The organism is Pseudoflavonifractor sp. An176, from assembly GCF_002160435.1.
GTDB classification, from domain to species: Bacteria; Bacillota; Clostridia; order Oscillospirales; family Oscillospiraceae; genus Enterenecus; species Enterenecus faecium.
This window is the reverse complement of the sequence record NZ_NFKO01000015.1, coordinates 1-50,131: the sequence shown is the minus strand read 5'-3', so window position 1 is coordinate 50,131 and position 50,131 is coordinate 1. Positions and strand designations below refer to the sequence as shown.

Annotated in this window: 47 protein-coding genes, 5 tRNA genes, 2 pseudogenes and 1 other annotated feature; of the genes and pseudogenes, 24 read left to right on the top strand and 30 right to left on the bottom strand. The window is 58.5% G+C overall.

Annotated elements, in window-relative coordinates:
* Positions 1 to 253: 253 nt before the first annotated feature.
* The 3 genes from B5F12_RS07835 to B5F12_RS07825 all read left to right on the top strand — a co-directional run bounded on the left by B5F12_RS07835 (position 254) and on the right by B5F12_RS07825 (position 3,752).
* Complete coding sequence (locus B5F12_RS07835) at positions 254 to 1,714, top strand: IS1182 family transposase (RefSeq protein ID WP_242954921.1); 1,461 nt, start codon at positions 254 to 256, stop codon at positions 1,712 to 1,714.
* 410 nt (positions 1,715 to 2,124) lie between these two features.
* Positions 2,125 to 2,547, top strand: coding sequence for a hypothetical protein (locus tag B5F12_RS07830; protein ID WP_087232814.1), 423 nt, complete (start codon positions 2,125 to 2,127; stop codon positions 2,545 to 2,547).
* Positions 2,517 to 3,752: a hypothetical protein gene (locus B5F12_RS07825; protein ID WP_143482359.1), complete on the top strand. Its 1,236-nt coding sequence runs from the start codon at positions 2,517 to 2,519 to the stop codon at positions 3,750 to 3,752. Before B5F12_RS07830 ends, B5F12_RS07825 begins: the two co-directional genes overlap by 31 nt.
* A gap of 482 nt (positions 3,753 to 4,234) precedes the next feature.
* Here the strand turns inward: B5F12_RS07825 and B5F12_RS07820 are convergent, their stop codons facing one another.
* From B5F12_RS07820 to B5F12_RS07770, 11 genes are all read right to left on the bottom strand, one after another.
* Positions 4,235 to 4,906: a peroxiredoxin gene (locus tag B5F12_RS07820; RefSeq protein ID WP_087232809.1), complete on the bottom strand. Its 672-nt coding sequence runs from the start codon at positions 4,904 to 4,906 to the stop codon at positions 4,235 to 4,237.
* 91 nt (positions 4,907 to 4,997) lie between these two features.
* Positions 4,998 to 6,002: an ABC transporter substrate-binding protein gene (locus B5F12_RS07815; protein ID WP_204221508.1), complete on the bottom strand. Its 1,005-nt coding sequence runs from the start codon at positions 6,000 to 6,002 to the stop codon at positions 4,998 to 5,000.
* A gap of 46 nt (positions 6,003 to 6,048) precedes the next feature.
* Positions 6,049 to 6,801: an ATP-binding cassette domain-containing protein gene (locus tag B5F12_RS07810; protein WP_087232803.1), complete on the bottom strand. Its 753-nt coding sequence runs from the start codon at positions 6,799 to 6,801 to the stop codon at positions 6,049 to 6,051.
* Between the two features lie 2 nt (positions 6,802 to 6,803).
* Positions 6,804 to 7,781 carry an iron chelate uptake ABC transporter family permease subunit gene (locus B5F12_RS07805; RefSeq protein ID WP_087232800.1) on the bottom strand — a complete coding sequence of 326 codons (978 nt, stop codon included), beginning with the start codon at positions 7,779 to 7,781 and terminating at the stop codon, positions 6,804 to 6,806.
* Positions 7,778 to 8,770, bottom strand: a complete 993-nt coding sequence (locus B5F12_RS07800; protein ID WP_343286318.1) for an iron chelate uptake ABC transporter family permease subunit — start codon at positions 8,768 to 8,770, stop codon at positions 7,778 to 7,780. The genes B5F12_RS07805 and B5F12_RS07800 overlap by 4 nt, the downstream gene beginning before the upstream one ends.
* Before the next feature lie 232 nt (positions 8,771 to 9,002).
* The gene (locus B5F12_RS07795) at positions 9,003 to 11,117 is read right to left on the bottom strand and encodes a heavy metal translocating P-type ATPase (RefSeq protein WP_087232797.1); all 2,115 of its coding nucleotides are present in this window, start codon (positions 11,115 to 11,117) and stop codon (positions 9,003 to 9,005) included.
* Between the two features lie 52 nt (positions 11,118 to 11,169).
* Entirely contained in the window at positions 11,170 to 11,442 is a 273-nt protein-coding gene (locus tag B5F12_RS07790) for a DUF6110 family protein (protein ID WP_087232794.1), read from the bottom strand.
* A gap of 168 nt (positions 11,443 to 11,610) precedes the next feature.
* On the bottom strand, positions 11,611 to 12,531 hold the full coding sequence (locus B5F12_RS07785; protein ID WP_087232793.1) for an AraC family transcriptional regulator: 921 nt from the start codon (positions 12,529 to 12,531) through the stop codon (positions 11,611 to 11,613).
* A gap of 110 nt (positions 12,532 to 12,641) precedes the next feature.
* Positions 12,642 to 13,064, bottom strand: a complete 423-nt coding sequence (locus B5F12_RS07780) for a flavodoxin (protein WP_087232790.1) — start codon at positions 13,062 to 13,064, stop codon at positions 12,642 to 12,644.
* A 422-nt stretch (positions 13,065 to 13,486) separates the two neighbouring features.
* Positions 13,487 to 15,493 carry a ferrous iron transporter B gene (locus B5F12_RS07775; protein WP_087232787.1) on the bottom strand — a complete coding sequence of 669 codons (2,007 nt, stop codon included), beginning with the start codon at positions 15,491 to 15,493 and terminating at the stop codon, positions 13,487 to 13,489.
* A 137-nt stretch (positions 15,494 to 15,630) separates the two neighbouring features.
* On the bottom strand, positions 15,631 to 15,843 hold the full coding sequence (locus B5F12_RS07770; protein WP_087232784.1) for a FeoA family protein: 213 nt from the start codon (positions 15,841 to 15,843) through the stop codon (positions 15,631 to 15,633).
* Between the two features lie 244 nt (positions 15,844 to 16,087).
* Between B5F12_RS07770 and B5F12_RS07765 the strand changes: the two genes are divergently transcribed.
* Positions 16,088 to 16,483 (top strand): metal-dependent transcriptional regulator, encoded by a 396-nt coding sequence (locus B5F12_RS07765; protein ID WP_087232781.1) that lies wholly within the window; start codon positions 16,088 to 16,090, stop codon positions 16,481 to 16,483.
* A gap of 381 nt (positions 16,484 to 16,864) precedes the next feature.
* Here the strand turns inward: B5F12_RS07765 and B5F12_RS07755 are convergent.
* From B5F12_RS07755 to pyrB, 9 genes and pseudogenes are all read right to left on the bottom strand, one after another.
* Positions 16,865 to 17,077, bottom strand: a pseudogene (locus B5F12_RS07755) (copper resistance protein CopZ); the annotation flags it as partial.
* A gap of 36 nt (positions 17,078 to 17,113) precedes the next feature.
* Positions 17,114 to 17,800, bottom strand: a complete 687-nt coding sequence (locus B5F12_RS07750) for a class I SAM-dependent methyltransferase (protein ID WP_087232778.1) — start codon at positions 17,798 to 17,800, stop codon at positions 17,114 to 17,116.
* A gap of 189 nt (positions 17,801 to 17,989) precedes the next feature.
* Positions 17,990 to 18,367 (bottom strand): annotated as a pseudogene (locus B5F12_RS07745) (ATP-binding cassette domain-containing protein); the annotation flags it as partial.
* 357 nt (positions 18,368 to 18,724) lie between these two features.
* Positions 18,725 to 18,800, bottom strand: a tRNA-Lys gene (locus B5F12_RS07740).
* A 52-nt stretch (positions 18,801 to 18,852) separates the two neighbouring features.
* Positions 18,853 to 18,927 (bottom strand) — tRNA-Gln (locus tag B5F12_RS07735).
* 55 nt (positions 18,928 to 18,982) lie between these two features.
* Positions 18,983 to 19,058, bottom strand: a tRNA-His gene (locus B5F12_RS07730).
* 211 nt (positions 19,059 to 19,269) lie between these two features.
* Positions 19,270 to 19,346, bottom strand: a tRNA-Arg gene (locus B5F12_RS07725).
* Between the two features lie 3 nt (positions 19,347 to 19,349).
* Positions 19,350 to 19,423 (bottom strand) — tRNA-Gly (locus B5F12_RS07720).
* An 85-nt stretch (positions 19,424 to 19,508) separates the two neighbouring features.
* Positions 19,509 to 20,564 (bottom strand): aspartate carbamoyltransferase, encoded by a 1,056-nt coding sequence (pyrB, locus tag B5F12_RS07715; protein WP_087232776.1) that lies wholly within the window; start codon positions 20,562 to 20,564, stop codon positions 19,509 to 19,511.
* A gap of 158 nt (positions 20,565 to 20,722) precedes the next feature.
* Here pyrB and B5F12_RS07710 point away from each other — a divergent pair, with 158 nt between their 5' ends.
* The 8 genes from B5F12_RS07710 (at position 20,723) to B5F12_RS07675 (ending at position 27,508) form a co-directional block, all read left to right on the top strand.
* Positions 20,723 to 21,241 carry a putative ABC transporter permease gene (locus B5F12_RS07710; protein WP_087232773.1) on the top strand — a complete coding sequence of 173 codons (519 nt, stop codon included), beginning with the start codon at positions 20,723 to 20,725 and terminating at the stop codon, positions 21,239 to 21,241.
* 135 nt (positions 21,242 to 21,376) lie between these two features.
* On the top strand, positions 21,377 to 22,237 hold the full coding sequence (locus tag B5F12_RS07705; RefSeq protein ID WP_204221506.1) for a phosphate ABC transporter substrate-binding protein: 861 nt from the start codon (positions 21,377 to 21,379) through the stop codon (positions 22,235 to 22,237).
* Positions 22,238 to 22,363: 126 nt separating this feature from the next.
* Complete coding sequence (pstC, locus tag B5F12_RS07700) at positions 22,364 to 23,278, top strand: phosphate ABC transporter permease subunit PstC (RefSeq protein ID WP_087232770.1); 915 nt, start codon at positions 22,364 to 22,366, stop codon at positions 23,276 to 23,278.
* Between the two features lie 3 nt (positions 23,279 to 23,281).
* Positions 23,282 to 24,130 carry a phosphate ABC transporter permease PstA gene (pstA, locus tag B5F12_RS12030; protein WP_087232767.1) on the top strand — a complete coding sequence of 283 codons (849 nt, stop codon included), beginning with the start codon at positions 23,282 to 23,284 and terminating at the stop codon, positions 24,128 to 24,130.
* 15 nt (positions 24,131 to 24,145) lie between these two features.
* Positions 24,146 to 24,901, top strand: coding sequence for a phosphate ABC transporter ATP-binding protein PstB (gene pstB, locus B5F12_RS12025; RefSeq protein ID WP_087232764.1), 756 nt, complete (start codon positions 24,146 to 24,148; stop codon positions 24,899 to 24,901).
* A 13-nt stretch (positions 24,902 to 24,914) separates the two neighbouring features.
* Positions 24,915 to 25,559 carry a phosphate signaling complex protein PhoU gene (phoU, locus tag B5F12_RS07685; RefSeq protein WP_087232761.1) on the top strand — a complete coding sequence of 215 codons (645 nt, stop codon included), beginning with the start codon at positions 24,915 to 24,917 and terminating at the stop codon, positions 25,557 to 25,559.
* Between the two features lie 20 nt (positions 25,560 to 25,579).
* The gene (locus B5F12_RS07680; RefSeq protein ID WP_087232758.1) at positions 25,580 to 26,236 is read left to right on the top strand and encodes a response regulator transcription factor; all 657 of its coding nucleotides are present in this window, start codon (positions 25,580 to 25,582) and stop codon (positions 26,234 to 26,236) included.
* A 6-nt stretch (positions 26,237 to 26,242) separates the two neighbouring features.
* A complete protein-coding gene (locus B5F12_RS07675; protein WP_087232755.1) occupies positions 26,243 to 27,508 on the top strand; it encodes an ATP-binding protein in 1,266 nt (421 codons plus the stop codon).
* 526 nt (positions 27,509 to 28,034) lie between these two features.
* On the opposite strand, the gene B5F12_RS07670 is transcribed toward B5F12_RS07675, so the two are convergent.
* From B5F12_RS07670 to B5F12_RS07655, 4 genes are all read right to left on the bottom strand, one after another.
* Positions 28,035 to 30,656 carry an ABC transporter permease gene (locus tag B5F12_RS07670; RefSeq protein ID WP_087232752.1) on the bottom strand — a complete coding sequence of 874 codons (2,622 nt, stop codon included), beginning with the start codon at positions 30,654 to 30,656 and terminating at the stop codon, positions 28,035 to 28,037.
* The gene (locus tag B5F12_RS07665; RefSeq protein WP_087232749.1) at positions 30,653 to 31,336 is read right to left on the bottom strand and encodes an ABC transporter ATP-binding protein; all 684 of its coding nucleotides are present in this window, start codon (positions 31,334 to 31,336) and stop codon (positions 30,653 to 30,655) included. The genes B5F12_RS07670 and B5F12_RS07665 overlap by 4 nt, the downstream gene beginning before the upstream one ends.
* A gap of 99 nt (positions 31,337 to 31,435) precedes the next feature.
* The gene (locus B5F12_RS07660) at positions 31,436 to 32,431 is read right to left on the bottom strand and encodes a HAMP domain-containing sensor histidine kinase (RefSeq protein WP_087232746.1); all 996 of its coding nucleotides are present in this window, start codon (positions 32,429 to 32,431) and stop codon (positions 31,436 to 31,438) included.
* Positions 32,428 to 33,102, bottom strand: coding sequence for a response regulator transcription factor (locus B5F12_RS07655; RefSeq protein WP_087232742.1), 675 nt, complete (start codon positions 33,100 to 33,102; stop codon positions 32,428 to 32,430). The genes B5F12_RS07660 and B5F12_RS07655 overlap by 4 nt, the downstream gene beginning before the upstream one ends.
* A 784-nt stretch (positions 33,103 to 33,886) precedes the next feature.
* On the opposite strand from B5F12_RS07655, the gene B5F12_RS07650 reads away from it, so the two are divergent.
* The 3 genes from B5F12_RS07650 (at position 33,887) to B5F12_RS07640 (ending at position 36,906) form a co-directional block, all read left to right on the top strand.
* Positions 33,887 to 34,891: an ATP-binding cassette domain-containing protein gene (locus B5F12_RS07650; protein ID WP_087232739.1), complete on the top strand. Its 1,005-nt coding sequence runs from the start codon at positions 33,887 to 33,889 to the stop codon at positions 34,889 to 34,891.
* Positions 34,892 to 34,949: 58 nt separating this feature from the next.
* On the top strand, positions 34,950 to 35,651 hold the full coding sequence (locus tag B5F12_RS07645) for a methionine ABC transporter permease (RefSeq protein WP_087232820.1): 702 nt from the start codon (positions 34,950 to 34,952) through the stop codon (positions 35,649 to 35,651).
* 118 nt (positions 35,652 to 35,769) lie between these two features.
* Positions 35,770 to 36,037: a binding site (T-box leader), on the top strand.
* A gap of 59 nt (positions 36,038 to 36,096) precedes the next feature.
* Positions 36,097 to 36,906: a MetQ/NlpA family ABC transporter substrate-binding protein gene (locus B5F12_RS07640; RefSeq protein ID WP_087232736.1), complete on the top strand. Its 810-nt coding sequence runs from the start codon at positions 36,097 to 36,099 to the stop codon at positions 36,904 to 36,906.
* A gap of 5 nt (positions 36,907 to 36,911) precedes the next feature.
* On the opposite strand, the gene spoIIR is transcribed toward B5F12_RS07640, so the two are convergent.
* The 5 genes from spoIIR to B5F12_RS07615 form a co-directional block, all read right to left on the bottom strand.
* On the bottom strand, positions 36,912 to 37,535 hold the full coding sequence (gene spoIIR, locus B5F12_RS07635; RefSeq protein ID WP_087232733.1) for a stage II sporulation protein R: 624 nt from the start codon (positions 37,533 to 37,535) through the stop codon (positions 36,912 to 36,914).
* 199 nt (positions 37,536 to 37,734) lie between these two features.
* Positions 37,735 to 38,574 (bottom strand): 4-(cytidine 5'-diphospho)-2-C-methyl-D-erythritol kinase, encoded by an 840-nt coding sequence (gene ispE / locus B5F12_RS07630; protein WP_242954920.1) that lies wholly within the window; start codon positions 38,572 to 38,574, stop codon positions 37,735 to 37,737.
* A 16-nt stretch (positions 38,575 to 38,590) separates the two neighbouring features.
* Positions 38,591 to 39,193 carry a bifunctional phosphoserine phosphatase/homoserine phosphotransferase ThrH gene (thrH, locus tag B5F12_RS07625; protein WP_087232728.1) on the bottom strand — a complete coding sequence of 201 codons (603 nt, stop codon included), beginning with the start codon at positions 39,191 to 39,193 and terminating at the stop codon, positions 38,591 to 38,593.
* A gap of 27 nt (positions 39,194 to 39,220) precedes the next feature.
* Positions 39,221 to 40,384: an aminotransferase class I/II-fold pyridoxal phosphate-dependent enzyme gene (locus B5F12_RS07620; protein WP_087232817.1), complete on the bottom strand. Its 1,164-nt coding sequence runs from the start codon at positions 40,382 to 40,384 to the stop codon at positions 39,221 to 39,223.
* Complete coding sequence (locus B5F12_RS07615) at positions 40,384 to 40,863, bottom strand: Lrp/AsnC family transcriptional regulator (RefSeq protein WP_087232725.1); 480 nt, start codon at positions 40,861 to 40,863, stop codon at positions 40,384 to 40,386. Before B5F12_RS07615 ends, B5F12_RS07620 begins: the two co-directional genes overlap by 1 nt.
* Before the next feature lie 259 nt (positions 40,864 to 41,122).
* On the opposite strand from B5F12_RS07615, the gene B5F12_RS07610 reads away from it, so the two are divergent.
* The 9 genes from B5F12_RS07610 to B5F12_RS07570 are packed head-to-tail and all read left to right on the top strand — an operon-like array spanning position 41,123 to position 49,660.
* Positions 41,123 to 41,443: a hypothetical protein gene (locus B5F12_RS07610; RefSeq protein WP_087232722.1), complete on the top strand. Its 321-nt coding sequence runs from the start codon at positions 41,123 to 41,125 to the stop codon at positions 41,441 to 41,443.
* The gene (locus B5F12_RS07605; protein WP_087232719.1) at positions 41,440 to 42,474 is read left to right on the top strand and encodes a V-type ATPase subunit; all 1,035 of its coding nucleotides are present in this window, start codon (positions 41,440 to 41,442) and stop codon (positions 42,472 to 42,474) included. The genes B5F12_RS07610 and B5F12_RS07605 overlap by 4 nt, the downstream gene beginning before the upstream one ends.
* Positions 42,475 to 42,485: 11 nt before the next feature.
* The gene (locus B5F12_RS07600; RefSeq protein WP_087232716.1) at positions 42,486 to 44,387 is read left to right on the top strand and encodes a V-type ATPase 116kDa subunit family protein; all 1,902 of its coding nucleotides are present in this window, start codon (positions 42,486 to 42,488) and stop codon (positions 44,385 to 44,387) included.
* Between the two features lie 36 nt (positions 44,388 to 44,423).
* On the top strand, positions 44,424 to 44,858 hold the full coding sequence (locus tag B5F12_RS07595; protein ID WP_087232712.1) for an ATP synthase subunit C: 435 nt from the start codon (positions 44,424 to 44,426) through the stop codon (positions 44,856 to 44,858).
* Between the two features lie 12 nt (positions 44,859 to 44,870).
* Positions 44,871 to 45,176, top strand: a complete 306-nt coding sequence (locus B5F12_RS07590; RefSeq protein ID WP_087232709.1) for a V-type ATP synthase subunit F — start codon at positions 44,871 to 44,873, stop codon at positions 45,174 to 45,176.
* Positions 45,177 to 45,216: 40 nt separating this feature from the next.
* Positions 45,217 to 45,834 (top strand): V-type ATP synthase subunit E, encoded by a 618-nt coding sequence (locus tag B5F12_RS07585; protein WP_158096778.1) that lies wholly within the window; start codon positions 45,217 to 45,219, stop codon positions 45,832 to 45,834.
* A 15-nt stretch (positions 45,835 to 45,849) separates the two neighbouring features.
* A complete protein-coding gene (locus B5F12_RS07580; protein WP_087232703.1) occupies positions 45,850 to 47,613 on the top strand; it encodes a V-type ATP synthase subunit A in 1,764 nt (587 codons plus the stop codon).
* A gap of 10 nt (positions 47,614 to 47,623) precedes the next feature.
* Complete coding sequence (locus B5F12_RS07575; protein ID WP_087232700.1) at positions 47,624 to 49,021, top strand: V-type ATP synthase subunit B; 1,398 nt, start codon at positions 47,624 to 47,626, stop codon at positions 49,019 to 49,021.
* Between the two features lie 30 nt (positions 49,022 to 49,051).
* A complete protein-coding gene (locus B5F12_RS07570) occupies positions 49,052 to 49,660 on the top strand; it encodes a V-type ATP synthase subunit D (protein ID WP_087232697.1) in 609 nt (202 codons plus the stop codon).
* Between the two features lie 53 nt (positions 49,661 to 49,713).
* Here the strand turns inward: B5F12_RS07570 and B5F12_RS11870 are convergent.
* The coding region (locus tag B5F12_RS11870) for a hypothetical protein (protein WP_087232694.1) at positions 49,714 to 50,131 on the bottom strand (418 nt) is incomplete at its 5' end.

The window sequence follows — 50,131 nt, the reverse complement described above, 5'->3', positions numbered from 1 at the left end:
GACTCCGCTCAGCTGATGCTGTATGTGGCCGCTCTGGGTGCCGCTGTGGTGGCTCTGAGCACTGCCACTGTGGTGCGCAAGCGCCGCGGCAACTAAGTTCTTCTTAGACCGAAGAACCCGCCAAACTAAGACGAAAGCCCGGAGGAAGCAAATGCTTCCTCCGGGCTTCAGCCTGTCGAAAAAGGTCACCTTTTGGTGGCCTTTTTCTCGTATTGAGAGAGAAAATGCGGTATAATGGTGTAGGGTGATAAAAATGCTGGTAAAGAACGCAGAAAATCGAGAGCAGCTGGAATTTGTAAGTTTGGAGAACATGGTCCCGCAGGATCACTTGCTGCGGAAAATCGACGACGCCATCGACTTCAAGAAAATCTACGAATTTGTGGAGGATCTGTATTGCGAGGACAACGGCCGGCCCAGCGTTGACCCGGTGGTGCTGTTCAAGATCGTGTTGATCCAGCATATCTATGGAATTTCTTCCCTACGCCGAACCCTGGAGGAAGTGAGCATGAATCTGGCATACCGGTGGTTCATCGGATATCCGCTGAACGAAGCAGTGCCGCACTTCTCCACAGTGAGTTACAACTTCAAGCACCGATTCAACCACGCCACGGTGGAATATGTGTTCCGCTGGGTGTTGAAAGCCGCGGCAGAGGAAGGATATCTGGACACAGAAGCGATTTTTGTGGACGGAACCCACATTAAGGCAAGTGCTAATCTGAAAAAGCAGGCCAAAAAGGCGGTCCCCAAGCAGGCAAAGCGGTACGCAAAAGAGCTGTTCGATGAAGTGAACAAGGACCGGGAGGAACACGGGAAAAAGCCCTTTTCCGATGACAGCGACAAAAAGCCGCCGGAGGAGAAGGAAACGGTGGTGTCCACCACCGACCCGGAAAGCGGTGTATTCCACAAGGGGGAGCACAAAAAGTGCTTTGCCTACGAAGCGCACACAGCATGTGACAAGCACAATTTTGTTGTTGGTGTTCACGTCACTCCCGGCAATATCCACGACAGTGTAGCCTTTGATCCTCTGTACGATGAAGTATGCCAGTATTACCCCGAGCACAAAACCGTGGTGGCGGACAGCGCCTACAAAACCCCCTGGATCTGCAAGAGAATCTTCGACAGCGGCCGCGTTCTTTCCACCTGCTATACCCGCCCCAAGACCAAAGGAAACGGACACCCCTGGTGGGCCTATGTGTATGATGAATACTTTGACGATGTGATCTGTCCGGAATACCGTGCGCTGCATTATTCCACCACAAACCGGGAGGGCTACCGGGAATACAAAAGCCGAGGCTATCTTTGCAAGAGCTGTCCCACCAGAGGGATGTGCACCGAGAACGCCAAGTGCGAGAAAACAGTCTTGCGCCATGTCTGGCAGGACTATGTGGAGATGGCAGAGCACGTGCGGCATATGGCGGTGTACAAAGAACTGTACCGGCTGCGAAAAGAGAAGATTGAGCGTGTGTTTGCCGATGCGAAGGAAAAACACGGGATGCGTTACACGCAGTACAGAGGCTTGGCCCAGGTGACAAACTGGGTGAAGCTTAAATTTGCTGCCATGAATCTGAAAAAGCTGGCCATTTGGAAATGGAATGGCCGCCATCCGGCGCCGGATGGCGGAAAACAAACAGGATGGGGGAAAAGTGTAGCTGCTGTTTGGATGCTTTTTCCGTTTCCGCTTTCGTTTCCAAGCAAAAAACCTGCTCTGGCTTAATTGCCGGAGCAGGTTTTTCTACAGGCTGTAGCGAGCCACGCTCATGGAAGTGAGCTGTGGCTCGCTTTTTATATATCAGGGCTCACCCATATTGTTCCCCGCTCTTTTGAGCGCCGGCGGCTGGGTGTGGGATGCCGCTCCCCGCCCCGTTTCGTTCCGCCCCACTGGCCTGAACGAAACGAAAGGAGCTAATATGCTCAATGAAGAAGTAATAGTACGCCCCATCCGTGAACGCTTGCATCAGAAACAAAAACATCAGACACAGCAAAGGATATGGCAATCGTTGGGGCTTTTCTGCCTAACATTTACGAGTGTTTTACCTTGAATTCACACCGAAAAACCAGCTAAGTGTTATAATTAAACCGGAACCAGATCTACTAACTAGAGGGCAAAACGACGAGGTGAATTTTATGACTTTATTTATGAACGAGAAAGATATGAATGAAATGTTAGATAGTATCTGCCCGGAAGGAGAAACATACCAGGGAAAAGCATGGGGAACCTTGATGTCTGGGACGGCTGAAATGTTGGCACTGGGAGCTTTGAGTAATGTATATTGTTATGTTGGCGTGACAGAAAAAACATTGGTTATCGCAGTGTTGGAAACTTTTGATATCTCGCATATTTACGGTAAAATCTGCATTCCGTTTGACCAGTTTGACGAACTGAACGTACAAAAAGGGCTACTGCCTTCCCAGCGGATCATCAAAGCGAAAAGCGGGAAAACCAAAATAAAATTGTCGCTGGTCAACAACAGCATCACCGCCAAAATCAAAGATCAAAAACAGGGGATGCTTGCGATTTGCGAGACGCTGGAGCGTTTGAAACACTGATTTTCATAAAAGCAAGAGAGAAAATGAACAATATAAATGAGAACCGAACAGACAAAAGAGCGCCCGGCGGCGAAAAAAGCAAGGCGGAGTTAAAATGGTTTATTTTGTTCCCTGCCGTCATCTTTTTTCTGCCGATCACCATCCTCGCGGTGGTGGAATGGTTTACAAGCGCCGATGCCTTTGCCATCGGCATCACAGGGTTTATGCAAGCCGTCATTGTCTATGGCGGCTTGGGGCTGGTGGCGGTGATCATCGCCCTTGTCTTATTCATACTGCTGATTCAGCCGGACACAACGTTCCTGCAAAAGGTTGGCAGAACCGCAGGCATTCTGCTTTGTCTCGCCGCCGCTTTCTTCCTTGTCCGGCCGCTCGTTTTGGACATTCCCTACCTCAAGCGCCCGGAAGCCGCCTATTTGGAGCGGCTGGAATTTGATTATGAGATGGGGATCGGAGACTATAGCTCAGACTCCTATTATTTGCGCGGCGTAGATATGACCGGCGAACGGCATTCCTTTGAAATCAGTGAAAAGAGGTACGAGGAAGGGCGCGCGCTGTGGGGCGGGAACGACTTTGCTCTGTTTGCGAAAGTTACCTACCTGCCGCATACCTCCACCTTGATGACGCTCGAATTTATGACAGAACTCGATGCGGCAGGGGCAGAATTGTACCCGCCATCCCCTGAACTTTCGAATGACTGGAAAAATTTTTCGATTCAAATCAATGATACGGTTTATACGCTGCCGGTTCCCCTTGCGGCTTTCCTGAACGATGGATGGGTGATTTCCGAGGAGGATGCCGGGCTTTCTCTGGCCGGCGCGGAAGGCCCGTATGCGTCCTATGAATGGGAATGGGTCACGTTGACCAATGACCGTGAACAGACTGTCAGCGTCTGTGCTTTCAACCCCACCGAAAGCACGATACCTGTCGCAGAAAGCACGGTGGGAGGCGTCCATGTAATCTATGGCAATTACGACTTTTCCGGCACGGAACTCCGCCTTCCCGGTGGGTTGATGCTGGGATGGTCTACCAGAGAAGATGTGTTAGAGTTATATGGACAGCCAAGCGATAGCTCTGAGGCATATGTTCTTACTTACGAAACGAATGACTCTTTTGACCTGGCTTCTTGGAGGCTTGGCTTTGATGATTCGGGAATTCTAGACGATGTTATGGTACACCATCAGTCTTATTTCGATAAGGTACAATAAGTTTCGCAAATTGAAAAGTGGATAAAAGGAGACAGGTATGGGTGTCTGGAAAAGCAGGAAGGAATTTCCCAACCCGTATAACTGGAGCGGCTATATAGTCGGGCAGATTTTATCCAAGCCGGAGTATATGGGGCATACGGTCAACTTCCGTTCCCACAAGGCATCCTATAAGGATAGTCCTCTCTATGAAAGTACATGGTGATTGACTCCGTCTTCTGAAATTTGGATGCGAACCAAATTTCGGAGCGGTGGGTCGCGGCAATGGAGCGACCGGACATACCGGACGCTGAGCAGAGGCCGCCATTTTTCGACAAACAAAAAATGCACCCACCGTGCGGTGAGTGCATACGAAGAGAAATATTTGCCGAGCTTGAGCGGTATATAGTGAGTAAGGACAAATGGTGTCGAATAAAAAAGAACCAGTCGAGATCTCGTGCATGAAATCTCGACCGGTTTTCTGTTATTGGGGAATTAACTTAGTATTACTTCGCCTCTTTGCGGAAGCACATGAACCAGTCCAGGCAATACTGATTCTCGCTCTGGTTGTCCATCCGCTCCTTGGCTACGCCGCAGCTGCCGGCGGTGGGTACGATGACATCATCGCCGGGCCGCCAGTCGGCTGGGGTGGCGCAGGCGTCGGCGTCCGCTTTCTGGAGCGCCAGGATGATACGCTTGATCTCGTCAAAGTTACGGCCCGTGGACAGCGGATAGTACAGGATGGTTCGCACCACGCCGTTGGGGTCGATGACAAACACCGCCCGTACCGCCTGGGTGTTGGACTGTCCCGGCTGGATCATGCCGTACTTATTGGCCACCTCCATGCGGATATCCTCGATGAGGGGGAAGGTCACATTGATGTGTTTCTTACCGTTCCACTCCAGCTCCTGGATCTTCCGCAGCCAGGCGATGTGGGAGTAGATGGAGTCCACCGAGAGCCCCACCAGCTCAGTATTGAGAGCCTTGAACTCGTCGATCATGGAGCCGAAGGTCATAAACTCCGTGGTGCAGACCGGAGTGAAATCCGCGGGATGGGAGAAGAGGATCACCCATTTGCCGGCGTAATCCTCCGGGAATTTGATAGGACCCTGGGTGGTGACAGCCTCGAAGGACGGGGCCTTGTCGCCAATAAGAGGCATTCTGTTTTCCTGATCCATGGTAAGCGCTCCTTTCGTTAGCAGTCAAGTTCGATGAAAACGATATATGAGTTCTTTGGAGAGAGGCCGTAATACTCCATCTGAAACAGCGTTAACCCAGCAGCTCGCTCTCCAGATCCTGCAGCATGATGTCCAGTGCGGAGATACCACCCTCGGCGGTGTACCACACGGCGGGGTGAGCCAGATAGACGATGTTGCCGTTCTTGTAGGCGTCGGTGCCCATCACCAACTCGTTTTCCATGATCTCCTGGGCCAGCTTTGCCCCGTCGGTGCCGATGGCGGCGTCGCGGTCCAGAACGAAGATATAGTCGGGTGCCTTCTCCACAATGAACTCAAAAGATGCCTCGTTGCCATGGGTGGAGGTGTCGATGTTGGCGTCCACGCCAATATTTTCGAAACCAATTTCGCGTCCAATCATGGAGCAGCGGCCGTCATTGCCCAGCACATTGTAGCTGCCGCTGGTGACCAGTCCTACGATGGCGGTCTTACCGGCGGCAAATTCGGACAGGGCGGCAATGCGGCCGTCGAAGTCGGCCATCAGTTCATCCACCTTGTCCTCCAGACCAAACATGGAGGCGATGGTGGTAGCGTTCTGCCGCACGCTCTCCACGACCCCAAGCTCGGTATCGGTGGCCAGGTAGACCACAGGAGCAATCTCGCTGAGGGCGTCGTAGCTGGAGGCCAGACGGCCACCGATAAAGATGACATCCGGCTCGCAGGCCATGACAGCTTCCAGATCGGCTTCCTTGATGGTGCCCAGGTTGGCAATGTCGTCATTGATGTAGTCCTGGAGATACTCCAGACTGGTGGAGGCGGTACCCACTACCCGGTCGCCCACGCCCAGGGCGTCCAGAATGTCCAACGAGGCCATATCCAGAATGGCGATACGCTGGGGATCGTAAGGCACCTCCAGCTCCGCCGCCTCCTTGTTGGCATTGAGGCTGGTAATGGTCACAGACTCAGGGGTTTCCTCACTGGACTGGCTGCTGCTGGGCGAGGAGGTATTCTCGGAAGAATCGCCGCCATTTTGAGCGGAGCAGGCCATGAGGCTCAGGGCCATCACACCGGCCAGGGCAAGAGAAAGCATCTTTTTCATGTTCATTTTTGGTTACTCCTTTTCTAAAAAGTACTGAAAATAAGGGTCAATAGTAGATGGACAGAGGCTTGCCCGCAATGGTCAGGATCTCAAAGTCCACCTGATAGATCTGGGACAGGTTCTCTTTCGTCATCACCTCCTCCACAGTGCCAAACTTAGCGATTTTTCCGTCCTTGAAGGCACAGATATAGTCGGAATAGAATGCCGCATAGTTGATCTCATGCAGCACCAAAATCACCGTCTTCCCCAGCTCGTCGCAGAGACGGCGGACGATTTTCATCATGTTGGTGGCGTGGTAGATATCCAAATTGTTGGTGGGCTCATCCAGCAGCACATACTCGGTGTCCTGGGCGATGACCATGGCGATCAGCGCCCGCTGCCGCTGGCCGCCGGAGAGCTCGTCGATGAAGCGATCCTGGAACTCCTCCAGTTCCATGTAGGCAATGGCCCGGTCGATGATCTTCTGATCCTCTGGGGTGACACGGTTGCCTGAATAGGGAAAGCGCCCGAAGGTCACCAGCTCCCGCACGGTCAGCTTCATCTGGATGTTATTGGACTGGGTCAGGATGGCAAGGCGCTTGGAGAGCTCCTTGCTTTTCCATTTGCCAATGTCCTTGCCTTCAAAGTCCACCAGTCCGCTGTCGTGGGCGATGAGCCGGGAGATCATGCCCATAACGGTGGATTTGCCCGCACCGTTGGGGCCGATCAGGGAAATCACCTTGCCCTTGGGAATGGCGAAGCTCACGCCGTCCACCACGGTTTTCCCGTCATACTGTTTTGTCAATTCCTGTACACGCATGGTCACACCTTCTTTCTTGTCAGGAGGAGATAGAGGAAGTAAAGGCCGCCGCCCACGGTGATGAACACGCTCACCGGCACGGAGTAGGAATACACATGTTCCACGATGAGCTGTCCGCCCACCAGCACGATCATGCCGAACAGGGCCGAGCCCAGCACCAACTGGGTGTGCCGGAAGGTTTTCAGCAGCTGCCGGGACAGATTGGCGATGATAAGCCCCAAAAAGGAGATGGGTCCCACCATGGCGGTGGCCACGGCGATGCAGAGGGTCACGCCCAGCAGCAGGCGGCGGATGCAGCGGTCATAGTCCACACCCAGGTTGATGGCCTGTTCCTTGCCCAGGGTCAGCACATCCAGCAGGGCCAGCTCTTTTCGCAATGCGAAGATAACGGCGGCCAGAAGGATCAGGGAAAAGACGATGATTTCGGAATTGATGTTGCTGAAGCTGGCCACCAAAGTGTTGAGCAGGGTATCGTACTCGTTGGGGTCCATGACCCGGGTAAGAGTGGTCTGAATGCTGCTGAAAAACGAAGTCAGCACTGTGCCCACCAACAGCACATACAGCACATTGTGCTTGGTCTTTTTGAAGATCCAGCTGTAGATAATGGTGGCGGTAACGCCCATGAGCACCACGTCCACTGCGAAGGACAGGTTGGCATTGGAGGCCACCACGCTGGCAGACCCCAGGAAAAACACCACCGCCGTGTGGATGAGGGTATACAGGGAGTTCATCCCCAGCAGGCAGGGGGTCACGATGGTGTTGTTGATGATAGACTGGAATACCAGAGAGGCGCCGCCAATGGAAAAGGCGGTAATGAGCATAACAATGAGCTTGGGGGTGCGGATCTTCATGGCGTAGGCAAACAGTTTGGGATTAGAAAAGTTGACTTCCACCAACATATATCCCGCTGCGCAGAGCAGAACGAGGACCACTAAAATCAGAAGTTTGCGCCGGTTGGCACGCACAGCAGCGGTGTTCACTGGTCTGCACCTCCCTTCAGGTTGGGCATGGTGGAGCAGCAGCTTGTTCCGGCGCCGCCCAGACGGATGGCCTTCCGGCCGTGCTTGAGCCGGTAAAACAGCAGGGCGATGAAAATGAGGCTTCCCAGGATGCCCACGATCAGCTCGATGGGCAGCTCGTAGGGGGCGATTACGATCCGGCCAATCATGTCGCACACCAGCACGAAGATGGCGCCGAACAGAGCGGTATCCACCAGTGTGCCACGGATCTTGTCTCCCTTGTACATGGCCACCACATTGGGCACGATCAGTCCAATGTAGGAGATGGAACCAACCACCACCACAATGCTGGCGGTGATCATGGCAGCGATGGTGAGCCCGGAAAAGAGGACCAGGTTATACGGGACACCCAGGTTCTTGGAAAAATCCTTGCCCAGTCCCACAATGTTGAAATGGTTGGCGAAGAGGAAGGCCAGCACCACCAGCGGGACCGTCAGCCAGACGATCTCATACCGGCCTTTCAGCACCAGCGAGAAGTGGCCCACCAGCCAGGAGGACAGAGCTTGGGTCATCTCATATTTGTAAGCCAGATAGTTGGTAATGCCGCCGATGACATTGCCGAACATGATGCCCACCAGAGGGACCATCACCACATCCTTGAACTGGATGCGCTGAATGAACCAGACGAAGATCCAGGTGCCCAGAATCGCCGTGGCAAAGGCGAAGATGGCCCGGCTCCACAGTGTGGAGGCCGGCATAAACAGGAGCGCCAGCAGGATGCCGAACTGGGCCGAGGAGATGGTGGCGCCGGTGGTTGGGGACACAAATTTGTTGCTGCACAGCTGCTGCATGATGAGCCCTGCTACGCTCATGCCGATTCCGGTACACAGGATGGCCAGCAAGCGCGGCAGCCGGGAGATGATGAAAATCTCCAGCTGCTCAAAATTGCCCGCCAGAAGCTCGCCCGGCGTCAGGTCAATCACGCCCACAAACAGTGAACAGCCGGACAATATAAGCAGCAGAACAGAAAGAACAATGGTAGATCGATACGGTCTGATACAATCCTCCCCTTTCTTCAATGTGGTTAGCAATGGCTAACTGTATTGTAAAAAACGATGCGCAGGGGCGATTGGACTTACCATGCATCACGCACTGCGCATCGTGAGTGTATTATAGCATATCGAGTTAGCTATGTGCAACCGCGCAAAAAGCACAAGCTACCAAGCGGAAAGAAATCTTTTTTTATCCATTCTGCAAATTGTTGCCCTGAGTGGACTGCGTCTGAGCAGTCAGCCGGCTCATGCTCCGCAGGCTGACGCCCAGGGTGGAAAGATTGTGCAGCGTGGCGGAGGTGGCGGGTGGCAGGACTCCTGCCACACCCAGAGCGATCAGGGCGCCGTTGAAGCCGATGACAAAGCGATAGTTGGAGTGGATGCGCGCCATTAGAGCCATGGCGATCTGGCGCAGCTCTACCAGTTCCCAGAGGCTGTCGGCAGCGATGGTGATGTCTGCAATCTCCCGGGCGATGGCGGCGCCGTCGCTGATGGCGATGCCCGCGTCCGCCTCGGACAAGGCCGGCGAGTCGTTGATGCCGTCGCCTACCATCAACACGGTGTGTCCCTCCCGGCGGAGCCTTGCCACATACTCCGCCTTGTCCGCCGGAAGGACTCCGGCGCGGAAGTCATCCACTCCCACCTGGGCGGCAATGGCTGCGGCGGTGCGGTAACTGTCGCCGGTGAGCATGACGGTATTGGTGACCCCCAGAGCACGGAGGGTGGACAGAACTTCCTTCGCCTCCTCCCGCAGCGGGTCGGAGATGCAGATCACAGCGGCCAGCTGCCCCCCCACCGCCAGATACAGGTGGGAATACTCCGGCGGCAGGGCATCAAAGCGCTCCTGTTCGCCTTCCGGAATGACGCAGCCCTCATCCTCAAAGACGAAGTGGGCACTGCCGATGAGGACTCGCTCCTCATCGACGGTGCTTGCGATGCCGTGAGCCACCAGATATTCCACCTTGGAGTGGTACTCCTCGTGGCGCAGGCCCCGGCGCTTGGCCTCCTCCACCACGGCGTTGGCCATGGAATGGGGGAAGTGCTCCTCCAGACAGGCAGCCAGCCGCAGCATTTCGGATTCCTCTTTGCCACCGAAGGACACCACCTGAGCCACCCGGGGGCAGGCGTGGGTCAGGGTGCCGGTCTTGTCGAAAACGATGGTGTCGGCAGCCGCCACCGCCTCCAGGAACTTGCCGCCCTTGACGGTGATATGGGCCCGTCCCGCCTCCCGCATGGCAGAGAGGACGGCCAGAGGCATGGCCAGCTTCAGGGCGCAGGAGAAGTCCACCATCAGCACCGACAAAGCCCGTGCTACATTCCGGGTGAGGACGAAGCTCAGCAGACTCCCTACAAAGGTATAGGGCACCAGCTTGTCCGCCAGATTGGCAGCCTTGCTCTCAGCCTCCGACTTCATCTGCTCTGACTGCTCGATCATGTGAACGATTTGGTCATAGCGGCTCTGACCGGAGGCCTGCTTCACCTCCAGCACACACTCGCCCTCCTCCACCACGGTGCCGGCATAGACTGCGCCTCCGGGGTGCTTGGGTACCGGGATGGATTCGCCGGTGAGGGACGCCTGATTGACGGTGACCTCCCCCTCCAGCACCAGGCCGTCCACGGGGACGATGCCGCCGGCGCGGACGACTACTGCATCCCCCGGCTGGATCTGGGACACAGGGACCAGCACTTCGCCCTGGGCTGTGCGCAGCCAGACCCGGTCCACATTCAGCGACATACACCGGGCCAGATCCGCCACAGATTTCTTCCTTGTCCACTCCTCCAGCAGCTCGCCCACCTCCAGCAGGAACATGACCATTCCGGCGGTTCCGAAGTCCCTTCTGCAGGCAGAAATGGAAATAGACAGGGCATCCAGCAGCTCCACCTTGATGCGGCGGCGCAGCAGGCAGCGCAGTCCCCGCCGTACAAAGGGGATCATGTGCCAGAGTATGCGGGCAATCCGCAATGGAGGTGGGAGAAACAGGGTACAGGCGGCTTTGCACACTACCTTAGTTACCAGTTTCTCCTCAAATTCCCGGTTCAGCGCCCGGCTGCTGTGGGCGGGCAGTGCGGTGGTCCGCTCCGCCTCCTGCCAGGAAAAATGCCGAATTTCGTTCAGCACGGCTTGGCGAGTCCCATCGTAGTACAGGATGACGCAGCAGGTTCGCTCATGGACGGTGACCTGCCGGCACCAGGACTTTCCCTGAATCCATGCCTCCAGCAGATCCGCCTGAGCGAGCGTCATTTGTTTTTGCCGCAGCCGGAACCGGATGCGCCCCCGGCTTTCGTGCAATATGGTTGCGTTCATAGATTCCTCCTTCACGAAAAGAGGGAGCCGCTGGCGGCTCCCTCTGGGTCAATCAGGCTTCTTCGCTCTCCAGATTGGCAGCGGCGGCTTCCTCCGCTTCCTTTGCAGCCCGGTCCTCGTTCAGCTCCTTGGCGGAGGCCAGAATGTCCGCGGCGTTCTCCTGCACCGTGGTTACGGTCCCCATGACCGAGTCCTTCATCCGCAGGCCGGCGGCCGTGACATGGACATAGGCCTTCTTGGCATCCTTGCTGGACAGCAGCTTAACGCCAAAAGAGCCAAACAACGCACCGGTGGCAAAGCAGGCCAGTTTCGTATAAACGCTCATTGTGATCCTTCCTTTCCCTTATTTCCGCTTGTAGCCGGTGACCATGACCATAATCATGCAAATCACAGCGCCCCAGGCCCAAAAACGATGCTGTTTCATCGCTGTCACTCCTTTGATCACTTTGGAATGTCTGGTTATTATAGCAGGAAATGTGGGAATTTGTCGCTGTCAAAACGGACGCAGAGTTGCGGTTTCCGACATTTTTCTGTACTGGCCGGGAGTCATGCCATACTCCCGCTTGAACGCTGCGTTGAACTGGCTCATACCCTCATACCCCACAGACTGCGCAATTTGCTGAATGGGCATCCGGGTGGTGCAGATCAGCTCTTGTGCCCGTTGGAGGCGCAGTTGGATCAAATATGTGTGGATCGGCATGCCATAGGCGCGGCGAAACCCTTCTTTCAAGAAGGTGGGGGAAACGGAAAACTGTTTGCAGAGGAGCGCAATGGTGAGCTTATCAGACAGATGCGTCTGGATGTATGCCTTGACTTCCAACAGGCTGTGGGATACAGGACAGCCTGAGCCGGAGAGAGATTCATCCGATTCAGATACCTCGGTGCAGAGCAGATACAGCAGTTCCACCGACTTGAAAACACAGTAGCGTTCCTGCTCCTGCTCGGACAGACGACGAACGGTTTCAAAAAAAGCCTGTGTCCAAGGCGTGCCGTGCAGGGCCGTGCAGCCGTTTCTTGCTGTCATCTTTTTCTTGACGATCCTGGTGTCCAGCTTCATCCCCAAAGTGGAGCAGACCGTCACAAGGCTTTCCTTGGCGGCTTTGGCGTCTACGGCAATCAAAACACCGCTCAGGTTTCCGCTGTACCGACACGAGCGGAGAGCGGAGCTGTCGGAGAGCAGGAAAATCCCCGGCGCCTCCACCATGCAGGAAGCACCCTGTAACGCTTGGACAGTAAGGCGGCCGGTCAGGCAGAACAGCACCTCAAACTGGAGCGGTGCGCCGCACACCGGGACAGACCGCAGAGGTTCCTGCTCCGGCTCCGGCAGGGAAAACCGGCAGATCTGCACCCCTGGCATACTGCTGCTCCAACGGCCTGTGCCGGAGTCCTGGCTCGATAAATATTCTTTCAGCATGATTTCTCACGACCTGTTTCTCTGGGTTCGGAAATGGTTTTGCCTATGCTGACTGGGGATACAGGCAGAAGGCAGGAGACGAGCGCCTCCTGCCTTCTGCGGTGTTTTTGTCAGGCCAGCGACGCGCCCAGCTCGCGGCAAGCCGCCAGAGCGTCATCGTCCGGAGTCTCGTTGCAGATCACGCTGTCACAGGCCAGATTGGCGCCGTCGTCGTTGCAGCGGGACTCCCAGCTGCGCATCCATTCGCCATCGCCCCAGCCGTAGGAGCCGAACAGGGCGATATTCTTCCCGCTCAGCCTGCCCTCACAGGCGGTGAACATGGGCTCGAACTCGCTCTCCTCCAGCTGCTCCGACCCCATGGAGGGGCAGCCGAAAGCGATGGCGGAATACTCGCTGACCTGCTCCGGGGAGAACTCTGCGGCGGTGATCACAGATACCTCGGCACCCTTGCCCTTGGCTCCTTCGGCCACCGCCATGGCCATGGCCTCGGTGTTTCCCGTGCCGCTCCAATACACAACTGCAACTTTACTCATAAGACTTTAGCGACCTTTCTTTCTGGATTTGTTATGGTAGAAACATCGTATAGTGAGTCACTCCCAAAGCAGATGGTTAGCAATAGCTAACTTATATTCAAAAAATATTCGGGATTTCTCCCGGAGGTTAGCGATAGCTAACCTATGTTCTGATTTTAATATATCACATCGTGTTTGTCAATAGGAAAGTTCATGGATGCATGAAATGATTAGCGGGGGCCATCCAAACGGAAGGCCCCCGCATCTTTTCTATTTCTCATGGGTACTGCAGCAGCAGTGATGCTGGTCTGCCTTTTTGGAACTGCAAGAGCATCCATCCGGGCAGCCGATACACTTCTTGCCGCTCTTTTTTGCCTTATAGACATAGAACGCGGCGGCTGCGATGATTACCACAAGAATGCCAATTACGATACAGTCGATCATCAGGCTCTCGCTCCATTCAGCGCATACTCCTGCTTCAGATCCTTATCCGCCTTCAGGCACAGCCACACCAGAACTGCGGCGAACACAATTACAGCGATAAGACCGGGGACAAAGCCGGCGCCAATGGAACCGGTGGTGATCAGGGTGCCGATCTGGTAGACCAGGAAGCCCACTGTATAGCCAGTACCCAGCTGGAGGCCGATGCCGCCCCACAGCCACTTGGCGCTCTTGATCTCAGAGTGCATGGCACCGATGGCGGCGAAGCAGGGAGGTGTGTACAGGTTGAACATTAAGTAGGCCAAAGCCGCCACCTTGGTGATGGCGATGACGCCCGCCACCTCGGCGCCGGCGCCCTCCATCATCTCCAGGGCATCGGTGTCGATGAAGTTCTCAAGGCCCGCAAAGCAGACAGCCAGCGTGCCCACCACATTTTCCTTAGCAATGAAACCGGTGACGGCAGCGGCTGCCAGCTGCCAGCTGAGAACACCCACGATGGGCACCAGCAGATAGGCAAAGGGATGGGCGATGGAGGCCAGAATGGAGCTGTCGGCGGTCTCCGCCACGGCAAAGCTCCAGTTGAAGGTCTGCATGATCTGCACGGCGGTGTTGCACAGCAGAATAATGGTGGCGGCCTTCACGATGTAGGCCCAGCCACGGGCACACATGGCCTTGAAGGCGAACCAGAGAGAGGGTACCTTATACTCAGGCAGCTCGATGATAAAGAAGGACTTGCGGTTCTTGTAGCCGGCGATCTTGTTGACCAGCAGGGCGCCCAGGAAAATAAGCACGATGCCGGTGAAGTACATGAGGAAGCTTACCCAGCCGGCATCGTCAAAGAAGGCACCGGCAAACAGGGCGATGACGGGGATCTTGGCGCCGCAGGGCATGAAGGGGGTCAGCATGGCGGTGGCCCGGCGCTCCCGCTCGTTGCGGATGGTGCGGCTGGCCATGACGCCGGGGATGGCACAGCCGGTGCCGATGACGAAGGGGATGACGGACTTACCGGACAGGCCCACTTTCTTGAAGATGGGGTCCAGCACTACGGACACGCGGGACATGTAGCCGCAGTCCTCCAGCAGGGCGATGAGGAAATACATGATCATCACCAGGGGCAGGAAACTAACCACGGCGCCCACGCCGCCGATGATGCCGTCGGCCAGCAGCGCGGTCAGCAGAGGATTGGCGTCAGCCAGCAGCACCTCGCCGACGTAGCCCTGGAAGGTTTCGATCCAGCCCACCAGATAATCGGCAACGGGTGTGCCCACCCACACCTGCGAGATCTGAAACACCAGGAACATGACCACGGCAAAGATAGGGATGCCCAGGAACTTGTTGGTCAGCACGGCGTCAATGGCGTCCCCCGTGCCCTTGTCCTTGGTGAGGACCTTCCGCTTCTCCACCTGGGAGACCAGGGAATTGACAAACGCGAAACGCTTACGGTCGGCTTCCTCCACAACCTTCTTGTCAGTCAGATCAATGTCGCCCTGGACATAGGGAGCTCTTTGGGTCTTACCGCTTTGTGCAACCGCGGCGTCCACCACAGCCTTCAGCCCTTCCGCAGCGGTGGAGACGGTCTCTACCACGGGACAGCCCAGTTTGGCGGAGAGAGACGCTACATCAATGACGGTCTGCTTTTTTGCATTGATATCGCTCTTGTTCAGGGCGACCACCACGGGGATGCCCAGTTCCAGCAGCTGGGTGGTGAAGAACAGGCTGCGGCTCAGGTTGGTGGCATCCACAATGTTGATGATGGCATCAGGATGTTCGTGCTTTACATAGGAACTGGTGATGCTTTCCTCCGATGTGAACGGGGACATGGAGTAGGCGCCGGGCAGATCCACGGCAATCAGATCCTCCGTCCCGCTGCAGTAGGCTTTCTTAATGGGGTGCTCCTTCTTTTCAACCGTCACGCCGGCCCAGTTGCCCACCTTCTCATTTCGCCCGGTGAGGGCGTTGTACATGGTGGTTTTGCCGGAGTTCGGGTTGCCAGTCAAGGCAATACGCATGACATTTCCTCCTTTTCTATGTGTGCGATGTACTTTATTCACAACTCAGCGGTTGCCCTACGCTAACCGTTGGGCAGAATAAACATGAATGAATACCTTAGATCTGGGGCTCTGGGGCGTAATAAGTGCTCCAGATCTTATATCTCGATGGCCGAGGCCAGTTGGTTGTCGATATTGTAGCGGCCATCCTTGATGGAAACCACGCAGCCGCCCTTGAGGTGGGATACCACGGTCACCGGCTCTCCCACATAGCAACCTAAAGAAAAAAGGAACGCATTCAGCTCCTCATCGTCCGTATTGATTTGCTTGACGATATATTCCTGACCGTCCAGAGCATCCAACAATGTCATATCCATCACCTTTTCACAGTTGATTTAATCATTTTTCCACAGTCTGGTTAGCGATAGGAAACCATACCGCGAAAAAATTAGGTTAGCAACATCTAACCCTCTGCTATAATATACCATGCCTAATCAATTGTCAAGCGGGAACCTATATTCAGCAAAGAAAATCTCCGTTTCCGATAAACAGGCTGGTTCATTTTTCCGGACTGTGCTATAATAATCAAAATGCTTTATCCAATGGAGGTCTTATATGGCAATCCATGAATCTGGTCAGATGTATTTGGAGACCATTTATATTTTAAGGCAAACAAAATCCTTCGTGCGGGCTATTGATGTAGGAGAACAAATGGGCTATACCAAGCCCAGTGTCAGCCGTGCTCTGTCCATTCTAAAAAAAGACGGTTATGTGGAGGTGGACGGAGAAGGCGCAATCACTCTGACATCAAAAGGCCTCGCCATTGCTGAGACCATGTACACCCGACACACAGTACTGACAGAAATGCTCAAGGGTCTTGGCGTGGATGAAAAAACAGCCGCAGAGGATGCCTGCAGGATCGAGCATGTGATCAGCGAAAAATCCTTTGCGGCGGTGCAGGCGCACTTGGAGCAGGTAACGAAAATGCGGGAAGATGCGCACGGGCAATGAGCCTGTGCAAATTTGGCGGACTTTGCTATCGAGCGGCAACGCGATAAGTGAATACCTGCCATTTGGCACGGAATATCAAATGCGGTGGAGCCTGGATATGGCCTCCACCGCATTTTATGTGATCTGCGCTTTTAAATCAGGAGCGACCTGCTGTGTAAGTTCACCGCCAAGCGCATCTGCTCCATAGCTCCAAACGCTTACGGCAGCTCATCCTTATGTGTTTGCTGGCTTTTCAAAACTTTTCGGGCAGTTTTTTTGATGTTATGGCACACGCCAAGAATAGCGATGCAAAATAGCAAAGCTGTTAATCCATATCCAAACGACTGCATTGCCGTGTTCATGTTCACACCTCTTTTCTGACCGCTGCCGCCAAGAAACCCATCCAAATAATCCTCTTTTTTTGTACGGCTCCTTCTGGATCGTGCCGACCTCATACCCCGTGCCGCGAATGGTGTTCATAAGAGTCGCCGTGTCCAGCTCTGTTTCAGAGAGGATCACGGTCTGGTTTTTGCTGCGGGAAGAACTCACCTTTTTGACCGGGCAGGCTTTGCGTACGGCGTCATTGACATGGGCCTCGCACATCCCGCACATCATTCCGTTGACTTCCACTGTGTACTACCACATGATTTCTCATTCCTCCTTGACTTTTGTATGATCAAGCTGCACAGATTGGACGGTGGTCTGCCGTGCCGCAGTCCGTTCATCCGGGATCTTCCTGGCTATCAGACAGCACAGCGGCGCCAACGAACTTCCGAGAAGTGGATGGCGAACGATGGAATAGCCGCGCTCGGACAGGTATGCCATCAGCTCCCCGGCAGTCCAAACATGGTACACCCGAAAGCCTGACAGCCCCATGAACCAGAGCCGGAGTCTGGCGCTTCGGCTTTTGCCCCAGACAAAGGTGGGGGCGAACAGCCATCCCCCCGGCTTCAGAACCCGCCAGGCTTCCGCCAGAGCCTGTTCCGGGTGAGGCATGACATGGAGGGCGTTGGAGATCACCACCGCATCGAAGCTCTCCGGCCCGTAGGGCAGCTTGGTGGCGTCCTGGACGGAGAAATGGAGCCGGGACGAATAAACCTGCTTTTTGGCTTGACGGATCATTTCAGCTGAAAAGTCGGTTGCCTCCCAGCTCCGGACACATGGAGACAGTGGCACGGACAGCTGGCCTGTTCCGCAGGCCAACTCCAGTACGTCCATGTCCCGTTTCAGAAAAGGACGCATTGCTTTGCAGATCTGCTGATAGGTTGTCTGAGAGCGGCGTATGAAACCGGAGTAATGCCGTGAAAACCGCTCCCAAAACTGCTTGTTGTCATCCATACAATATGGTCACCTCAATGATGGTTAGTGCCAGCTAACCACATCATACTCTTTGTCGCATGAAATTGCAAGATGCCGCCATATTGGTTTTGCATGTTCTCCGAGATAAATCAGGGGAAGAAGCTGGAACGAAGAATGACCGGGACACGCATCCCGGTCATTCTTTCCGTTTCGTTCGGCTCACTGTGTTTACCGGCACCAACCGGTGGGATTGGAGCGGGCGGTGATGAAGCGGCGATAAATGCCCTCCTCCTCCATAAGTGTGTCGTGGGCGCCGGCCTGAACGATGCGCCCCTGGTCGATGACCAGGATCTCATCGGCGTGGCGAATGGTATTGAGCCGGTGGGCAATGACCAGCAGGGTCTTGCCCCGGCACAGTTGGGTGATGGCCTCCTGGATGTAGCTCTCGTTGTCGGCGTCCACGCTGGCAGTGGCCTCATCCAGAATGACGATGGGGGCATCCTTCAGGATGCAGCGGGCAATGGAGATCCGCTGCCGCTCTCCGCCGGAGAGGCTGGCTCCACCTTCGCCGATGACCGTGTCAAAGCCGTCGGGCAGCTCCATGATTATGGCCCAGCTTGGATGGCAGGAGCAGCCCCTTTCTGGTCACGCAGAATCCACCGGTCACCTTGCTTCCGGTAAAGAGATAGACCTTTTCAGAGCGAGTTGAATTAAAGTTGAATTTTCAATCAGGGCCAATTTTCAAACATGACGAAAAAATGCGTTATTTCCTCCAAAAAAGAGAAAATAACGCATTTTCGATGAAGTATCGCAACAGTATAGATGCACGGCTATCAGGTCTGCACCTAAAACCAAATCGAAGCCCAGCGCAGCGGGTTCGATTTGGAAAGGAGGAGCAGCAAAATGAGCGCACTCTGACTTTTGAAAAAAGTCGGAGCAAGCGATATGACGCTTGCTCCGACGTGGTGACCCAGCGGGGACTCGAACCCCGGACCTTCGCCTTAAAAGGGCGTTGCTCTACCAACTGAGCTACTAGGTCATATGAAGTTATTCCGCAAAGTCCCCCCGGGCGAGCCAGGGGGACAATGGTCTGGCTGGGATGGTTGGACTCGAACCAACGAATGCGGGAGTCAAAGTCCCGTGCCTTACCACTTGGCTACACCCCAATGAAGAGGATGGAAGCAAGGGCCGGAGCGGACGCTCCGGCCCTTAGCCACAGTATGGGGTGGGTAATGGGGCTCGAACCCACGACACCCGGAACCACAATCCGGTGCTCTGCCAACTGAGCTATACCCACCATATTGACTTTGTTGCGCTTGGGACGGGGAGAGGCCCTCAAATGGGCTGGCACGCCTGAAGTTTGGCCGATCAGCGGACTTGCCGGTGGCAAGTTCGCCGGCCAAAGTCCCTTCCGCAGAAAGGGAGCCGAAGGCGAACCTTGATGCGCAACAGGAGTGCCTTCTGCCAGCAATGCAGGAATCTCATTCAGAGGCAAAACTCTAAATGATTGGCACGCCTGAAGGGACTCGAACCCCTGACCCACTGCTTAGAAGGCAGTTGCTCTATCCACCTGAGCTACAGGCGCGTATGGAGCGGGTGATGGGAATCGAACCCACGCGACCAGCTTGGAAGGCTGGGATTCTACCATTGAACTACACCCGCAGGTTAAGGGTGACGCCCCAAACATCAGCCTGTGTATAATAGCACAGAATGTCTGGGGTGTCAAGCCCTTTTTTCAAAAAATCAATTAGAGGGGAGCGTCGCAGAAGGCGCAGCAGTCCACGCCGCCGTTTTTCTTCACCAGCGGGGGCAGATAGAGCTCCGTCTGGGTGATGCACCGGGGGTTGTGGCACACGGGTTTGGTGCCGATCTCCACCGGATCAGGAGTCTTCCGGGGCTGGTTGGCCAGATCAGACAGCAGGGCCATGCGGGCAAACATGCCAAACCGGGCCTGCTGGAAATACACGGCTCTGGGGTCGTCGTCCACATCCACGGTGATCTCGTCCACTCGGGGCAGGGGGTGCATGATGAGCAGGTTCTCCCGGGCGCGCTCCAGCTTGGACCGAGTGAGCACGTAAATGCCCTTGTTGCGCTCATACTCCAGGGGGTCCACAAACCGCTCCTTCTGCACGCGAGTCATGTACAGCACGTCCAGCTGGGGAATGACCGCCTCCAGGCCGGTGACCTCCACGAAGGGCATGTTGCGCTCCTGCATGAACTGGCGCAGGTACTGGGGGATGGCCAGATCCCGGGGCGCGATGAGATAGAAGCGGATGTCCTTGAACTTGGACAGAGCCTTGATGAGAGAGTGGACGGTACGTCCGTTTTTCAAATCGCCGCACAGACCGATGGACAGCCCGTCCACACTGCCCCGCAGGCGGGTGATGGTGGTCAGGTCGGCGGTGGTCTGGGTGGGGTGCATGTGGCCGCCGTCACCGGCGTTGATCACCGGCACATCGGCGTAGAGAGAGGCAGCCTTGGCAGCGCCCTCCCAGGGGGTGCGCATGACGATGACATCCGCATAGTTGGATACCATCTTAATGGTGTCCTTCAACGTCTCGCCTTTTGCCACCGAGGAGGAGTTGGGGTCGGCAAAGCCGAACACCGATCCGCCCAGGCGCATCATGGCGGTTTGGAAGGAGAAGTTGGTGCGGGTGGAGGGCTCATAGAACAGGTTGGCCGACACCTTACCGTGGCATACATCTAAATACTGTTCTGGGTTGTTGATGATTTTGTCGGCTCTCTGATAGATCTCGTCCCATTCCTGTCTACTCAAATCCCCGAAGTCAATCAAATGACGCATATCGGTCCCTCCTTGCAAAGTTCGATACATTGTATCACAATCCCACCGGGCAAACAACAGGTAACTGGTGGTAAATCACAGGCCGCAGAGAAAAAATTTTATACACTTCATGGGAATCCCACCTTTGGGACAGACTATGCAGACGGGGAGGATGAGATATGAACACCTGGATCTGGTATCTTTTGGTTTACAGCTTCTTGGGCTACCTGCTGGAGGTGGCCTATGCCAAGATTGTCCACGGCCGGGGCAGTGGGCGCAAGTGCCTGCTGCTGCTGCCCTTATGCCCGGTGTACGGGGTGGGGGCTGTGGCCATTGTGGCCCTCAGCGGTCCCAATCCTCAGCCCCTGTGGCTGATGGGGGTGGGCTTCGGGGCGGCCACGGTGGTGGAGCTGCTGTTTGGACTCTATTATAAATATGTGTTGGGGGTGGCCTTTTGGAATTACTCCCAAATCCGTTGGAATGTGTGCGGATTGGTTTGTTTGCCCTTTTCTTTGGCCTGGTCTGGCCTGGCTCTGCCACTGGTTTACACAGTGCACCCAATTGTAAAGATTTGCGTTTCCGCCCTTCCAACCGCCTTTACCGTGCCCGCCTGGATTGTGCTGGGGGCGGACTGCCTCATTAGTAGTATTGCACTAAAACGGGAGAAAAACACCGCGGTATTACAATGGTATCGCTAAGAATAGGTAGAAAAGGGCCGCTTTACACAGACTTTACAAAGCCCTGGACGCACTCTTTACAATTCTTTTGTAAACTCAAAGCTGTTCCCAAGAGAGACCATGAAACACAACGAATATGAAATGGAGAGACAACAAATGAAGAAGTTTATCGCTATGCTGATGGCTGGTGCCATGGCGTTCAGCCTGGCTGCCTGCGGCAACCAGTCCGCTGAGAACACCCAGAGCGGTTCCGACAAGACCGACGGCTCTGAGCTGTCCGGCACCGTGATGTGCCTGGGTTCCACCTCTATGTCCAAGGTCATGGGCTACCTGTCTGAGCAGTTCAGCACCGACAACTCCGGTGTCACCGTGTCCGTGGAGGGCGGCGGTTCCTCCGCTGGTGTGGAGGCTGCTGCCAACGGCACCGCTGATCTGGGCCTGGCCTCCCGCGCTCTGAAGGACGAGGAGAAGGAGCAGGGTCTGGTGGAGAACATCGTTGCTCTGGACGGCATCGCCATCATCGTCAACGCCGACAACGCCGTGGCCGACCTGTCCGTGGAGCAGATCTCCAAGATCTTCACCGGTGAGATCACCGACTGGTCTGAGGTGGGCGGCGAGGCTGGTGACATCGCTGTGATCGGCCGTGAGGCTGGTTCCGGCACCCGTGACGGCTTCGAGTCCATCACCGAGACCGAGGATAGCTGCAAGCTGGACCAGGAGCTGACCTCCACCGGCGCTGTCATCGAGGCCGTGCGCGGCAACGCCGCTGCCATCGGCTACGCCTCTCTGTCTGAGGTGGAGGGCCAGGACGGCGTGTCCGCCATCACCGTGGACGGTGTGGAGTGCAGCGAGTCCACCATTCTGGACGGTACTTACAAGATTCAGCGTCCCTTCGTCATCGTGACCAAGGAGGGCGCCGAGATGTCCGCTCAGACTGAGGCCTTCTTTGACTGGGCTATGTCCACCGACGCCGCTGACCTCATCCGTCAGGCTGGCGCTGTGCCTACCGCCAAGTAAGAAACAAGGCTACGGGACCAGCCCCCATCCCCCACACGGGATGGGGGCCGTTCCCCTGTGTAAAGGAGAATGAAAAACTTGGATAACGAGAACGTGATAACCCAAACCCCTAAGGAGGCGGTCCCCATGGCGCAAGAGAAACAAAACGACCAGGCCAAGGCCCAGAAGGCCCGGCGGCTGCGGGACAGCGTAGAGTGGCTGGTGAAGAACATCTTCTTCCTGTGCGGCATTGTGGCAGTGGCCAGCGTGCTGTTCATCAGCGTCTACCTGGTGATCTCCGGTCTGCCTGCTATGCTGGAAATTGGCGTGACCGATTTCCTGTTTGGAGATACCTGGGACGGCAAAAACGGAGTGTACGGCATCCTGCCCTTCATCCTCACCTCCTTTGCCGGTACCGGCGGCGCCATTCTCATTGGCGTGCCTGTGGGTGTGCTCACCGCCATGTTCCTGGCCAAGGTGGCCAACCACCGCCTGGCGGTTGTGATTCGCTCCGCCGTGTCCCTGCTGGCTGGCATCCCCTCGGTGGTGTACGGCCTGGTGGGTATGGTGGTGCTGGTGCCCGCCATTCAGAAGGCCTTCCACCTGTCCTCCGGCGCCAACCTGCTGGCGGCCATCGTGGTACTTACCGTCATGATTCTGCCCTCCATCATCAACGTGGCTGAGACCGCTCTGCGGGCTGTGCCCAAGGAGTATGAGGAGGCCTCCCTGGCTCTGGGCGCCACCCACACCGAGACCATCTTCCGGGTCTCTCTCCCCGCCGCCCGTTCCGGTGTGGCCACCGCCATCGTGTTGGGCGTGGGCCGTGCCATCGGCGAGGCCATGGCCATCATCATGGTCTCCGGCAACGTGCCCAACATGCCCGGCAGCCTGTTTACCCCCGTGCGCTTCCTCACCACCGCCATCGCCTCCGAGATGAACTACGCCACCGTGGGCTCTCTGTGGCGGGAATCCCTCTTCTCCATTGCTCTGGTCCTCTTCCTCTTCATCATGCTCATTAACGTGGCACTCAACCTGTTTGTCAAAAATAAAAAGGAGGGTTAACTCGTGGAACATCTGTCTTTGCGTCGCCGCATCTATGACCGCGGCCTGCGGGGCCTGCTCTACCTGTGCGCCGCCCTCACCATCGCCCTGCTGGTGTTTATGATCGGCTACGTCTTCTACCGTGGCCTGGGCGGCATCACCTGGGAGTTCCTCACCACCCAGCGCAGCCTCATCCGTGGCACCGACGGCATTCTGCCCAACATCCTCAACACCCTGTACATCATCCTTCTGTCCATGGTCATCGTGCTCCCCCTGGGTGTGGGAGCGGCCATCTACCTCACCGAGTACGCCACCAACCACAAGCTGGTGTCCATCATCGAGTTTGCCACCGAGACCCTCACTGGCATCCCCTCCATCATCTTCGGTCTGGTGGGTATGCTCTTCTTCCAGCAGGTTCTGGGCTTTAAGTACGGCATCCTGGGTGGCGGCCTCACCCTGGTCATCATGATTCTGCCCACCATCGTGCGTACCACCCAGGAGTCTTTGAAGACCGTGCCCCAGTCCTACCGGGAGGGCGCTCTGGGCCTGGGCGCCGGCAAGTGGCGCATGGTGCGCACCGTGGTGCTGCCCAACGCCGTGGACGGCATCGTCACCGGCTGCATCCTGGCCGTTGGCCGTATCGTGGGCGAATCCGCCGCCCTGCTCTTCACCGCCGGTATGGGCAGCGTGGTCAACAACTTCTTTGACGCCCTCACCACTTCCTCCGGCACCCTCAGCGTGGCCCTGTACGTGTACGTCAACGAAAACGGTGACGTGCAGAGCGCCCTGGCCGTGGCCGCTGTCCTGATGGTGATCACCCTGGTCATCAACCTCCTGGCCTCTGTGGCCGGCAGCCGTCTGAAGAACAAGTAAAGGAGAACTGCTCCCATGAACGCCATTTTAAAAACGGAGAATTTGAATCTGTGGTATGGCCAGAACCATGCCCTGAAGGATATCAATCTGGAGATGCCCCAAAACCAGGTCACCGCCCTCATCGGGCCTTCTGGCTGCGGTAAGTCCACCTTCCTCAAGACCCTGGACCGGATGAACGACCTGGTGCCCACGGTGAAGATCGAGGGCAAGGTGCTCTACCGGGACCAGAACATCTTTGACCCCCAGGTGGATGTGACCTGGCTGCGCCGTCACGTGGGCATGGTGTTCCAGAAGCCCAACCCCTTCCCCATGTCCATCTATGACAACATCGCCTATGGCCCCCGTACCCACGGCATCCACAACAAAAAGCAGCTGGATGAGATCGTGGAGAAGTCTCTGCGGGGCGCTGCCATCTGGGACGAGGTGAAGGACCGTCTGAAGAAGTCCGCCCTGTCCCTGTCCGGCGGCCAGCAGCAGCGTATCTGCATCGCCCGAGCCCTGGCCGTGGAGCCCGACGTGCTGCTCATGGACGAGGCCACTTCCGCTCTGGACCCCATCTCCACCTCCAAGATCGAAGATCTGATTGCAGAATTGAAAAAATCGTATACAATAGTAATCGTGACCCATAACATGCAGCAGGCCACCCGTGTGTCCGACCGCTGCGCCTTCTTCCTCCACGGCGAGTTGGTGGAGGCCGACGACACCGAGAAGCTGTTCTCCGTGCCAAAGGACAAGCGCACCGAGGACTACATCACCGGACGATTCGGCTAAGGAGGGACGCTGCATGAGAAAGACATTTGATGCCGAGCTGGTGGAGCTCAGCCACGAGCTCACCGCCATGGGTACTACCACCCAGGACGCCATCGACCTGGTTACCGCCTCCCTGACCCAGGGCAAGGCGGAGGGAGCCAAGGCCACCATCGCGATGCGCAACACCATGGACCAGATGGAGCGGGACATTGAGAACCGCTGCATGTCCCTGCTCATGCGCCAGCAGCCGGTGGCCCGGGACCTGCGCACCATTTCCGCTGCCATGAAGATGGTCACCGATCTGCAGCGCATTGGAGACCAGGCCGCCAACATCGCCGAGATCTCCCTGCTCATTGCCGAGAGCGGCGACAAGCCCGACGTGCCCGAGGAGATCGTGGCCATGAGCCGCCAGGCGGGGCTGATGGTGCGCCAGGCCATTGCCGCCTACGTGGACCGGGACGAGAACACCGCCCGGGCGGTCATCAACCTGGACGACGTGGTGGACGACCTGTTTGTCCAGCTCAAGAAGATTCTGGTGGAGCGCATTGCCTCCCGGGCCGACCACTCCGACCGTTCGGTGGACCTCATTATCATCGGCAAGTACTTGGAGCGAGTGGCCGATCACGCCGTGAACATTGCCAACTGGGCCATTTTCTGTGTCACCGGAGAAATTCAGTAAGAAAAAAGGAGAGAGGCACCATGACCCTTCGTATTGCGGTGGTGGAGGACGACGAGTCCATCCGCACCATGTTAGAGTATTATTTCAAATCCATGGGTCATGAGGTGTTGGCCTTTGAAAGCGGGGAGGACTTCTTTGATGCCGCCCCCGTGGCAGACCTGGCGCTGCTGGACGTGATGCTCCCCGGCATGGACGGGTTGGACATTGTCCGCCGTCTGAGAGGGGAGGAGGCCACGGCCAAGATGCCCATCATCATGCTCACCGCCCGTCAGACCGAGATGGACAAGGTCACTGCCCTGGACCTGGGGGCGGACGACTACATCTCCAAGCCCTTCGGGGTCATGGAGCTGCAAGCCCGGGTCAATGCCGTCATGCGCCGGGTGGGCGATCGGGACCCCATGCTTCGCTACCGGGACCTGGTCATCGACCCCGCCGGGCGCACCGTCACCCGGGGCGGGGAGGACATTGCCCTGACTTACAAGGAGTTCGAACTGCTGTGCCTGCTGGTGCGCCGCCGGGGCACCGTCCTCACCCGGGATGAGATTCTGGCCGCCGTGTGGAACTACGACTTCACCGGCGAGACCCGCACCGTGGACATGCACATCAAAGCCCTGCGCCAGAAGCTGGGGGAGGGCTATATCACCACGGTGCGCTCCGTGGGCTATAAGATGGGGTGAGAACCGATGAAGAAGAAACTGACCATATCCATTTTCCTCATTGCCGCTCTGTCGGTGCTGCTCTCTGGGGTGGTGGGTATCTGGACCTTCCACCAGCGGGAGATGGACACTGCCCGAGAAAACCTCACCGAGCTGCTGGCCCTCATGGACGCCCAGAACTACGAGACCTGGACGGAGGAGCTGCTGGAGCAGTTTACCAAGGCGGCCCCGGAAAAGCGCCTGACCATCATTTCCCCCGACGGCACCGTGCTGGGCGATACGGACAAGGAGTCCCGGGAGAACCACGCCACCCGTCCTGAGGTGGTGGAGGCCAAGGAAAACGGGGTGGGAGAGGACGTGCGCCGCTCCGCCACCACCGGCATCTACACCATTTACGTGGCCCGGGTGTTTACCGACGGCTACATCGGACGGGCAGCCATGTCCCTGTCCACCGTGGACACCCTGGTGGCCCAGACCGCTGTGGGCCTTGTGGCGGCTGCGGTGCTGTCTCTGGCGCTGGCTCTGCTGCTGGCCCGCCGTCTGGCGGCCTCCACCGCCAAGCCGGTGGAGGAGGCCGAGGTGGCCGTGCGCCAGGTGGACGAGACCCTGCAATCGGCACGCAGTGAGTTCACCGCCAACGTCACCCACGAGTTGAAAACTCCCCTCACTTCCATCAAGGGCTTTACCGATATGCTCTCTTCCGGAATGGTCACCAAGCCGGAGGATCAACAGCGGTTTTTGACCATGATTTCGGTGGAGGTGGACCGGCTGTCCAATCTGGTGGACGACATTCTCACTGTCTCCGAGCTGGAGACCGTGGCGGGAGCCAACGGCACCGAGCGGGCCCCGCTGAAGAGCATTGCCCAGGAGGTGCAGACCATCCTCCAGCCCCAGGCGGACAAGGCCGGGGTGAAGCTCAACGTCACCGGCGGCGAGGTGGTGGCCTGCATTGCCCCCGACCGCTTCAAGGAAGTGGCCATCAACCTGGTGGAGAACGCCATCAAGTACAACCGCAAGGGGGGACGGGTCACCGTCACCGTGGGTGTGGCAGAAGGTATGGCCCGCTTTGTGGTGGCGGACACCGGCATCGGCATCCCAGAAGAGAGCCAGAGCCGTGTCTTTGAGCGGTTCTACCGGGTGGATAAGGGCCGCAGTCGTGCCGCTGGCGGCACGGGACTGGGCCTGGCCATTGTTAAGCACATCGTGGCCCTGTACCAGGGCCAGATCAAGCTGGCCAGCGTGGTGGGCTCTGGCACCACTGTGTCGGTGACCCTGCCTCTGGCTAAGAACTGAATACGTACAAAATAAGGGCTGTCCACCGTGGACAGCCCTTATTTTGAGTAAATCTTCATTTAATATCCATGAGGTGGAGGAATGAACGCTCTAACCGCCCATGGTTCCGGCTTGCCAGCCTGGTGGTGACGCTTCCCGCTGGGGGTTCCTTTTGCTCGGTCAAAAGGCACCAAAACCCGCTTAGGGCGTTCCCCCCTAAGGACCTCCCTGGGGTACGAGGCTGGACCTGCGTCAAGTCTCGATTCGGCCCGTCACCCTTGCTGTGGCTTCTGTTACTGCCATCACACCAGGCTACCCTGGGTAGCTGGCCCTATGGCTGGGTGATTTCCCTATCCGGGCCTACCCTGGAGAAGCGGCGTTCCCACCGCCGGGAGCCACCGCCGCACCTCCATTGACCGTCGTAGGGGCCGGGCTTGCCCGGCCCGCTGGTTCTCTGGCAGTGCCCTGGAACATTCGGGAGGGGCAAGCCCCTCCCCTACGCCGGGGAATTCAAAAAATACACCGATGTTGGAGCTTTTTTGCGTGTTTACAAATTCTCGTTTTTCAGCGCCTCCACCAGCTGCTGCTTGCCAACCGTTCGGGCGGCGTAGGCCATGGTGGCAAACACCACCAGGAACACGCTCAGACAGGCGATGCCCAGGGGAATCCAGGGCACTTGGAAGGGGAGGGGATAGCCCTGGGCGATGGCGTCAAAGATGAGGTAGCTGAGGAAGATGGACACGGGAATGCCCAGAATCAAGGCCCGGGTGCCGTAGAGGATGCACTCAAAGCCCAGCATCCGCCGCATCTCCCGCGCCGTCATGCCCACCGACTGGAGCATGGCAAAGTCCCGGGTGCGCAGCATCACATTGGTGGAAATGGTGTTGAATACGTTGGTCATAGCAACCAGGGAGATGAGGGCGATGAACCCATAGGAGAACACATTGATGATGGTGATGAGGTTCCGGTTGGACTCGTCATATTCGGCGTTGTTAAACAGGTTGCCGGGACGCAGTTGCTGCTTGCCCAGCAAGTCCTTGATATCCTGCTCAGCCTGTTGGTGGTCCGAGGCCATTATATAGAAGTAATAGCTTCCCCGGGAGAGGTCCACGGGGAACTCCTCCAGCTGGGACATGGGATAGAGCACCGTCACAAGTCCACGGTTGGAGAGAAAATAGGGCCATTCTTTCTCCACCAAGGTCACCTCTATGGGTGTGATGTGGGCCACATCCTCCAGCGGGTAGAGGGTGGGCGTGCCGTTATCCGCATCAATATAGGGCACTTGGACGGTTCCGTCCAGCCCCTCCACGGGGGAGTCAGGGTAGTGGTTGGCCACCTGGTCAAAGGTGAGGGCCGACATGGACAGGGAGGAGGCTTCCAGCTGGTACAGGTACACGTATTTCTCTTGTTGAGAATCGAATTCCGTGATGCCGTCAAAGGCGATGCCGGAGGTGGCGGCGGGGTCCAGCTTCCGCGCTGCACACAGGGCCTGGTAGGTGTCGTCGTCTACAAAGCTCAGATCGAAGGGCTGGTAAATCGTCCCGTCCACCGGAGTGGACAGCGCTTGCATGTCCTGGCTCAAATCCTCCGGGCGGAAGCCACCGGTGAGCTGGAAGCTCAGAACATAGGCGGAGTCGTCCACGCTGTCCAACCCCCGCAGCTGGTCCAGCAGGGTGTCGGGGGATAGGTCGGTGTCCTCGGTGTAAAAGGGAAACGACAGGTCGTAGGTGTCCCCGCCGAAGGCCCCGCCCACGGATTTGGCCAGGGAGGAGGAAAAGGAGGAGGCGGAGACAAAGAGCACCACGCTGAGGAAGAGGCTGAACACGGTGGTGCGGTACTTTTTAGCGCTGCGTTTGTAGTACTTCACCCCCAGCACACCGGGCAGGCCGAAGAGTTTACGGGTCAAAAGAGAGGGACGTACCAGCTTTTTTGTGCCGTGGATGTCCTGGGACTGGCGGATGGCCTCCATGGCGGACACTTTGGTGGCGCGCCGGGAGGGAATCCAGGCGGAGAGCAGCACGGTCACCACACCCAGCACCACCGCCACCAGAACGCCCACCCAGGACACATGCAGCCGCATGGCCACTCCCCCTTGGGTGCTGGAGAAAGCAAAGAGTTTTCCCACAAAGTGGAGGGTAACCCCAATGCCCAGGATGCCGGACAGGATACCCAGGGGGACGCCAATGGCGCTGAGGACCAGGGCTTCAAAGCGCACCATGTTCCGCATCTGTTTTTTGGTGGCGCCCAGAGAGGAGAGCAGGCCGAACTGCCGGGTGCGCTCGGACACCGAGATGGCAAAGGCGTTGTAGATGAGCACCACCGAGGCGGCAATGATGATGACCATGACAATGGCGGCCAGGCGGTAGAGGACGGTGTAAAACGTATCATATCTGGATACGCCGGAGTACATCAGCACGTTGCGATTGTCCTGCTCTAAATCGTGGGCCTGTTGGAAGTCGTAGGCCTGGGTCATGTCCTCCATGGCCAGGTACACGTCACAGGTGGCATCCTCGGCCAGATTGGAGTCGGCCACGGTGAAGGCGGTATATCCTGGGGCGGAGTAGTCCTCCATTCCAAACCGCTGACAGATGCCTACCACGGTGTAGGTACGAGTGTCTGTGGCCTCCAGAGTCTCCTCGGTGTCAAGGTTGAACGGATTGTTTTGCCCCAGGGCGAAACCCTCGGACATGCGCTGTCCCAAGTCCAGGGTAAGGGTATCTCCCACCTGATAGCCCTGGGTGGAGTTGTCAAAAAAGTGCTGAGGTAGGACAATTTCATCGGGAGAAGTGGGCATGCGGCCCTGGGTGAGATGGATGGGGAGCAGATCAGCCCCGGTATCGGACAGACCCAGTACATAGAAATAGGGTTTGTACTCGTTGAAACTGCCCTCTGCCTGGGCATAGCCCAGGTGCTGCAAATAGACGGCTTCCGCCACGCCGTCGGCCTGGGACAGCTCCTGATATTCGCTGTAAGTGGTGTCCTTCTGGCCCAAGTGCCAGCTGCCGGAGGAGTACACACTGTCCTCCAGCATAAACTGCTGGAAGCTGGTGGTGAAGGTGGTCACGGCGCACAGCATGGCGGTGGACAGGATGATGCCAATGATGGTGACAATGGTGCGGGTGCGGTTTTGCTTGAGGGCCTGGAGGGTGAGCTTGTGCAGCACGTTCATGGACGGATCACCTCGTCCCGCACAATTTTACCGTCCTCAATGGCGATGATGCGGTCGGCCTGGAGGGCCAGCTGTTCATCGTGGGTGATGACAATGAGGGTCTGGTGATAGGTGCGGTTGGACAGCCGCAGCAGCTCCACGATCTCCTGGCTGTTTTTGGAGTCCAGGTTGCCGGTGGGCTCGTCGGCCAGCACCACCGCCGGGGCGTTCATCAACGCCCGACCGATGGACACCCGCTGCTGCTGGCCGCCGGAGAGCTGGTTGGGCAGGTGCCGCTCCCGGCCCCGCAGTCCCAGGGTGTCCAGCAGCTCACCCAGCCGCTTTTGGTTCACCTTCTGTCCATCCAGCTGGACGGGGAGGGTCATATTCTCCACCACGTCCAGCACAGGGATGAGGTTGTAAAACTGGTAGATCAGCCCCACCTGACGGCGGCGGAAGATGGCCAGCTTCTCCTCGTTTTGGGCGTACACGTCGCAGCCGTCCACATACACCTTGCCGCTGGTGGGTTTGTCCACGCCCCCCAGCAGGTGCAGCAGGGTGGACTTACCCGACCCGGAGGGGCCGATGATGGCCACAAATTCCCCTCGGTTCACGGAAAAGGACACGTCATCCAGGGCTTTGACTTGATTTTCCCCGGTGCCGTAGGTTTTGCACAAATGCTCCACACGAAGCAGTTCCATGTTCATTCCTCCTTTGGGATTGTGGCTACATCCTACCACACCCAGGTGACAGGCCGGTGACTTTTGGGTGACAGATCTGTCACAAAAGGGACCGCTTGGTCAGACGGTCCCCTTGTAAAAGCGTAACACGAATTGTGCCCCTTGGGGGGTGCGGTTGCGGGCCTGGATGGTGCCGCCCTGTCCGGTGACAATGCGCTGGGTCAGGGACAGGCCGATGCCAAAGCCGTGGGACGTGCGGGAAGAGCCACGGTAGAACCGCTCAAAGAGGTGGGGCAGGTCCTGGGGGTCAATCCCCGGCCCGGTGTCCTCCACCACCAGCTCACTAAATAGGGCATTTTCCCGCCCACGAACTGTAATCGAGCCCCCGGCGGGGGTGTGCTCCATGGCGTTTTTGATGAGATTGCCAACTCCTTCCGCCGTCCAGTGCACATCTCCAATAAAGGAGCCGGAACAGTCCACGGAGAAGGTCTGTTCCCGCAGCTCCATGGGGATGAGGAAGGGGGCGGCGGCTTGGCGCACCACCTCTTCTAGAGGTACCGTGTCCGAGCGGAAGGGGATGGTGCCAGCCTCCAGCTTGGACAGCTTGAGAAGGGTGGTCACCAGCCAGTCCATCTGGCTCAAAAGCTGGGCCAGCTCCCGGCACAGCTTGGCCCGCCGCTGGGGGGTGAGGTCCTCTTTATACAGCAGCTCCGCCACCAGATTCATGGAGGTGAGGGGAGTGCGCAGCTGGTGGGATAGGTCGGCCAGGGAGTTGGCCAGGTATACCTTGTCCGCTTGCAGGGCCTGCTGCTGCTCCCGCAGCCGCACCGTCATCTTGTGAATTTCACTGCGGAGAATGCCCAGTTCTCCCTCGCTGTATTCCTCTACTCCCAGGTGCTCCTCCCCGTGGAGGATGCGGTTGAGGGTCTGGGAGAGCTGGGCCAGTTCCCGGTCGGTGCGGGCGGCGTTCCACTCTGCCAAGCCCCAAAAGCCCAGGCACAGGGGGAGAAGGAGCAGCCCATGGAGTCCGCCCAGGTACCACCCGAACCCGGTGGCAGCCCCGGTGAGGGCCAGATACAGCAGCCGGGTGACGGTCTTGTGCTCCAAGGGATTCACCTCATTTCCGCCTTATAGCCAAGCCCCCGCACGGTCTTGATGAGGGTGGGGCTTTGGGGGTCGTCCTCGATTTTCTCCCGCAGCCGCTTGATGTACACCGTCAGGGTGTTGTCGTTGACAAAGTCTCCGGCGATGTCCCAGATACCCTCCAGCAACTGGCTTCGGGTGAGCACGGCTCCGGGGTGGTTGAGGAACATCAGCAGCAGCCGATACTCCAGGGCGGACAGGTTCAGGTCCCGGCCATCCTTGGTGGCGGTGCCCCGCACCGTGTCCACTTCCACACGGCCCAGGCGCACCAGTCCGCCGCCGCTGCCTGTGCGCCGCAGCACATTTTTGATGCGCATGAGCAGTTCCCGGGGGCGGAAGGGCTTGGGGATGTAGTCGTCCGCTCCCACCTCGAACCCGGTGACGGTGCTATACTCGTCCCCGGAGGCGGTGAGGAAAATCACCGGAAGGTGGTATAGGGCCTTGACCGCCGAGCACACCGCAAAGCCGTTGCCGTCAGCCAGGGAGATGTCCAGCAGGATGAGGTCGAACTGCTCTTGTTCCAGCCGCTCCAGGGCCAGGGCTTGACCCGATGTACTGCATACCCGGAAGCCCTCCCCCTCCAGATACTCGGTGAGGTTGTCCACAATGTGTTTGTCGTCTTCCACTAAGAGAATGGATTGCATAGTTTCACCCGCCTTTTTTGTCATGATACCATACATGCATGCCTTTTTCCAGGGAGAAACATGCCAAGAGTAACAGGAAGGCTTTCTCTTCTCCAATTTCTCAGGAGAATGTCCCCATCTTGGTGGGGACGCTCCGCTGGGCCCAATTTCTCAGCGATGAGAAATTGGGGAAAGAATCGCCAAAGGCGGGGCCTTCCCCCGCCTTGTGGAATCCACCCCGCGGTACTGGGTGGAGGGTGCACCTCCCTGTTTTCGGCCCTTGGCTGGGTGGAGCCACATTGATGGCATGGAATTTCCACAGAATGCACCTGCTTGTTGTGGAACATTATGCTTCTACCGCCAGGGCCTTACCCTGGTGTGCAACTGTTCCCAGTTGCCGGAGGTTTGGCTCCCGGCGGCGGGAACGCCGCTTCTCCAGAGTAGGCCCGGAGGTGGAAACCACCCAGTCATAGGGCCAGTTGCCATGGTGGCTTGGTGTGGTGGCAGAGACAGGGGCCACAGCAAGGGTGACGGGCCGAACACCAGCTTGACGCATTGACAGCCTCGTACCCCAAGGGAGGTACCTAGGGGGGAACGCCCTAGGCGGGTTTTGGTGACTTTTGCCCGAACAAAAGTCACCCCAGCGCCAGCGTCCCCGGCTGGGACGCAGGTTTGCGCCGGAGAAATCGGAGAAGTAGAGACTTCTAAAGCAGAGGAGGAGACAATGGGATGTATGCCCTATTGACACAGTAGGAAAATTGTCATAGAATCAAACCACTGTTTGAAAACAAAGGGAGAAGATCCTATGATTGAGTTAAAACATATCACCAAGCGCTTCCCCACCCCGGAGGGGGAGTTCACCGCCCTGAACGATGTGTCCCTGACCATTGGAGATGGGGATATCTTCGGCATTGTGGGCATGAGCGGGGCGGGCAAGTCCACCCTGGTGCGCTGCCTGAACCTGCTGGAGCGGCCCAGCCAGGGACAGGTGGTCATTGACGGGGAGGACCTGTGCGCCATGTCCCAAAAGGAGCTGACCCTGCGCCGCCGCTCCATCAGCATGATCTTCCAGCACTTCAACCTGCTCATGCAGCGCACCTGCCTGGACAACATCTGTTTCCCCATGGAGATTGCGGGGAAGAAGGGGCCTGAGGTGAAGAAAAAGGCCCGGGAGCTGCTGGACATTGTGGGCCTGCCCGACAAGGCGGACGCCTACCCCGCCCAACTCTCCGGCGGCCAGAAGCAGCGCATTGCCATCGCCCGTGCCCTGGCCTCCGACCCTAAGATTTTGCTGTGCGACGAGGCCACCTCCGCCCTGGACCCCAAGACCACCCGGGACATTCTGCGCCTCATTCAGGACATCAACCGCCGCCTGGGTATCACCGTGGTCATCATCACCCACGAGATGGGGGTTATCGAGGAGATCTGCTCCCATGTGGCCATTCTGGACCACGGCGTGCTCCAGGAGACGGGGACGGTGGAGGAGACCTTCTCCAACCCCAAGACCGAGGCGGGCCGCCGTCTGGTGTACCCCGACGGGGTCATCATCGACCAGCTGCCTGCGGCCAATGTCATCCGCATCGCCTTCAACGGCAGCTCCTCCTATGAGCCCCTCATCGCCTCCCTGGCCATGGACTGCCAGGTGAAGGTGAATATCCTGGGTGCCGACACCCGCAACGTGGACGGCAAGGCCTTCGGCACCATGCTGCTGGGCCTGCCGGAAAACGCAGAGGAGCGGGAGCGGGCCATCCAGTACATCAAGAATCAACCCAATGTGACCATGGAGGAGGTGCACGACTATCATGGATGAACTGTTTGGAACCCTGTTCGGCAACACGCCCCTGAGCCAACAGCTCATGTATCTGCAAATGGAGCTGGGCACCGCCATCTGGGAGACCATCTACTCCACCATCGTGGCCACCTTCTTCTCCTACGTCATCGGCCTGCCCCTGGGCGTCATTCTGGTCACCGGGGAGAAGGGCGGCGTGCGCCCCCTGCCCGGTTGGCTGATGAAGGTGCTCAACACCGTGGTAAACCTCCTGCGCTCCGTGCCCTTCCTCATCCTCATGGTTATGGTTATCCCCCTGTCCCGGATGATTCTGGGCACTTCGGTGGGCACCACCGCCTCCATCATCCCCCTGATCTGTGCCGCCTTCCCCTTTGTGGCACGCCTGGTGGAGGCCTCCCTGCGGGAGACCGACAAGGGCATTCTGGAGGCCGCCCAGGCTATGGGCTGCACCCCCATGCAGATCATCCGCAAGGTGATGCTGCCGGAGGCCCTGCCCTCCCTCCTCATCGGCTTCACCACCGCCTTTATCACCATTTTGAGCTATGGCGCCATGTCCGGCGCCATCGGCGGCGGCGGTCTGGGCAGCCTGGCCATCAACTACGGCTACCAGCGCAAGATGTATTTCATCCTCTATGTGTCCGTGGTGATTTTGGTGGTCATGGTCCAGGTGTTCCAGTCCCTGGGCACCCATTTCGCTGTGGCTCTGGACCGCCGGGTCACCAACAAGCGAGGTAAGTCTGCCCGGAAAGCACACCGGGGCGAGAAGGCCGGACTCCAATAAAATGTATAACACCGAGAGAGCGTGCCGCTCTCTCGGTGTTCGTTTTTGTGCAATCTGCTGGTTGACTTTTTCCCAACGGGTAGCTATACTCTTGCCCAGTAAAACAAAATACGGTTTCACAAAGGCAATGAAGAGAAGAGTAGACGTGAAGATACGGCACAGAGAGCCCGGGTAGCTGCAAACGGGTACGGAAGGTCACGGTGAACATGGTCTCGGAGCTGCGCACCGACTGCAAGGGCCCTTGCATAGGCTGCGACGGGAGTGCCCGTCATCGCACAGGAGTATCGGATGGTAGTAGCTGACCCTCCCGCACTCTCTAAGGCGACGTTCCGTGAGGGGGTCGTGAAACAAGGTGGTACCACGAAGCGAAGGCTCTCGTCCTTGACAGAATTGGATTTCTGTTAAGGGCGTTTTTGTTTTATGTATCGAAAAAGGAGAGGTTTTTATGAAAAAGAAGATTTTAGCTCTGACCCTGGCCTGTGCGGCCACTCTGTCCCTGCTGGCTGGCTGCGGCGGCAAGAAAGACGACAAGACCGTGGTGGTGGGCGCATCCCCCACCCCCCACGCCGGCATTCTGGAGGTGGCCAAGGACATCATGGCCGAAGAGGGGTATAACCTGGAGATCAAGACCTTCAACGACTACATCATGCCCAACGAGGCGGTGGAGGACGGCTCCATTGACGCCAACTACTTCCAGCACATTACCTACATGAACGACTTCAACGCCAGCAACGGCACCCACCTGGTGAGCGTGGCCGAGATCCACTACGAGCCCTTCGGCCTGTATGCTGGCAAGACCGCTTCCATTGACGCTCTGCCCGACGGCGCTCAGATCGCCGTGCCCAACGACGCCACCAACGAGGCCCGGGCGCTGCTGCTGCTGGAGCAGGAGGGGCTCATCACCCTGAACAAGGACGCCGGCATCAACGCCACCATCCTGGACATTGTGGACAACCCCAAGAACCTGGAGATCGTGGAGCTGGAGGCCGCCCAGATTCCCTCCCGTCTGGCGGACGTGGATCTGGCGGTCATCAACGGCAACTATGCCATCGGGGCTGGACTGAAGGTGTCCGATGCCCTGGCCATTGAGTCCGCCGACGGTGCTGCCGCTACTGCCTATGTCAACGTCCTGGCGGTGAAAGAGGGCCGGGAGAACGACGAGGCCATCCAGGCCCTGGTGAAGGCCCTCAAGTCCGACGAGGTCAAGGAGTACATGGAGGAGACCTATCAGGGCTCTGTGGTGCCCGTATTCTAAGGCACTTACCCCTGAAATTTCTGCATCAGACTGTCCCACCACTCCAGCACCTTAAAGCGCAGGACGTATTCCCCGTCCTGGCCGGAGATGAGGGAGATCTGGTCCTCACTGAGTACCCCGGAGGCGGAGGTCTCCACGCTCTCCTCACTCACCGATCCCACGCACAGAGGGGGGTACACCACGCACCACCAGTTGTGGCCCACCCCATCCCCCAGAATCACCTGGAGGGAGCGGTAGGTGCCGGCGGGCAGGGCGAAGTCGGTGTACTCCCGGGTGGGAAACCACACGTCCTGAATGGACACGGTGATGGGGTAGTCCATCCCCGCTTCACGGAGTACCTGCGCTCCCGCCTGGGCCAGCTCGTTGAGGTGGGGCTCAAGGGCCTGCTGGGCCTCCGCCTGACCCTGCACCCCATCCAGATAGGGGGTGGCGGCGGAGAGAATGGCGTCCCGCACCTGGAGCTTCACCGCTTGATCGGCGTCGCTGTCCGAGTTGGCCACCACGTGGAGGCGCAGCACCTCGTCGGCCAGGGCGCTCTGGGTCACGCTGGCCCACATGCCGATGGTGAGGAGGATGGCGAAGGCCATGAGAAGAGCCGCTTCCCAGCGGTACAAACGATGGGTATACATAAAAAACACCGTCCTAAGTAAGAGATTGAAGTCTCTTACAGTATGGACGGTGTTTTTATTGTTTAGTCCAAAAAATGCAAGCATTTTTTGGAGGGGATGCAGCCATGAGAGAATTATAATTTGTGCCGCTGTGGCGGCACACCATAATTATTCATTATTCACTATTCATTCTTCATTACATCCTGACTGTGTCAGGATGTCAGACCGGTTGGCACACGAACACATCTTTGTACTGCTTTCTCAAGGCGTCGGCGGCGTTTTGGGCCTGGGCCTCATCCTCATAGAGCCCAAACACGGTGGGGCCGCTGCCCGACATGACAGCCCCCAGAGCGCCGTACTCAATGAGGGTGGACTTGATTTCGTCCACCGTCTGGCGGTGGCGGGGCTCCAGCACGTCCTCAAAGACGTTGTACAGCCGCCGCGCCACCCCCTGCAAGTCGCCCGCCTCCAGGGCCTTCACCAGACCCTGAGTGTCGGGGCGACAGGTGATTTTCTTCACATTCACCCGGCCAAACAGCTGGGGGGTGGAGATGGGGAAGGGGGGCTTGCACACCACGATATAGCAGGGGGGCAGAGGGGAGATGGGGGTGACCCGCTCCCCTCGGCCCTCCACCAGGGCGGTGCTCCCCACCACGCAGTAGGGCACGTCGGAGCCCACGGTGGCTCCAATGTCCGCCAGCTCCAGGGGGGACAGATTGGTGTGGTACATCTCATTCATGGCCCGCAGCACGGCGGCGGCGTCAGAGCTGCCCCCCGCCATGCCCGCACACACGGGGATGTGCTTGTCAATGTGGATGTCCAGCACCTCCCCCTGCCCGGTGGCCGAGCGGAAGGCAGCGGCGGCCTTTTGGGCCAGGTTGCTGTCGTCGGAGGGGAGAAAGGACAGGTTGGTGGACATGCTACCCTCACCGGGGGTGAGGGTGAGGGTGTCGGTGAGGTCGATGGACACCATCACCATCTGCAAGTCGTGGAAGCCATCGTCCCGGCGGCGGAGAATGTCCAGGGACAGATTCAGCTTGGCATAGGCTTGTTTCTCCATGTGCATCCTCCGCCCTTTAGTCCATGGCGGCCTCAATGGCCTCCAGCAACTGGTCGTACTCCTCCAGGGCGGGCACTTCGGGGTGCTCGGCCTGGATGGCGGGGGTGCTCTTGAAGAGGAACCCGGCCTTGCTGGCCCCGATCATGCCCAGGTCGTTGTAGCTGTCCCCAGCGGCGATGGTGGTAAAGCCCGCCGACTGGAGAGCCTTCACCGTGGTGAGCTTGGACTGGGGGCAGCGCATCTGGTGCCCGGTGATGGTGCCGTCCGGGGCCACCTCCAGGGTGTTGCAGAAGATGGTGGGCCAGCCCAATTTTTTCATCAGGGGCTGGGCAAACTGCTCGAAGGTGTCGCTGAGGATGATGACCTGGGTCTTCTCCCGCAGAGCGTCCAGGAACTCCTTGGCCCCGGGCAGAGGGTCCAGGGTGGCGATGGTCTCCTGGATGTCGGACAGTTTCAGCCCGTGCTGGGCCAGAATATCCAGGCGATAGCGCATCAGCTTGTCGTAGTCCGGTTCGTCCCGGGTGGTGCGCTCCAGCTCGGGGATGCCCCGGGCCTGGGCGAAGGCAATCCAGATCTCAGGGACCAGCACGCCCTCCAAATCCAGACAGGTGATGTACATAGCCGGTTCCTCCTTTTTCATATATGGTTACAGGGTGCCCAAGAACCGCTCCAGGCGGGTAAGGGCCTCGGTGAGGTTTTTCATGGAGGCGGCGTAGCAGGCCCGTACAAAGCCCTCGCCGCCGGGTCCGAAGGCAGAGCCGGGGATCACCGCCACGTGCTCCTGCTCCAGGAACCGGTCGCAGAATTCCTCGCTGGACAGTCCGGTGGAGCGGATGCAGGGGAAGACGTAGAAGGCACCCCGGGGCTCGAAGCAGTCCAGCCCCAGCTGGCGGAAGCCATCCACCAGGAAACGGCGGCGGCCGTCGTACTCCTGCTTCATGGTCTCAATGTCCCGGTCCCCGTGTTCCATGGCCTCGATGGCGGCGTACTGGCTGGTGGTGGGAGCGGACATGATGCCGTACTGGTGCAGCTTGGTCATGGCGGCGATGAGCTCCTTGGGTCCGCACACGTACCCCATACGCCAGCCGGTCATAGAATATGCCTTGGAGAAGCCGTTGATGACAATGGTGCGCTCGTACATGTCGGGAATGTTGGCCATGGACACGTGGTGCTGGCCATAGGTGAGCTCGGCATAGATCTCGTCGGACACCACCATAATATTGGTACCCCGCAGCACCTCCGCCAGGGCCTCCAAATCCTCCCGGTGCATGATGCCGCCGGTGGGGTTGTTGGGGAAGGGGAGCACCAGAATCTTGGTGCGGGGGGTGATGGCGGCTTTCAGCTCCTCGGGGGTGAGGCGGAACTCGTTTTCCACCTTGGTCTCCACGTACACGGGTACGCCGTGAATCATGGACACCAGGGGCCCATAGCACACGAAGGAGGGGGTGGGGATGATGACCTCGTCCCCCGGCTCCAGCAGACAGCGGAAGGCCAAATCCAGGCCCTCACTGCCGCCCACGGTGACCAGGGTCTGGCCGATGGGCTGATACTCCAGGTCAAACCGCCGCTTCAGATAGCGGCAGATGGCCCGGCGCAGGTCGGAGAGTCCGGCGTTGGGGGTGTACTTGGTAAAGCCCTTTTCCAGGGAGTAGATACCCGCATCCCGGATGTGCCAGGGGGTCTGGAAGTCCGGCTCTCCCACGCCCAGGGAGATGGCGTCGTCCATCTCCGCCATGATGTCGAAGTATTTCCGAATGCCGGAGGGAGGCACTTCCTGAATGCGCTGGCTTAAAATCTGTTTATAATCCATCATTCCAATACGAACCTCTCTTCCTGTTCCTCCTGCACCGGGAAAATCAGGTGCTTCTCTTTGTATTTCTTCAGGATGAAGTGGGTGGCGGTGCCGGTGACGCCCTCCATGGGGGCCAGCTTCTCACCCACGAACCGGGCCACCTCCTGCAAGGTGCGTCCCGAGATGATGACGGTGAAGTCGAAGGAACCGCTCATCAAAAAGAGGGATTCCACTTCATCATATTGGTAAATGCGCTGGGCAATGCGGTCGAAGCCGTCGCCCCGCTGGGGGGTGACCTTCACCTCAATGAGGGCGGTGACAGACTCCCGGTGGGTACGGTCCCAGTCCACAATGGCCTTGTAGCCCAGAATCACACGATTCTTCTCGTAGTCGGCAATGGCTGCTGCCACGTCCTCCTGGGTAGAACCGGTCATAGATGCCAATTGAGCGGGGGTGAGGGTGCAATCATTTTCCAAAAGTTGCAGCAGCTGTTTCATGGTACGTCCTCCTTTGCTTATTTCACCGCTTTTTCTCCCTGCAACCCGGGGGTTGTATGGAGAAATGTGGTTGAAACGTATTATACACTTTACCATAGTGCAATGCAATCCCCATTGTGGGGCGGAGAAAGGTGGGATTTTGCTTCTTGCAAGATTTGTAAAAAGGTGCTTCCCATGGTGGGAGGGGAGTGGTATAATATGCAGTTGTGTGAATTGATACAAATTCATGGTGCAATTTAGAAAGAAGGAGGCAGTGTGGATGGACTATACCATGCTAATTGACCGAATTCTGGAAGCAGAACGATCTGCCCGGGATGTAGCGGAAGAGGTAAAGACCCAGAAAGCCAATTTCGAGGCAGAATTGGAGCAGGAAAAGGCTGCAATTCGACAGAAGTATCTGGATCGCGCCAAAGCCTGGCTGGAGGAGCTGAAAAGCCAGGAGGAAGAGAAGAAAGAGCAGCTGATTGCTGCCCAGAAGGTGCGTTTGGATGACGCAAACGCCAAAATGGAGCGGGCGTACACTCGGTATGGGGACAACTGGGTGCATACGTTGTTCCACCAGACGGTTGACATTCCGTGAGCGCCGGATATGAGGCCCTGGCCACCAAGGCCAAGGCCATCTATGGCAAGCGCATCACCCGGCAGGACCTGGAGCATCTGGCCGGGATGCGCTCGGTGGACGACGTGCTGGCCGAGCTGCGCCAGCTGCCTGGGTGGAGCCATGCAGCGGAGCATCTGCCCCAAGATGCTCTCTTGACCCGTGCCACCCTGGAGACCGCTCTGCGGGAGCAGATTCGCCGGGAATACCTGAGCTTGATGGCCTTTGTGCCCCACAAGGACCGGGCCGTCATGGGCTTTCCCATTATGCGGGCGGGGATGGACGAGATCTTGGCCGCCCTGCGCCACCTCCACGCCAGTATTTATAAGGAAGTGGAGCCGCTTCCCCCGGCCTTTATGAGCCACACCCGGGTGGATGTGCAGGCCCTGCGCCGCTGCACCACCTATGACGGGCTGGTGGAGGCCACACGGGGGAGTATCTACCACGACGCCCTGGAGCGGCTGCGCTCCGCCGACGGTGCTCTGCCCGACTACGGCGTCACCGAGGCGCTGCTGAGCGGGGTATACTACCAAAAGCTCCAGTCCATCATCCGCCGGAAATACGACGGAGATGTGCGCCGGATTATGGAGAAATCCGTGGGCAGTCAGGTGGATATGCTCAACCTCATGCACATTTTGCGCATGAAGCGGTATTTCCCCCAGGAGGACAACTACCTGCCGGTGCTGCTGCCCTACCACTACAAGCTCAAGCCCCAGATGATTCACGCCATGTGCGCCGCCCCCAACGCCGAGGCGGTGCTGGAGCTGGCCCAGCAGACCCCCTATGGCCGCATCTTTGACCAGCAGAGCGGGGAGGACTTGAATTATCTCTACACCGCCACCATTTACCGCACCAGCCGCCGCCAGCTGATGATGGGCAAACCCTCCATTTACAGCGCCGTGGCGCTGATGAACCTGCGAGAGATTGAGCTCAAAGCGGTGGTGTCCGCGGTGGAGGCGGCAAAATACCAGATGGCCCTGAATCCGTCCATACTGGACATGATGGACCGCTGAGGAGGGAGTACATGTCTGTTCAAGCAATGAAGTTTGTCACGGTCACAGGCCCGCTGCCGGAATTTGAAGCGGTGGTGCGCCAGTGTGTCGTGGACCGACCGTTTCACCCGGAGAGCGTGTTACAGGTGATGCACCGCAACAACCACCTGCGGTCCCTGAACATGCCCAACCAGGTGATGCCTCTGCTGCGGCAAGCAGAGGAAGTGCTCACCCGGCTGGAATTGGAGCCGGAATACCGCCCCTTTGCCGAGGGGGCAGACCTGGAAGAGGGCCAGAGATATCTGGATGACCTCACCCAGCAGCTGGACCAGATGGACCAGTGGGAGGAGGCTCTGCGCCAGGAGGAGGCGGACGACCGCTCTTCCGTATCCCAGCTGGAGAAGCTGGCTGGCATCTCGGTGCAGCTGGACACCCTGCGCAACATGGACCACCTGTCCTTCCGCTTCGGGCACCTGCCTGAGGACAGCTACCGCACCTTCTCCGAGGTGCTGGACAAGCGGGAGGACTGCTTCTTCTTCCCCACCCACACCGAGAACAACCAAGTATACGGCTGTTACTTCGCCCTCAAGGCCCGGGAGGAGAAGGTGGACGCCCTCTTCGACTCCATGCACTTTGTGCCCGTGCCCCTGGACGAGCGCCTGGGCGGCACCGCTCAGGAGGCCATTGAGGCCCTGCGCCACGAGATGGAGGACGACGAGCAGACCCTGGGACAGCTGAAAAACCAGCGCCAGGACCTGGCCCAGCAGCAGAAGGACCACCTCTTGAGCCTGCGGTCCTGGCTGTGCCGGGAAAACCAGGTCATGGAGATGCGCCGTTTCGGCGCCCGCTCCAAAGAGACCTTCTACCTCATGGGCTGGGTGCCCGAGGACGATCTGCCCGAGTTCTTGGCCCGGGTGGACGCCTATGGTAAGCTGGACTATGTGGTGGACAAGGCGGAGGAGACCGAGCTGACCCCGCCCACCAAGCTGAAAAATTCCCTGTTGGGCCGGATTTTCGAGCCCTTCCTGCGGATGTACGGCCTGCCCAACTACCACGAGTATGACCCGTCCTCCTTCATGGCCATCACCTACTGCATCTTCTTCGGCATCATGTTCGGAGACGTGGGGCAGGGCATTGGCCTGGCTCTCATCGGTCTGTTCCTGGCCACCAAGAAAAAGATGTGGCTGGGCAAGATCATCGTCTGCTGCGGCATCTCCTCCACCATATTCGGATTTGTCTACGGCTCGGTGTTTGGCTTTGAGGACATCCTCCCAGGCTTCAAGATCTTGGAGGGCAACAACGTGGTGTACCTGCTGGTGGCCTCTCTGGCCATGGGCGTGGTGATGTTGGCCTTTGTGATGGTGCTCAATGTGCTCAACGGCATCCGTCAGCACGACTTTGACAAGATTTTCTTTGGCCCCAACGGCCTGGCCGGGATGGTGTTCTATCTAGGCCTCATCATTGCCGCTATGGTGACTCTGCTCACCGGGTTCAGCCTGTTCCGGGTGTGGTACGTCCTGCCGGTGCTGGTGCTGCCCCTGGTCCTCATCCTGTTCCGGGAGCCCCTGTCCGCACTGGCGGAGGGGAAAGAGGATTGGAAGCCCGAATCTCTGGGGGCCTTGCTGGTCTCCGGCTTCTTCGAGCTGTTTGAGACCCTGCTGTCCTTCCTCACCAACACCCTGTCCTTCCTGCGTGTGGGCGCCTATGCCATCACCCACGTGTGTCTGATGCTGGTCATCCACACCATGGCAGGGGCTAACCTCAACCCCATCGTCCTCATTCTGGGCAACCTGTTTGTCATGGGCTTTGAGGGCCTGCTGGTGGGTATCCAGGTGCTGCGTCTGGAATTCTACGAGCTGTTCGGCCGGTTCTATCAGGACAGCGGCCGGGAGTATAGCCCCCGCATCATCGACTATACGGCGAAAAATTCTTAATCCATCCCAAAAACACAAACATTGGAGGTCATTATTATGAAAATTATCCTGTTTATCCTGGGCTCCCTGATGCTGTTCCTGCCCCTGGTGACCATTGCCGTCAAGAAGCTCACCGGCGCTTCCGCCCGCCACGCCCTGCTGGGCAACATCGCCATGTTCTGCGGCCTGTTCGTGATCACCGCTGTGCTGGGCCTCACCGGGGCCTCCGCTGCCGCCCCCGACGCTGCCGCTGCCACTGGTGCCGCTGCGGACGGTCTGGCCACTGGTCTGAAGTACATCGGCGCCGGTCTGGCTGTGGGCCTGTCCGGCATCGGCGGCGGCATCGCCGTGTCCTCCTCCGCTTCCGCCGCTCTGGGCGCCATCTCCGAGAACGACTCCATGTTCGGTAAGTCCCTGATCTTCGTGGGCCTGGCCGAAGGCGTGGCTCTGTACGGCCTGATCATCGCCCTGGTGCTCCTTTTCGTATCCTAATGGAGACCACCCATGCGTTACTTTGTCATCTCCGATAATACGGACACCCAAGTGGGTCTGCGCCTGGCCGGAGTGGAGGGCGTGGTGGCCCGCAGCAAAGAGGAGGCGGAGAAGGCCATTCAAAAGGCTCTGGCCGACGACACGGTGGGCATTCTGCTCATCACCGAGAGCCTGGCCCAGCTGTGTGCCGACCAGCTGGGGGATTGGAAGATGAGTGGCCGCACCCCCCTGGTGGTGGAGATTCCAGACCGACATGGAACTCGCAACCACGATGCCATTGGCCGATACATCCGGGAGGCCATTGGAGTCAAGCTCTAACTGGACAGGCAAGTCCCATATGACAAGGAGGGATCTCAACATGCCAGAACAAACCGAAAAGCTGCTTCACTTCACCGAAGAGGTGGTGCGCAACGCCGCCCAGCAGAGTGAGCAGATGAAGAAAGAATTGGAAGAGCAGCGGGCTGCCGCTCTGGCGGAGGCCAAAATTGAGGCCAAGGACGCTGCCCGGTCCTATTACGATAAGGAGGCCGCCCGCATTCGGGCGGAGTCCGGCCGGGAGGTGTCCCGGCACCTGATGGACAGCAAGCGCCAGATCTATCTGCGCCGCAAGGAGATCACCCAGGAGGTGTTTGAGCAGGTGTGTGAGCGCATCCGCACCTTTACCGGCACCCCTGACTACTATGACCACATGGTGCAGATGCTCCGCCGTGCCATGGAGCAGCTGCCCGGCGCTCAGGCGGTGACGGTGCAGCTGCGGGGGGAGGACATGTCCTTCGCCCCCAAGCTCTCCGCCGCCCTGGCCCCTGTGAAGGTGGAGTGCCAGGAGGGAAGCTTCTCCCTGGGCGGCTTCATCCTCCAGTGCAGCCAGCTGGGCCTGCGGGTGGACTGCTCCTTCGACAACCGGCTGGACGAGCTGGCCGGCCACTTCGCCGAGTCCTTCGGGCTGTCCCTGTCCGATGACTTGGACGAGATGTAAGGAGGGGGAAGTGGAATGAGTGAATATCGCATTTACAGTGTCAACGGCCCTGTGGTAAAGGTGGTAGGCGGCAAAGGCCTGGCCATGATGGACATGGTGTTTGCCGGCGACCAGCAGCTCATCGGCGAAGTGGTGGGCGTGGAAGGGGACATGACCACCGTGCAGGTGTACGAGGACACCGCCGGACTGGCCCCCGGTCAGCCGGTCACCACCACCGGGTCCCCCATGGCCCTGATGCTGGGCCCCGGCCTGCTGGGCAACATCTTCGACGGCATTGCCCGCCCCTTGAAGAGCCTGGAGGCCATCTCCGGCCCCTTCCTGGGTCGAGGGGTCAACATCCCCGCCCTGGACCTCTCCAAGAAATGGGACGTGGAGATCACCGTGAAAGAGGGAGACCCCGTCAAGCCCGGCACCCTCTACGCCCAGTGCCAGGAGACCTCCGCCATCCTCCACCGCTGCCTCACCCCCGCCGGACTCAACGGCACCGTCACCCGGGTGATGCCCAATGGCCCCTACACCGTGGAGGACGTGCTGGTGGAGGTCACCGATGCCCGAGGCAAGGTGACGAGTCTGAAACTGGCCACCCGGTGCACCATTCGAGGCGCCCGGCCCATCGCCCAGCGTCTGCCCATCCACCGCCCCCTCATCACGGGTCAGCGGATTCTGGACACCCTCTTCCCCATCGGCAAGGGGGGCGCCGCCGCCATCCCCGGCCCCTTCGGCGCCGGCAAGACCATGACCCAGCACCAGCTGGCCAAGTGGTCGGACGCAGACATCATCGTCTACTTAGGCTGCGGCGAGCGTGGCAACGAGATGACCCAGGCCCTGGAGGAGTTCTCCGAGTTGAAGGACCCCCGCACCGGGCTGCCCCTGATGAACCGTACCATCTTGATTGCCAACACCTCCAACATGCCGGTGGCCGCCCGTGAGGCTTCGGTGTACACCGGCATGACCATCGCCGAGTATTACCGGGACATGGGCTACCACGTGGCCCTCATGGCCGACTCCACCTCCCGCTGGGCCGAGGCGCTCCGTGAGATCTCCGGCCGCCTGGAGGAGATGCCCGCCGAAGAGGGCTTCCCCGCCTACCTGGCCTCCCGTCTGGCCGAGTTCTATGAGCGGGCGGGCTATGTGGAGACGTTGGAGGGCAAGGAGGGCTCCGTCACCGTCATCGGCGCCGTGTCCCCCCAGGGCGGCGACTTCTCCGAGCCGGTGACCCAGAACACCAAGCGCTTTGTCCGCTGCTTCTGGGCCCTGGACCGCAGCCTGGCCTACGCCCGGCACTTCCCCTCCATCAACTGGCTCAACTCCTACTCGGAGTACACCGTGGATTTTAAGGACTGGTACAGTGAGAACGTCTCCCCGGACTTCGCCCCCTGCCGTCAGCGCATTGCCAACCTGCTGCGGGAGGAGAGCCAGCTCATGGAGATCGTCAAGCTCATTGGCTCGGACATTCTCCCTGAAAACCAGAAGCTCATCATGGAGACTGCCCGCCTCATCCGCCTGGGCTTCCTCCAGCAGAACTCCTATAACCCGGTGGACACCTACGTGCCCCTGAAAAAGCAGCTGCTGATGATGCAGACCATTCTGCGCCTCTACGACGGGGTGAAGGAGGGCATTGACCGCTCCATCCCCCTGTCCCAGTACACCGCCACCGGCATCTTTGACACGGTGGTGAAGATGAAGTACGAGATTCCCAACGAAGACCTGTCCAAGTTCGACGACTATGCCGCCATGATCGACAAAGCCCTGGAGCAGGTCAACACTGCCAATAGCTGAGGTGACTGCCATGAGATTGGAATATACCGGACTATCTGACCTGAACGGCTCCCTGGTGGCCCTGGAAGGGGTCTCCGGCGTGTCTTACGACGAGATGGCCGAGCTGGTGATGGCCGACGGCTCCCGCCGCTATGGCCGTGTCATTCTCATCGAGGGCGACCGGGCGGTGCTCCAGGTGTTTGAGGGCACCCGTGGCATCTCTCTGGAGAACACCTCCACCCACTTCACCGGAAAGCCCATGGACATTGCCCTGTCCAAGGAGATGCTGGGCCGTGTCTTTGACGGCGCGGGCCGCCCCATTGACGGCCTGGGCGAGCTGTACCCCGACGAGCGGCGCAACATCAACGGCTCCGCCATCAACCCGGTGAGCCGCCAGTACCCCCGCAGCTGCATCTACACCGGCGTATCCGCCATCGACGGCACGTCTACCCTGATTCGTGGCCAGAAGCTGCCCATCTTCTCTGGCGCTGGTATGGCTCACAACGAGCTGGCCGCCCAGATGGTACGCCAGGCCCACGTGGCCGGGGACGACGGGGAGTTCGCCATCGTCTTTGCCGCCATGGGCGTGAAAAACGACGTGGCCGAGTTCTTCCGCCGCAACTTTGAGGAGTCCGGGGCTCTGCCCCGGGTGGCCATGTTCCTGAACCTGGCCTCCGACCCCATCATTGAGCGTATCCTCACCCCCCGCTGCGCCCTCACCGCCGCCGAGTATCTGGCCTTCAACCACGGCTATCACGTGCTGGTGGTGATGACCGACATGACCTCCTACTGCGAGGCCGTGCGTGAGTTCTCCTCCTCCAAGGGCGAGATTCCCTCCCGTAAGGGCTTTCCCGCCTACCTGTACTCCGACCTGGCCTCTCTGTACGAGCGGGCGGGCATGATCGTGGGCAAGAAGGGCTCGGTGACCCAGGTGCCCATCCTCACCATGCCCAACGACGACATCACCCACCCCATCCCCGACCTGACGGGCTACATCACTGAGGGCCAGATCGTGCTGGACCGGAACATGGACCAGTCCGGGGTCTATCCCCCCATCAACATCCTGTCCTCTCTGTCCCGTCTGATGAAGGACGGCATCGGCGAGGGCTACACCCGGGCCGACCATCCCGCCCTGTCCAACCAGCTGTTTGCCTCCTACTCCAAGGTACAGGACGCCCGCAGCCTGGCCTCGGTCATCGGCGAGGATGAGCTGTCCCCCCTGGACCAGCAGTACCTGCGCTTTGGCCGGGCCTTCGAGCAGTACTTTGTCCGCCAGGGCCAGCAGGAGGACCGCACCCTGGAGCAGACCCTGGAGCTGGGCTGGGCCCTGCTGTCCATCCTGCCCAAAGGCGAGCTGGACCGCATCAGCGACAAGGAGCTGGAAGAGCACTACAAGGAAGGGGCCTTCGAGTCCCTGGGCGAGCTGTGATGGGACACGTGACGGAAAGGGGGTGGCCCAATGGCTGCCATTCTGCCCACCAAGGGTAACCTCATGGCCGCCAAGCGCTCCCGGGCGCTGGCAACCACCGGCTATGAGCTGATGGACCGGAAGCGGAACATTCTGGTCCGTGAAATGATGACACTGATGGAGGACGCCTCCCGCATCCAGCGGGAGATTGACCAGGTCTTCCAGTCCGCCTATATCGCCCTGGCCAAGGCAAACATCGAGCTGGGCCTGTGCGACCGCATCGCGGAGGGCGTGGAGCCGGACAACAGTCTGGACGTGCGCTGGCGCTCGGTGATGGGGGTGGAGCTGCCCCACATCCCGGACAACACCCCGCCTTTAAGCCCCACCTATGGCTTTGCCTATACGTCCCCCGCCTTCGACCAGGCCTACATCCAGTTTGCCAAGGTCAAGGATTTGACCCGGCGTATGGCGGAGGTGGAGATCTCCATCTACCGCCTGGCCCAGGCCATCAAGAAGGCCCAGAAGCGGGCCAACGCCCTGAAAAACATCGTCATCCCCGACCTGGACAACACCATTCGCTTCATCACCGAGGCGTTGGAGGAAAAGGAACGGGAAGAGTTTGTGCGCCTGAAGGTCATCAAGCGCCAGACGGGCAAATAACCGAAAAAAATACCCCTGAGACGCACAAACGAGTCTCAGGGGTATTTTTCTGCTTATTCGCTGCGGATGGTGTCCTGATTGGTATTCTGGATGCCGTTCTCGTCCTGGGTGACGGTGATGGCATAGTCGTGAATCTCCCACAGGGAGGCGGCAGCTGGGATGGACAGATCCAGGGATAGGTGGACTACATTCCCTTCCAGGGTGATGCCGTCCTCCTCCCGGTAGACGGTGTAGGAGTCTTGGGCCAGCTCCAACTGCTGGGTCACGCCGTTGTCACCCAGAAGGAACAGGGTGGAGGAGGAGCCGCTCTCGGTGTCTTTGGCGATGACAGCCGCATGGATGGGGGCGGTGTCCGGGCTGCCCACGGCGTAGTCCAGCAGCTCATAGCCGGGGTGGTCCTGGGAGAAGGTCTCCACAAAGGCCTCCGCCTCCTCCTCATAGGGGTTGGGCGTGGGGGCCACCGTGGGGGTG

Excerpts from the sequence above, each read along its gene's own strand:
- B5F12_RS07835 (WP_242954921.1), top strand. The coding sequence starts at position 254 with ATGCTGGTAAAGAACGCAGAAAATCGAGAGCAGCTGGAATTTGTAAGT.
- B5F12_RS07830 (WP_087232814.1), top strand. The coding sequence starts at position 2,125 with ATGACTTTATTTATGAACGAGAAAGATATGAATGAAATGTTAGATAGT.
- B5F12_RS07820 (WP_087232809.1), bottom strand. The coding sequence starts at position 4,906 with ATGGATCAGGAAAACAGAATGCCTCTTATTGGCGACAAGGCCCCGTCC.
- B5F12_RS07815 (WP_204221508.1), bottom strand. The coding sequence starts at position 6,002 with ATGAAAAAGATGCTTTCTCTTGCCCTGGCCGGTGTGATGGCCCTGAGC.
- B5F12_RS07810 (WP_087232803.1), bottom strand. The coding sequence starts at position 6,801 with ATGCGTGTACAGGAATTGACAAAACAGTATGACGGGAAAACCGTGGTG.
- B5F12_RS07795 (WP_087232797.1), bottom strand. The coding sequence starts at position 11,117 with ATGAACGCAACCATATTGCACGAAAGCCGGGGGCGCATCCGGTTCCGG.
- B5F12_RS07790 (WP_087232794.1), bottom strand. The coding sequence starts at position 11,442 with ATGAGCGTTTATACGAAACTGGCCTGCTTTGCCACCGGTGCGTTGTTT.
- B5F12_RS07785 (WP_087232793.1), bottom strand. The coding sequence starts at position 12,531 with ATGCTGAAAGAATATTTATCGAGCCAGGACTCCGGCACAGGCCGTTGG.
- B5F12_RS07780 (WP_087232790.1), bottom strand. The coding sequence starts at position 13,064 with ATGAGTAAAGTTGCAGTTGTGTATTGGAGCGGCACGGGAAACACCGAG.
- B5F12_RS07775 (WP_087232787.1), bottom strand. The coding sequence starts at position 15,493 with ATGCGTATTGCCTTGACTGGCAACCCGAACTCCGGCAAAACCACCATG.
- B5F12_RS07770 (WP_087232784.1), bottom strand. The coding sequence starts at position 15,843 with ATGACATTGTTGGATGCTCTGGACGGTCAGGAATATATCGTCAAGCAA.
- B5F12_RS07765 (WP_087232781.1), top strand. The coding sequence starts at position 16,088 with ATGGCAATCCATGAATCTGGTCAGATGTATTTGGAGACCATTTATATT.
- B5F12_RS07750 (WP_087232778.1), bottom strand. The coding sequence starts at position 17,800 with ATGGATGACAACAAGCAGTTTTGGGAGCGGTTTTCACGGCATTACTCC.
- pyrB (WP_087232776.1), bottom strand. The coding sequence starts at position 20,564 with ATGCGTCATTTGATTGACTTCGGGGATTTGAGTAGACAGGAATGGGAC.
- B5F12_RS07710 (WP_087232773.1), top strand. The coding sequence starts at position 20,723 with ATGAACACCTGGATCTGGTATCTTTTGGTTTACAGCTTCTTGGGCTAC.
- B5F12_RS07705 (WP_204221506.1), top strand. The coding sequence starts at position 21,377 with ATGAAGAAGTTTATCGCTATGCTGATGGCTGGTGCCATGGCGTTCAGC.
- pstC (WP_087232770.1), top strand. The coding sequence starts at position 22,364 with ATGGCGCAAGAGAAACAAAACGACCAGGCCAAGGCCCAGAAGGCCCGG.
- pstB (WP_087232764.1), top strand. The coding sequence starts at position 24,146 with ATGAACGCCATTTTAAAAACGGAGAATTTGAATCTGTGGTATGGCCAG.
- phoU (WP_087232761.1), top strand. The coding sequence starts at position 24,915 with ATGAGAAAGACATTTGATGCCGAGCTGGTGGAGCTCAGCCACGAGCTC.
- B5F12_RS07680 (WP_087232758.1), top strand. The coding sequence starts at position 25,580 with ATGACCCTTCGTATTGCGGTGGTGGAGGACGACGAGTCCATCCGCACC.
- B5F12_RS07675 (WP_087232755.1), top strand. The coding sequence starts at position 26,243 with ATGAAGAAGAAACTGACCATATCCATTTTCCTCATTGCCGCTCTGTCG.
- B5F12_RS07670 (WP_087232752.1), bottom strand. The coding sequence starts at position 30,656 with ATGAACGTGCTGCACAAGCTCACCCTCCAGGCCCTCAAGCAAAACCGC.
- B5F12_RS07665 (WP_087232749.1), bottom strand. The coding sequence starts at position 31,336 with ATGGAACTGCTTCGTGTGGAGCATTTGTGCAAAACCTACGGCACCGGG.
- B5F12_RS07655 (WP_087232742.1), bottom strand. The coding sequence starts at position 33,102 with ATGCAATCCATTCTCTTAGTGGAAGACGACAAACACATTGTGGACAAC.
- B5F12_RS07650 (WP_087232739.1), top strand. The coding sequence starts at position 33,887 with ATGATTGAGTTAAAACATATCACCAAGCGCTTCCCCACCCCGGAGGGG.
- B5F12_RS07645 (WP_087232820.1), top strand. The coding sequence starts at position 34,950 with ATGGAGCTGGGCACCGCCATCTGGGAGACCATCTACTCCACCATCGTG.
- B5F12_RS07640 (WP_087232736.1), top strand. The coding sequence starts at position 36,097 with ATGAAAAAGAAGATTTTAGCTCTGACCCTGGCCTGTGCGGCCACTCTG.
- spoIIR (WP_087232733.1), bottom strand. The coding sequence starts at position 37,535 with ATGTATACCCATCGTTTGTACCGCTGGGAAGCGGCTCTTCTCATGGCC.
- ispE (WP_242954920.1), bottom strand. The coding sequence starts at position 38,574 with ATGGAGAAACAAGCCTATGCCAAGCTGAATCTGTCCCTGGACATTCTC.
- thrH (WP_087232728.1), bottom strand. The coding sequence starts at position 39,193 with ATGTACATCACCTGTCTGGATTTGGAGGGCGTGCTGGTCCCTGAGATC.
- B5F12_RS07620 (WP_087232817.1), bottom strand. The coding sequence starts at position 40,384 with ATGGATTATAAACAGATTTTAAGCCAGCGCATTCAGGAAGTGCCTCCC.
- B5F12_RS07615 (WP_087232725.1), bottom strand. The coding sequence starts at position 40,863 with ATGAAACAGCTGCTGCAACTTTTGGAAAATGATTGCACCCTCACCCCC.
- B5F12_RS07610 (WP_087232722.1), top strand. The coding sequence starts at position 41,123 with ATGGACTATACCATGCTAATTGACCGAATTCTGGAAGCAGAACGATCT.
- B5F12_RS07600 (WP_087232716.1), top strand. The coding sequence starts at position 42,486 with ATGTCTGTTCAAGCAATGAAGTTTGTCACGGTCACAGGCCCGCTGCCG.
- B5F12_RS07595 (WP_087232712.1), top strand. The coding sequence starts at position 44,424 with ATGAAAATTATCCTGTTTATCCTGGGCTCCCTGATGCTGTTCCTGCCC.
- B5F12_RS07590 (WP_087232709.1), top strand. The coding sequence starts at position 44,871 with ATGCGTTACTTTGTCATCTCCGATAATACGGACACCCAAGTGGGTCTG.
- B5F12_RS07585 (WP_158096778.1), top strand. The coding sequence starts at position 45,217 with ATGCCAGAACAAACCGAAAAGCTGCTTCACTTCACCGAAGAGGTGGTG.
- B5F12_RS07580 (WP_087232703.1), top strand. The coding sequence starts at position 45,850 with ATGAGTGAATATCGCATTTACAGTGTCAACGGCCCTGTGGTAAAGGTG.
- B5F12_RS07575 (WP_087232700.1), top strand. The coding sequence starts at position 47,624 with ATGAGATTGGAATATACCGGACTATCTGACCTGAACGGCTCCCTGGTG.
- B5F12_RS07570 (WP_087232697.1), top strand. The coding sequence starts at position 49,052 with ATGGCTGCCATTCTGCCCACCAAGGGTAACCTCATGGCCGCCAAGCGC.